49 protein-coding genes and 5 pseudogenes (1 of these 54 running past the window's edge) are annotated in these 56,435 nt (G+C 71.0%); 29 read left to right on the forward strand and 25 right to left on the reverse strand.

The window, feature by feature from the left end; all coding sequences use genetic code 11:
- Positions 1-434: 434 nt before the first annotated feature.
- From ACWDZ4_RS07655 to ACWDZ4_RS07735, 17 genes and pseudogenes are all read right to left on the reverse strand, one after another.
- The gene (locus ACWDZ4_RS07655) at positions 435-3,188 is read right to left on the reverse strand and encodes a fumarate reductase/succinate dehydrogenase flavoprotein subunit (RefSeq protein ID WP_451507502.1); all 2,754 of its coding nucleotides are present in this window, start codon (positions 3,186-3,188) and stop codon (positions 435-437) included.
- A 21-nt stretch (positions 3,189-3,209) separates the two neighbouring features.
- On the reverse strand, positions 3,210-3,965 hold the full coding sequence (locus ACWDZ4_RS07660; RefSeq protein ID WP_451507503.1) for an ABC transporter ATP-binding protein: 756 nt from the start codon (positions 3,963-3,965) through the stop codon (positions 3,210-3,212).
- Entirely contained in the window at positions 3,962-4,852 is an 891-nt protein-coding gene (locus ACWDZ4_RS07665; protein ID WP_451507504.1) for an ABC transporter permease, read from the reverse strand. The genes ACWDZ4_RS07660 and ACWDZ4_RS07665 overlap by 4 nt, the downstream gene beginning before the upstream one ends.
- Entirely contained in the window at positions 4,849-6,201 is a 1,353-nt protein-coding gene (locus ACWDZ4_RS07670) for an ABC transporter substrate-binding protein (protein ID WP_451507505.1), read from the reverse strand. The genes ACWDZ4_RS07665 and ACWDZ4_RS07670 overlap by 4 nt, the downstream gene beginning before the upstream one ends.
- A gap of 14 nt (positions 6,202-6,215) precedes the next feature.
- Positions 6,216-6,443, reverse strand: a complete 228-nt coding sequence (locus ACWDZ4_RS07675) for a 4Fe-4S dicluster domain-containing protein (RefSeq protein WP_384532328.1) — start codon at positions 6,441-6,443, stop codon at positions 6,216-6,218.
- 67 nt (positions 6,444-6,510) lie between these two features.
- A complete protein-coding gene (locus ACWDZ4_RS07680; protein ID WP_451507506.1) occupies positions 6,511-7,278 on the reverse strand; it encodes a GntR family transcriptional regulator in 768 nt (255 codons plus the stop codon).
- A gap of 1,143 nt (positions 7,279-8,421) precedes the next feature.
- A pseudogene (locus ACWDZ4_RS07685) lies at positions 8,422-8,568 on the reverse strand (ABC transporter permease); the annotation flags it as partial.
- Positions 8,569-8,575: 7 nt separating this feature from the next.
- A complete protein-coding gene (locus ACWDZ4_RS07690; RefSeq protein WP_451507507.1) occupies positions 8,576-9,034 on the reverse strand; it encodes an RrF2 family transcriptional regulator in 459 nt (152 codons plus the stop codon).
- A gap of 92 nt (positions 9,035-9,126) precedes the next feature.
- Positions 9,127-10,026, reverse strand: a complete 900-nt coding sequence (locus ACWDZ4_RS07695) for a TauD/TfdA dioxygenase family protein (protein WP_451507508.1) — start codon at positions 10,024-10,026, stop codon at positions 9,127-9,129.
- A 41-nt stretch (positions 10,027-10,067) separates the two neighbouring features.
- The gene (locus tag ACWDZ4_RS07700) at positions 10,068-10,466 is read right to left on the reverse strand and encodes an FAD-binding protein (RefSeq protein ID WP_451507509.1); all 399 of its coding nucleotides are present in this window, start codon (positions 10,464-10,466) and stop codon (positions 10,068-10,070) included.
- Complete coding sequence (locus tag ACWDZ4_RS07705; RefSeq protein WP_451507510.1) at positions 10,463-11,818, reverse strand: LLM class flavin-dependent oxidoreductase; 1,356 nt, start codon at positions 11,816-11,818, stop codon at positions 10,463-10,465. Before ACWDZ4_RS07705 ends, ACWDZ4_RS07700 begins: the two co-directional genes overlap by 4 nt.
- 98 nt (positions 11,819-11,916) lie before the next feature.
- The gene (locus tag ACWDZ4_RS07710) at positions 11,917-12,867 is read right to left on the reverse strand and encodes an ABC transporter permease (RefSeq protein WP_451507511.1); all 951 of its coding nucleotides are present in this window, start codon (positions 12,865-12,867) and stop codon (positions 11,917-11,919) included.
- Complete coding sequence (locus ACWDZ4_RS07715; protein ID WP_451507512.1) at positions 12,864-13,745, reverse strand: ABC transporter ATP-binding protein; 882 nt, start codon at positions 13,743-13,745, stop codon at positions 12,864-12,866. The genes ACWDZ4_RS07710 and ACWDZ4_RS07715 overlap by 4 nt, the downstream gene beginning before the upstream one ends.
- A gap of 4 nt (positions 13,746-13,749) precedes the next feature.
- Positions 13,750-14,820 carry an ABC transporter substrate-binding protein gene (locus tag ACWDZ4_RS07720; RefSeq protein ID WP_451507513.1) on the reverse strand — a complete coding sequence of 357 codons (1,071 nt, stop codon included), beginning with the start codon at positions 14,818-14,820 and terminating at the stop codon, positions 13,750-13,752.
- A 490-nt stretch (positions 14,821-15,310) separates the two neighbouring features.
- Entirely contained in the window at positions 15,311-16,540 is a 1,230-nt protein-coding gene (locus tag ACWDZ4_RS07725) for an acyl-CoA dehydrogenase family protein (RefSeq protein WP_451507514.1), read from the reverse strand.
- 14 nt (positions 16,541-16,554) lie between these two features.
- Entirely contained in the window at positions 16,555-17,121 is a 567-nt protein-coding gene (locus ACWDZ4_RS07730; protein ID WP_451507515.1) for a winged helix-turn-helix domain-containing protein, read from the reverse strand.
- A gap of 290 nt (positions 17,122-17,411) precedes the next feature.
- Positions 17,412-18,458, reverse strand: a complete 1,047-nt coding sequence (locus ACWDZ4_RS07735; RefSeq protein WP_451507516.1) for an amino acid ABC transporter permease — start codon at positions 18,456-18,458, stop codon at positions 17,412-17,414.
- 695 nt (positions 18,459-19,153) lie between these two features.
- On the opposite strand from ACWDZ4_RS07735, the gene ACWDZ4_RS07740 reads away from it, so the two are divergent.
- The 11 genes and pseudogenes from ACWDZ4_RS07740 to ACWDZ4_RS07790 all read left to right on the forward strand — a co-directional run bounded on the left by ACWDZ4_RS07740 (position 19,154) and on the right by ACWDZ4_RS07790 (position 27,501).
- Positions 19,154-20,305, forward strand: a complete 1,152-nt coding sequence (locus ACWDZ4_RS07740; RefSeq protein WP_451507517.1) for an LLM class flavin-dependent oxidoreductase — start codon at positions 19,154-19,156, stop codon at positions 20,303-20,305.
- Positions 20,302-20,841, forward strand: coding sequence for a GNAT family N-acetyltransferase (locus ACWDZ4_RS07745; protein ID WP_451507518.1), 540 nt, complete (start codon positions 20,302-20,304; stop codon positions 20,839-20,841). Before ACWDZ4_RS07740 ends, ACWDZ4_RS07745 begins: the two co-directional genes overlap by 4 nt.
- Before the next feature lie 29 nt (positions 20,842-20,870).
- Positions 20,871-21,821, forward strand: a complete 951-nt coding sequence (locus ACWDZ4_RS07750) for an ABC transporter substrate-binding protein (RefSeq protein WP_451507519.1) — start codon at positions 20,871-20,873, stop codon at positions 21,819-21,821.
- 21 nt (positions 21,822-21,842) lie between these two features.
- Positions 21,843-22,865 (forward strand): amino acid ABC transporter permease, encoded by a 1,023-nt coding sequence (locus ACWDZ4_RS07755; protein ID WP_451507520.1) that lies wholly within the window; start codon positions 21,843-21,845, stop codon positions 22,863-22,865.
- A complete protein-coding gene (locus ACWDZ4_RS07760; RefSeq protein ID WP_451507521.1) occupies positions 22,862-23,647 on the forward strand; it encodes an amino acid ABC transporter ATP-binding protein in 786 nt (261 codons plus the stop codon). The genes ACWDZ4_RS07755 and ACWDZ4_RS07760 overlap by 4 nt, the downstream gene beginning before the upstream one ends.
- A 38-nt stretch (positions 23,648-23,685) precedes the next feature.
- Positions 23,686-24,669, forward strand: coding sequence for an ABC transporter substrate-binding protein (locus ACWDZ4_RS07765; protein WP_451507522.1), 984 nt, complete (start codon positions 23,686-23,688; stop codon positions 24,667-24,669).
- A gap of 87 nt (positions 24,670-24,756) precedes the next feature.
- Positions 24,757-25,323 (forward strand): NADPH-dependent FMN reductase, encoded by a 567-nt coding sequence (ssuE, locus tag ACWDZ4_RS07770; protein WP_451507523.1) that lies wholly within the window; start codon positions 24,757-24,759, stop codon positions 25,321-25,323.
- 51 nt (positions 25,324-25,374) lie between these two features.
- Positions 25,375-25,659, forward strand: a pseudogene (locus tag ACWDZ4_RS07775) (glutathione S-transferase family protein); the annotation flags it as partial.
- Positions 25,574-25,951 (forward strand): putative leader peptide, encoded by a 378-nt coding sequence (locus tag ACWDZ4_RS07780; protein ID WP_451507524.1) that lies wholly within the window; start codon positions 25,574-25,576, stop codon positions 25,949-25,951. The pseudogene ACWDZ4_RS07775 and the gene ACWDZ4_RS07780, both read left to right, overlap by 86 nt.
- A 74-nt stretch (positions 25,952-26,025) precedes the next feature.
- A pseudogene (locus ACWDZ4_RS07785) lies at positions 26,026-26,145 on the forward strand (LLM class flavin-dependent oxidoreductase); the annotation flags it as partial.
- Positions 26,146-26,373: 228 nt separating this feature from the next.
- Complete coding sequence (locus ACWDZ4_RS07790) at positions 26,374-27,501, forward strand: LLM class flavin-dependent oxidoreductase (protein ID WP_451507525.1); 1,128 nt, start codon at positions 26,374-26,376, stop codon at positions 27,499-27,501.
- Positions 27,502-27,812: 311 nt separating this feature from the next.
- Here ACWDZ4_RS07790 and ACWDZ4_RS07795 read toward each other — a convergent pair.
- Together ACWDZ4_RS07795 and ACWDZ4_RS07800 are read right to left on the reverse strand one after the other, a co-directional pair.
- Positions 27,813-28,281, reverse strand: a pseudogene (locus ACWDZ4_RS07795) (IS630 family transposase); the annotation flags it as partial.
- 251 nt (positions 28,282-28,532) lie between these two features.
- Positions 28,533-29,696: a magnesium and cobalt transport protein CorA gene (locus ACWDZ4_RS07800; RefSeq protein ID WP_451507526.1), complete on the reverse strand. Its 1,164-nt coding sequence runs from the start codon at positions 29,694-29,696 to the stop codon at positions 28,533-28,535.
- A 173-nt stretch (positions 29,697-29,869) separates the two neighbouring features.
- Here ACWDZ4_RS07800 and ACWDZ4_RS07805 point away from each other — a divergent pair, with 173 nt between their 5' ends.
- The gene (locus tag ACWDZ4_RS07805) at positions 29,870-31,018 is read left to right on the forward strand and encodes a winged helix DNA-binding domain-containing protein (protein ID WP_451507527.1); all 1,149 of its coding nucleotides are present in this window, start codon (positions 29,870-29,872) and stop codon (positions 31,016-31,018) included.
- 39 nt (positions 31,019-31,057) lie between these two features.
- On the opposite strand, the gene ACWDZ4_RS07810 is transcribed toward ACWDZ4_RS07805, so the two are convergent.
- A complete protein-coding gene (locus ACWDZ4_RS07810) occupies positions 31,058-31,897 on the reverse strand; it encodes a response regulator transcription factor (RefSeq protein WP_451507528.1) in 840 nt (279 codons plus the stop codon).
- A 102-nt stretch (positions 31,898-31,999) separates the two neighbouring features.
- Between ACWDZ4_RS07810 and ACWDZ4_RS07815 the strand changes: the two genes are divergently transcribed.
- Positions 32,000-33,679 (forward strand): AMP-binding protein, encoded by a 1,680-nt coding sequence (locus ACWDZ4_RS07815; RefSeq protein WP_451507529.1) that lies wholly within the window; start codon positions 32,000-32,002, stop codon positions 33,677-33,679.
- A 94-nt stretch (positions 33,680-33,773) separates the two neighbouring features.
- Positions 33,774-34,265: pseudogene (locus tag ACWDZ4_RS07820) on the forward strand (AMP-binding enzyme); the annotation flags it as partial.
- 125 nt (positions 34,266-34,390) lie between these two features.
- Here ACWDZ4_RS07820 and ACWDZ4_RS07825 read toward each other — a convergent pair.
- Positions 34,391-35,191, reverse strand: a complete 801-nt coding sequence (locus ACWDZ4_RS07825; protein ID WP_451507530.1) for a hypothetical protein — start codon at positions 35,189-35,191, stop codon at positions 34,391-34,393.
- 265 nt (positions 35,192-35,456) lie between these two features.
- On the opposite strand from ACWDZ4_RS07825, the gene gcl reads away from it, so the two are divergent.
- The 5 genes from gcl to ACWDZ4_RS07850 all read left to right on the forward strand — a co-directional run bounded on the left by gcl (position 35,457) and on the right by ACWDZ4_RS07850 (position 42,491).
- On the forward strand, positions 35,457-37,232 hold the full coding sequence (gcl, locus tag ACWDZ4_RS07830) for a glyoxylate carboligase (protein WP_451507531.1): 1,776 nt from the start codon (positions 35,457-35,459) through the stop codon (positions 37,230-37,232).
- 182 nt (positions 37,233-37,414) lie between these two features.
- Positions 37,415-38,878 carry a vanadium-dependent haloperoxidase gene (locus ACWDZ4_RS07835; RefSeq protein WP_451507532.1) on the forward strand — a complete coding sequence of 488 codons (1,464 nt, stop codon included), beginning with the start codon at positions 37,415-37,417 and terminating at the stop codon, positions 38,876-38,878.
- A 65-nt stretch (positions 38,879-38,943) separates the two neighbouring features.
- On the forward strand, positions 38,944-40,188 hold the full coding sequence (locus ACWDZ4_RS07840) for a cytochrome P450 (protein ID WP_451507691.1): 1,245 nt from the start codon (positions 38,944-38,946) through the stop codon (positions 40,186-40,188).
- A 61-nt stretch (positions 40,189-40,249) separates the two neighbouring features.
- Positions 40,250-41,374, forward strand: coding sequence for a type III polyketide synthase (locus tag ACWDZ4_RS07845; RefSeq protein WP_451507533.1), 1,125 nt, complete (start codon positions 40,250-40,252; stop codon positions 41,372-41,374).
- Positions 41,375-41,495: 121 nt separating this feature from the next.
- A complete protein-coding gene (locus ACWDZ4_RS07850; RefSeq protein ID WP_451507534.1) occupies positions 41,496-42,491 on the forward strand; it encodes an NAD-dependent epimerase/dehydratase family protein in 996 nt (331 codons plus the stop codon).
- Positions 42,492-42,855: 364 nt separating this feature from the next.
- On the opposite strand, the gene ACWDZ4_RS07855 is transcribed toward ACWDZ4_RS07850, so the two are convergent.
- From ACWDZ4_RS07855 to ACWDZ4_RS07865, 3 genes are all read right to left on the reverse strand, one after another.
- Positions 42,856-44,313, reverse strand: a complete 1,458-nt coding sequence (locus tag ACWDZ4_RS07855; RefSeq protein WP_451507535.1) for a catalase — start codon at positions 44,311-44,313, stop codon at positions 42,856-42,858.
- Between the two features lie 195 nt (positions 44,314-44,508).
- Positions 44,509-45,414 carry a 2-hydroxy-3-oxopropionate reductase gene (locus tag ACWDZ4_RS07860; RefSeq protein WP_451507536.1) on the reverse strand — a complete coding sequence of 302 codons (906 nt, stop codon included), beginning with the start codon at positions 45,412-45,414 and terminating at the stop codon, positions 44,509-44,511.
- A gap of 49 nt (positions 45,415-45,463) precedes the next feature.
- On the reverse strand, positions 45,464-46,285 hold the full coding sequence (locus ACWDZ4_RS07865; protein ID WP_451507537.1) for a TIM barrel protein: 822 nt from the start codon (positions 46,283-46,285) through the stop codon (positions 45,464-45,466).
- A 179-nt stretch (positions 46,286-46,464) separates the two neighbouring features.
- On the opposite strand from ACWDZ4_RS07865, the gene ACWDZ4_RS07870 reads away from it, so the two are divergent.
- From ACWDZ4_RS07870 to ACWDZ4_RS07910, 9 genes are all read left to right on the forward strand, one after another.
- Positions 46,465-46,716, forward strand: coding sequence for a hypothetical protein (locus ACWDZ4_RS07870; RefSeq protein WP_451507692.1), 252 nt, complete (start codon positions 46,465-46,467; stop codon positions 46,714-46,716).
- A 62-nt stretch (positions 46,717-46,778) separates the two neighbouring features.
- Positions 46,779-47,102 carry a helix-turn-helix domain-containing protein gene (locus tag ACWDZ4_RS07875; RefSeq protein WP_451507693.1) on the forward strand — a complete coding sequence of 108 codons (324 nt, stop codon included), beginning with the start codon at positions 46,779-46,781 and terminating at the stop codon, positions 47,100-47,102.
- A 166-nt stretch (positions 47,103-47,268) separates the two neighbouring features.
- Positions 47,269-47,790, forward strand: coding sequence for a 2-oxo-4-hydroxy-4-carboxy-5-ureidoimidazoline decarboxylase (gene uraD / locus ACWDZ4_RS07880; RefSeq protein WP_451507538.1), 522 nt, complete (start codon positions 47,269-47,271; stop codon positions 47,788-47,790).
- Positions 47,790-48,179, forward strand: a complete 390-nt coding sequence (uraH, locus tag ACWDZ4_RS07885) for a hydroxyisourate hydrolase (protein ID WP_451507539.1) — start codon at positions 47,790-47,792, stop codon at positions 48,177-48,179. The genes uraD and uraH overlap by 1 nt, the downstream gene beginning before the upstream one ends.
- Before the next feature lie 7 nt (positions 48,180-48,186).
- Positions 48,187-49,110, forward strand: a complete 924-nt coding sequence (gene pucL, locus ACWDZ4_RS07890) for a factor-independent urate hydroxylase (RefSeq protein ID WP_451507540.1) — start codon at positions 48,187-48,189, stop codon at positions 49,108-49,110.
- A 68-nt stretch (positions 49,111-49,178) separates the two neighbouring features.
- Entirely contained in the window at positions 49,179-50,582 is a 1,404-nt protein-coding gene (locus ACWDZ4_RS07895) for a nucleobase:cation symporter-2 family protein (protein WP_451507541.1), read from the forward strand.
- 42 nt (positions 50,583-50,624) lie between these two features.
- Positions 50,625-52,013 (forward strand): 8-oxoguanine deaminase, encoded by a 1,389-nt coding sequence (locus ACWDZ4_RS07900; RefSeq protein ID WP_451507542.1) that lies wholly within the window; start codon positions 50,625-50,627, stop codon positions 52,011-52,013.
- 291 nt (positions 52,014-52,304) lie between these two features.
- Entirely contained in the window at positions 52,305-53,744 is a 1,440-nt protein-coding gene (locus ACWDZ4_RS07905) for a nucleobase:cation symporter-2 family protein (RefSeq protein WP_451507543.1), read from the forward strand.
- 307 nt (positions 53,745-54,051) lie between these two features.
- Positions 54,052-54,738 carry an alpha/beta fold hydrolase gene (locus ACWDZ4_RS07910; protein ID WP_451507544.1) on the forward strand — a complete coding sequence of 229 codons (687 nt, stop codon included), beginning with the start codon at positions 54,052-54,054 and terminating at the stop codon, positions 54,736-54,738.
- Positions 54,739-54,813: 75 nt separating this feature from the next.
- On the opposite strand, the gene ACWDZ4_RS07915 is transcribed toward ACWDZ4_RS07910, so the two are convergent.
- Positions 54,814-55,521 (reverse strand): hypothetical protein, encoded by a 708-nt coding sequence (locus ACWDZ4_RS07915; RefSeq protein WP_451507545.1) that lies wholly within the window; start codon positions 55,519-55,521, stop codon positions 54,814-54,816.
- Between the two features lie 146 nt (positions 55,522-55,667).
- On the opposite strand from ACWDZ4_RS07915, the gene ACWDZ4_RS07920 reads away from it, so the two are divergent.
- On the forward strand, positions 55,668-56,435 hold the 5' portion of the coding sequence (locus ACWDZ4_RS07920; protein ID WP_451507546.1) for a fibronectin type III domain-containing protein. It continues 216 nt past the right edge of the window; only the first 768 of its 984 coding nucleotides appear in the window; it begins with the start codon at positions 55,668-55,670; its stop codon lies beyond the right edge, outside the window.

Raw genomic sequence — 56,435 nt, forward strand, 5'->3', positions numbered from 1 at the left:
TGCGCGGGCCGAACCTCTTCACGGAGTACCTGAACCGCCCGGACGCGACGGCCGCCGCCTTCGACGGGCCCTGGTTCCGTACGGGCGCCCCGCCCCCGCATGCCCCTGGCTGGCCTGCTCGCGGACAGCTTCCCTGTGGTCCTGCCCGATGTACGCGGTTACGGTCGTTCGCACTGCACCGGCCCGGCCCGTCACACCTGGACGAAGCCGCACACGCAGGACTGTGCCGTCAGGTGATTCTCCCCGGATTCTCGGGAACCTCGGGCGAGCGCGGGTTGACTGGCGCGTACCCCACGGTGCGCGTGCCGGATTCGCTTCCCGTCGCCAAGAGCCGGGCGTCGGCCGGCACAGCCGCTGGGCCGGGGCGCCCCGTGCCCCTGACCTGCGTGGTGGACATGGCGCCGGTCGGCGCCGTCGGCACGGAACCGCGGTGGTCAGGAGGTGGCACGGGACGCGTAGGCGCGGATGTCGGCGTCGGGATCGGTGGTGGCCGTTGCGAGGGCGGTGCGGGCGTCGGCGTCGGCGTGGTGGGGGAGGAGGGAGAGGACGGCGGCCTTGCGGACATCCGCGTGGGGGTCGGTCAGGGCCTTGGCGAGAGCGGGAACGGCCTGGGCGGGCGGGGCCGCCCGGAGGGCGGTCGCGGCGCCGGCTCGGACCTGCCAGGCGGCATCGCCGAGGGCGGCCGCGGCCAGCGCGGCGTAGTGGGGTGGGCAGCCGGTGGCGGCCAGCGCGGCCAGCGCGGCGCTCCGGACGAGCGGGTCGGCGTCGTCCAGCAGCGGGTCGAGCGGCGCCGGGGCCGGGGCGTGCACAGCCGCGAGGCCGCGTGCCACCGCGACCCGGACCTCGCGGGCCGGGTCGGCGCCGGCCACCACCAGTTCCGCGACCGCGTCCACCGAGACCAGGGCCCGGACGGCGGTGATGCGCACATCGATGTCCGTGTCGGCGAGCGCGGCGGCGTACACCCCGACGTCGCCCAGCCGCAGGGCGCGCAGCACGTCGAGGGCGGCGGCCCGGACGGCCGGGTCGGCGCCGCCCAGCGCCTCCCGCAGCCCCGACCCCAAATCGGCCTCGGCGGGCAGCACTTCGGCCAGCTCGCGCAGGGTGGTCGCGGCGGCGGCCCGGACCTGCGGTGCGGTGTCCCGCAGGCGCTCGGCGAGCGCGGGCCCGGCGCCGGCCGGCACCGTCTCGCCGAGGGCGGCCACGGCGGCTGCCCGCACCGCCGGGTCGGCATCCGCGAGGTAGGGGCGGAGCGCGTCGAGGTCGGGGGACTCCTCGGAGAGGGAGAGCAGGCGCAGCAGGGCGGGGCTGGGCCCGGAGACACCGGGGGCCTCGGCCGGCGCTGCCGCGTGCGGTGCAGCCGAGGGCGTGGCCGGGCGGGCGGCCGGGGCGGCGTCCCGCGGGCCGGCCGTGGCCACCGGTACCAGCGCCACCTCGCCCAGCCACCTCTCCGGCCCCGGCGCCGGGACGAACTCCGGTACCGGGACCACGTACGGCTCTACCGGCCGCTCGGTGAACTCCATCGCGCCCGATGCGGACTTGCGCAGGTCGAGGTGGTGCAGCCAGTCCGCGTCGTCCCGCCCCGGGTGGTCCAGCCGCTCGTGGTACAGGCCCCACCGGGACTCGGTCCGGGCCAGCGAGGCCCGGGCGGCCATCTCCGCGCAGTCCCGGATGAAGGTGACCTCCGCGCACCGCATCAGTTCGTGCGGGGTCCGCGCCCCCATCCCGGCGATCTCCTCCGACATCCGGGTGAACGCCTCCACCGCCAGGGACAGCTTCGCGCCGGTCTTCGGCGGTGCCACGTAGTCGTTGACGAACCGCCGCAGCTTGTACTCCACCTGCGGCTGCGGCGGCCCGTCCGGGTTGCGCAGCGGCCGGTAGACGAGGTCGTGGGCGGCGGCCAGCTGGTCGCGGGGCAACTCGCCCTCGTAGCCCCGGTACCGCGCGGCGTCCTCACCGGCCAAATCGCCGTAGACGAACGCGCCGATCATGTAGTTGTGCGGTACGCAGGCCAGGTCGCCGGCCGCGTACAGCCGGGGCACGGTGGTGCGGGCGTGCGCGTCCACCCGTACCCCGGAGGCCGAGTGCCCGCCGCACAGTCCGATCTCCGAGATGTGCATCTCGATGTCGTGGGTGCGGTAGTCGTGGCCGCGGTTCTCGTGGAACGTGCCGCGGGTGGGCCGCTCCGTCGTGTGCAGAATCGATTCGACGGAGGCGATGGTCTCGTCCGGCAGGTGGCTGAGCTTGAGGTACACCGGGCCTCGCTCGGAGGCGAGTTCGGCCGCGAACTCGGCCATCATCTGCCCGGACCAGTAGTCGGACTCCACGAACCGCTCGCCGTGCCGGTTGACCTGGTACCCGCCGAAGGGATTCGCGACGTACGCGCACGCCGGCCCGTTGTAGTCCTTGATCAACGGGTTGATCTGGAAGCACTCGATCCCGGTCAGCGCGGCCCCCGCGTGGTAGGCCATGGCGTAGCCGTCGCCCGCGTTGGTCGGGTTCTCGTACGTCCCGTACAGGTAGCCGGAGGCGGGCAGACCGAGCCGGCCGCACGCCCCGGTGGCCAGGATCACCGCACCCGCCCGGACGGTGACGAACGCGCCGGTGCGGGTGTTGAACCCGGCCGCGCCGACGGCCCGGCCGTCGTCCGGGTGGGTGAGCACCCTGACCGGCATGACCCGGTTCTCGATGCGGATCCGTTCCCGCATCTCGCGACGCCGCAGCTGCCGGTAGAGGACTTTCTTGACGTCCTTGCCCTCCGGCATCGGCAGCACGTACGAGCCGGACCTGTGCACTTGGCGGACGGCGTACTCGCCGTGCTCGTCCTTCTCGAACTTCACCCCGTACGACTCCAGGCGCTTGACCATGTCGAAGCCGCGGGTCGCGGTCTGCCGGACGGTGGACTGGTCGACGACGCCGTCGTTGGCGCGGGTGATCTCGGCGACGTAGTCGTCGGGTTCGGCCCGGCCCGGGATGACCGCGTTGTTGACCCCGTCCATGCCCATGGCGAGCGCGCCGGAGTGCCTCACGTGCGCCTTCTCCAGCAGCAGCACCTGCGCGCCGCGTCCGGCGGCGGTCAGCGCGGCCATGGTGCCGGCGGTGCCACCGCCGATGACCAGGACGTCGCAGGACAGTTCGGTCGCGTCGGCGAGGGCGGGGATGGACGGCGGGATGTCCACCAGGGTGTCCACGGGGTGCCTTTCGAGTGGCTTTCAGAGGGATTCGAGGATGTGGCGGTGCAGTTCGGCGGTGCCGGGGGCGTGCCGGGCACCGCGCTCACGCGGATGCGGTACGTCCAGCACCTCACCGGAGCCGAGCAGCAGGACGCGGTCCCCGAGGTGCAGGGCCTCGTCCACGTCGTGGGTGACGAAGACGACGGTGGCGCCGGTGCCTTGCAGGATGTCGGCCAGCAGGTCCTGCATCCCGGCGCGGGTGTGCGCGTCGAGCGCGCCGAACGGTTCGTCCATCAGGACCGCGCGGGGCCGGCCGGCCAGGGCGCGGGCCAGCTGGACACGCTGCCGCTGCCCACCGGACAGCTGGTGCGGGAGCTTGTGGGCATGCCCGGCCAGAGCGATCCGGTCCAGCCAGTCGGCCGCGGACCGCCGCCGCTCGGCCCGGGGGACCCGGCGGATCGCCAGCGGCAGTTCCACGTTGGCGCGGACGGTCCGCCAGGGCAGCAGGGCGTCGTGCTGGAAGACCAGCGCCCGGTCGGCGCCGGGCCGCCGGATCGGCTCACCGTCCTGGGTGACCTGCCCGTCCAGTGGGGGCAGCAGCCCGGCCAGGGTGCGCAGCAGGGTCGACTTGCCGCAGCCGGAGGGCCCGACCACGGCGAGCAGTTCCCCCGGTGCGATCCGCAGCGCCACCGTGCCGGGGACGGCGGCGCTGTCCGCATGGCCGAGCCGTACGTCGTGCAGGACGAGTTCGGCGCCGGCCGGCGCGGGGGCGGCGGGCAGGGTCACGGTGCTCATGGGACCGGCTCCTTCCGGGGAACAGCGGTGCGGACGGTGGCGGCGGGTTCGGCGGGAGCGTCCGCACTGCTGCGGCCGGCCCTGCGGAACGTCGGACGCACGGCACCGGCGGCTGCCCGCGCGGCCGGGCGGGGCAGCCAGGAGGTGGCGCGACGGCCCAGCAGTTCCACCGCGGTCGAGGTGAGCCATCCGAGGGCGCCGATGGTGGCCATGCCGACGAAGACGGCCGGGTAGTCGACGATCGTGTAGTCCTGCCAGGTGCGGTAGCCCACCCCGTACTCGCCGGAGATCATCTCGGCGGAGATGACGCAGATCCACGAGACGCCGATGCCCACCGACAGGCCGCCGAAGATGCCCGGCAGGGCTCCCGGCAGCACCACCGAGAACAGCACCCGGAGCCGGCCGCCGCCCATCGTGAGCACGGCCTCCTCCCAGACCGGGGTGAGCGCCCGCACCGCGTGCCGCGTCGACACCACCACCGGGAAGAACGCGGCGGTGAAGGTGATGAACACGATGCCCTGCTCGTTGGTGGGCAGCAGCAGGATGGCGACCGGGACCAGCGCGATGGCGGGCACCGGCCGCACCACCTCCACCAGCGGGCCCACCAGGTCGGCGGCCCACCGGGACCGGGCGACGGCCGTTCCGACCGCCACCCCCGCCAGCGCCGCCAGCACGAAGCCCACCACGATCCGGCGCAGGCTGTGACCCAGGTCCTGCCAGTACGGGGCGGTGCCGACCCGGTCGGCGAACGCGGAGACCACCTCGCCGACCGTGGGGAACTGCTCGAACCGCAGCCACAGGTTGACGTCCAGCGAGGTCAGCAGCTGCCACACGCCGAGGGCCGCGGCCAGCGAGGTCACACGGAGCAGTCGGCGGCCCACGCTCATGACGCCAGCCTCACGGCTTCCGCGTAGCGGATGATCCGGGCTCCGGCGTTCTGTCCGGTGAACTTCTCGGCACTCGCCCGGGTGACGAAGGCGCGCAGCTCGGCGCCGTACGCGACCCATACCGCCTTGTCCGCGAACCACGGGGTGCCGGTCAGCGCGTCCGGCACGTAGGCGGCCCGCACGTCGGCGGCCTTGGCGGCCTTCAGCAGTTCCTTGGGACTGTCGAAGGTGCGGGTGGTGCTCCGGCCCTTCAGCCACAGTTCCGGCTTGGCGGTGCCCGCCTTCGGGTGGGCGGGGGCCCGCACGGCCCGCTTCAGCGGCGCCGGGTCGACGAAGGCGTCCACGTCGACGTCGCGCACCAGCCCGGCGGCCTTCAGCACCGGCACGTCCTCCTTGAGGGCGGTGATCAGCTCCGGGCGGAGCTCCGGGTCGAAGGTGGCGATGCCGTTGGCGCCGTTGTAGAGGTAGACCACCTCGGCCGGCAGACCGGTCTTCGCGGCCACCGACTCGGCGGCGGCGACCGGCTGGGCGCGCAGGTAGTCGGTGGCCCGGCGCTGCGCCCTCAGGAAGTCGTCCAGGATGCCGGCCCGTTCCTTGGCGAACTTCTCCCGGACCGTGACCCCGTGGAAGGTCGGCAGGTTCAGTTCGGCCCCGTCGTACAGAGCGGTGCCCCGGCCCTCGAAGGCCAGCTTGCCGGGCCAGGCGACGAACTGGGACAGCGCGTCGGCGCTGCCTGCAGCCAGGGCCGAAGCGCCCACGCTGGGCTGCTGGTTGAGCTTCTGGATGCCCTTGTCCGGGTCGATGCCGGCCCGCTGCAGGGCCCGGACCAGGGTGCCGTCGGCGGCCGAGCCGATGCTGGTGGACACCTTCTTGCCGCGTAGGCCGGCCAGTGACCGCAGGGACGAACCGGGTGCGGTGACGACTGTGTTCAGGCCGCCGCGGAGGTTGTATCCGGTGACCGCGACCAGCCGGGTCGGCTGCCCCAGCTGCTTGCCGCGGGCCGCATTGATCAGCAGCGGGAAGTCGCCCATCGAACCGATGTCGATCTTCCCGGCCGTCATCTGGGCGGTGATCGGGGCACCGGTCGCGTAGTCCTGCCACTCGACCTTGTAGGTGATGCCGTCCTTCTTCCCACGGGCAGCGAGCTCCTTCTCGAAGTAGCCGAGGGAGCGCAGCAGGGTACCGGCGGTGACGGTGTTGATGGTCTTGGACTGGTAGCCGACGGTCACGGTGACCGTCTTCACGTCGGAGTCGCCGCCGGCGCCCGCCGTGCCGCCGCAGGCGGTGACCGGCGGGAGCAGCAGGGCGACCGGGAGGAGCGGCAGGAGGGGGATTCTCTTGCGGGACATGGGGGTTCGGCCTTTCACCGGAGCAGGTAGGGCATGTTGACGGTGACCGCGCCGGTGGGACACCGGGCCGCGCACGGGCCGCAGTACCAGCACTCGTCCACGTGCATGTACGCCTTGCCGTTGTCCGCGCGGATCGCGAGCGAGTCGAGCGGACACATGTCGACGCAGAGCGTGCAGCCGTCGATGCACTTGGACTCGTCGATGGTCACGGGCACGTCGGCGCGCTGCGGAACGAGAGGCATGGTTGTCTCCAAGGGGCACGGTAGGGCCGGGAACAGCGGGGGACGGAAGGGAGGGGGAGCCCAGGGATCAGACGGAGCGGTGCAGCACGCCGCTCATGGTGATGCGGTCGCCGCGGAACCGGATGAACTCCAGGTCCACCGGCCGCCCGTCGGGCAGACAGGTCAGTCGTTCCAGCATCAGTAGGGCGGCCCCGCGGGGGGCCTGGAGTACCGCGGCGGAGTGCGCGTCGGCGGTGACGGCCTCCAGTGTGATCTCGGCGTGGCCCAGCGGGCCGCCGGTCAGCGACTCCAGGAGCCGGAACACGTCCGTGTTCTCCAGGTCGCAGCGGAGCAGTTCCCCGCCCACGTCCATGGGCAGGTAGGACAGGTCCAGGGAGAGCGGCAGTCCGTTCAGGCGGCGCAGCCGCTCGATACACAGCACGTCGGTGTGCTCGGGCAGGCCCAGCCGATGCGCCACCGGGCCAGGGGCGGTGACCGGCCCGACGGTGCGGACCTCGTTGGTGACCCGGCCGTGCTCGTGCAGGGTCTCGGCCAGGCCCTGGAGGCGGTCCAGCCCGTGCGGGTACTTCTCGCAGACCACCACGGTGCCGACGCCCGGTTGCCGGTTGACGAGTTGTTCGCCGCGCAGCAGGTCCAGGGCCTGCCGGACGGTGTTGCGGCTGGCTCGGTAGTCGGCGGCGATGACGTCCTCGAGGGGCAGGACCCCGCCGGGGAAGCCCCCCGCCAGGATCTGGTGCCGCAGCAGGTCGGCGAGCTGCCTGGCCCGGTCCGCACGCAGCCGCCGACGGCGCGCGGCGGCGACCGGGCGGGCTGCGGGGGCGGGTTCGGCTGGCATGGCAGGGAACGTACAAGGAGAACCGCTCCGATGGTGTTGCCGCCGTATTGCGCCACCTGGCGACCCGTTCACACCCATCTGACCTGCGGTTCTATCGGCAGAGCGCCGAGACTCGCCACCCTGTCGTCCATAACGCGGACTCCGGGTGCCCACGATGCGGTCGTGACCTCGCCGTCACACACCGCCCGGGGAGTCCTGGCGCCGGACCGACTCGCCCGCCGCCACGCTCTGGAAGCGGTTGCCCCGGCGCATACGCGCTGTACTCATGAACCCCGCGGCGGCAGTGAGGCACGGCTCTTCGCTGCCCGCCCGGCACCGGCTGTCACGACCACGCCCGGCCGGTCGGCGCGCTTCACCACGGTGGCATGCGAACCGACGGAGATCGCACTCGTGGTGCGAGTTCCCTCCGGGGGAGGTCCCTGGAACTGGCCGAAGACGTCGACCGCCGACGGAGGCTGCCACCCGGTGGGGGCAGGGCCGTCGGCCGCCACCCCCCACGTGAAGGGCTCGACGAGTTCCGTACCGTGCACGCCTGCTACTCGCCGCTGCCGCTGATGAGCCGCCTCGGCCGTACCGGTGCGGTGCCCCGGCGCGAGCAGGTCGAGGGGCCGGAGGATTGGCGGTGAGCCGAGAGCTGTCCCTCCACGAGCACCTGGTGCGGGTCCGCGCGGGCTCGACCACGTCGGCGCGCGGGAGGGGTGAGCGGCGGCTGGCGACGGGGCACTCCTGGCCGAGATCCGCTGTACCGCACTGCGCGAGCGTGACGGGCTGATTCCCGGTGCCCTCGGATCGAACACGAAGAACTGGAGTGGCGGCCGGACCACAGGGCTCCTACCGCGCCCCGAAGGGCCACGATCGCGGACCGTGGCCATCTGCATCGGCGGTCACGCCCCCGCGCCTGGCCGCGCCATCGCCGCACCAGCCGGGTCTGCACCGTGCGACCTGTCCGGGCGGCGGCTTCCAGGCGTGGGGAGAGGCGGGTCTGTCCCTCAGCGTGTCGTAGGACCCGTGCGGGTGGGGCCGTCCGCTCCGTGCACGGCAGCGCCGGCTCCGCTGTAGGGCGATGCCTCTGCGGAGCCGGCGCTGTGAACCGGTGTGCGGCGGGGTGGGAGGCGCATCCTGCGCCGCTCGCGATCCGTTCGTTCAGCGGGTGACCAGCAGGTTCCGGCTGCGCAGCACCCGCCGCTCCAGCGGGCTGAAGATCAGCGGGTCGACGGCGATGCCGACGAGCAGGATCAGGAAGACGGCCAGGAACACCTGCGACAGGCTGGCGCTGTTCCGCCCGTTCTCCCACGTGTCAGGGGTTCGCCCAGGCGCTCGGGACGTTGGCCAACGCCGATACGTCGGGAGGAAGTCGGGCCGATGCGACGTCGGCGAGCGACACGCCCTCAAGGATCTCGCGCACGTTGGACCGCAGCGCGACCCACAGGGGGAGCAGCGACTCGGCGGGGCCGGTGTAGGACAGTTCCGGGGGGCGGACGCCGCGCACCGAGACCAGGGGTCCGTCCACGACGCGGATGACGTCGGCGATGCTGATGGACTCGGCCGGCCTGGCCAGCCGGTAGCCGCCGTTGCCGCCGCGCTGGCTGAGGACGAGACCGCCCCGGCGCATGTCGTTCAGGATGCTTTCGAGGAACTTGTGCGGGATGTCCTGGGCGTCGGCGATGGCTTCGGCCTTCAGTGGCCCGTCATCCCGTGACGCGGCGAGCTGAAGCGCGGCACGTACCGCGTAGTCCGCCCTGGCTGAGATCCGCATGTGCGCATTATCCCGTACGGCCGGCCCCGGCGCTCCGCTGTGGGCGGGGCCGCCGGGCATGGGTCGATGTCCCTGCCCGGCGGCCGAGGTGATCAGGCCGCGGCAGGGGTGTAGTGGGAGGCGTCGTCGCCCTCGACGACATGGCTGAGGGTGCCGTCGACACCGGCCGGGACATCGCCCGCGACGGTCACCCGGTGCAGCAGGCGCGGCAGGTCGCCGTAGTCGTCGGGGGCGTAGTGCTGGGTGATGCGGTTGTCGAACAGGACGAGGTCACCGGGCGTCCAGGCCACGCGCACGATGTTCTCGGGGCGGGTGACGTACGACTGGAAGAGGCGCAGCAGATCGCGGGAGTCGGAGGGGCCGAGGCCGACGATGCTCTGGGCGAAGCCGCCGATGAACAGCCCGCGCTCCCCGGTCTCGGGGTGGACGCGGACGACCGGGTGGGCGGTGCGGTACGTGCGTGAGACGAACCGCCTGCGGTGCTCGGCCGCCTTCTCGTTCTTCGGCGCGGCGTAGTCGTAGTCATTGGTGTGTACCGCCCACAGTTTGTCCGCCAGCTCGCGCAGCGGCTCGGGCAGGTCCCGGTACGCGGCTGCCGAGTTGGCGATGAGGGTGTTTCCGCCGTAGGGCGGGACCACGATGCTGCGCAGCGTGGACGCCTTCGGGGGCGTACGGACGAAGGTGACATCCGTGTGCCAGTGGTTGGCGCGGATGCCCTCGTCGCCGTCGACGGGCAGGATCTGGGGCCGGCCGTCGACGGAGGGGACGGTGGGGTGCGCGGTGGTGAGCTCGCCGAAGAGAGAGGCGAAGCGGAGCTGGCCCGCGTCGTCGAGGTTCTGGTCGCGGAAGACGAGCGCCTTGTGTTCCAGGAGCGCGGAGTTGATCTCGGTGACGACGGCGGGGTCGAGGTCGGTGGAGAGATCCACGCCGAGGATCTCTCCACCGATACGGCCGCCGATCCTGCGGATGTCGAAGCCGGTGCTGGTGGTCATGTGCGGGTGTTCCCTTCAGGAGGTGATCAGCAGGGAGGTCATCAGGAGGTGATGGGCAGGGAGGTTCCCCTGGACCCCGGCGGTCCGAGGGGAGGACCGACGGCCCGCAGAGCGCCGGGGGTGCGGCCTCGTCCCCAGCCGATGTGCCGGCGGTAGCTGCCGCGCAGGCCGGTACGGTCCAGGTGCTCCTCGTCCCGGGCGGTGGAGTCGTCGGGCAGCGGGCGGGTCAGGGGCGCGACGTACAGCGCGTCCGCAGGGCAGTTCGCCTCGCACGGGAAGCAGGTCTGGCAGTCGTCTCGGCGGGCGGGCACCGTGCCGCAGTAGCCCTGGTCGGCGAGGATGACGTCCGACCCGTCCTGGGCTGCCTTGAGCGCGGCCCGCGTGGCGGCGGGCCCGCCGCCCACCACCAGGACGTCCGTGGTGGGTTCCAGCCCGGTCACGCGGGCCCTCCCGCTGCTGAGCCCGCCGCGGCCAGCCGGTTGGCGGGGCGGGCCAGACCGTAGTTCTCGCGCAGGGTGCGGCCGGTGTACTCGGTACGGAACAGGCCGCGCCGCTGCAGGATGGGCACGACGTGGTCGACGAAGTCCTCCAGGCCGCCCGGCAGATGGGGCGGCATGATGTTGAAGCCGTCGGCGGCGCCGTGGGTGAACCACTCCTCGAGCTGGTCGGCGATCTGCTCCGGGGTGCCGGCGAAGACCCGATGGCCACGGCCGGCGCCGAGGCGGGCGATGAGTTCGCGCAGGGTGAGGCCGTCGCGGCGGGCGAGTTCGGCGACGAGAGTGAAGCGGCTCTTGTTGCCGTTGATGTCCCGCTCCTCGGGCAGCTCGGGCAGCGGTCCGTCCAGCGGCAGCCCGGTCAGGTCGGTGCCGAGCATCCCGGACAGCTGGGCGAGCCCGTACTCGGGGACCTGGAGGTCCGTCAACTCCTGTTCGAGTGCGCGGGCTTCGGCCTCGGTCGAGCCGATGACGGGGGCGATGCCGGGCAGTACCAGCAGTTCGTCCTCGGCGCGGCCGTAGCGGGCGAGCCGCGATGTGAGGTCCTTGTAGAAGGACTGGCCGTCGGCGAGGGTCTGCTGGGCGGTGAAGACGGCCTCGGCGTACTGGGCGGCGAACTCCCTGCCGTCCTCCGACGAACCGGCCTGCACCAGCAGTGGGTAGCCCTGCGGGGTGCGCGGTACGTTCAGGGGGCCCTGCACCCCGAAGTGCTCTCCGCGGTGGTTGATCTCCCGCACCTTGCCGGTGTCGGCGTAGACGCCGCGCTCACGGTCGAGCAGGATCGCGTCGTCCTCCCAGCTGTCCCACAGCTTGGTGGCGACCTCGACGAACTCCCGTGCCCGCTCGTAGCGCAGCCCGTGCTCCAGATGCTCGTCCTGCCCGAAGTTGCGGGCCTCGTTCACGGTGCCGGAGGTGACGATGTTCCAGCCGGCCCGGCCACCGCTGATGTGGTCCAGGGAGGCGAACTTGCGGGCGGTGTGGAAGGGCTCGTTGAAGGTGGTGGAGACGGTGGCGATCAGGCCGACGTGCTCGGTGACCGCCGCCAGCGCGGACAGCAGGGTGAGCGGTTCGAAGCCGCCGAGCGCGTTGTGCCGGACCTTGCCCCACAGGGCGAGGCCGTCGGCGAGGAAGACCGAGTCGAGCAGGCCGCGTTCGGCGGTTTGCGCGAGCTGCTGGAAGTAGCGCAGATCGGTGACGCGTTCGGGCTGGGTACGGGGGTGCCGCCAGGCGGCGTCGTGGTGGCCGGCGTTCATCAGGAAGGCGTTGAGGTGCAGCCGGCGGGGGCTGGTCGCGGTCATGGCGTTCCTCGGATCGGGGGTGGTGAGAGCATCGGGGCAGGGGACGAGCGGGGCAGGGCGACGGCACCGGGCGGAAGAGGGGCGAGCGGGTGGCCGGATCAGCCGCCGGCCGGTACGCGCCAGGAGCTGAGCCGCCGTTCCACGGCGACCAGGAGCTGGTTGAAGGCCACACCGATCGCGGAGATCGTGATGATGCCCGCGTACATCTGCGGGATCGCGAAGTTGTACTGCGAGGCGTTGATGAGATAGCCGAGGCCCGCCTTGGCGCCGATCATCTCGGCGGCGACCAGCACCAGGATGGACACCGCTCCCGCCAGCCGGATGCCGGTGAACATCACCGGAACCGCGGACGGCAGGATGACCTTCTGGAAGAGACGGGGCGCGGGCAGGTCCATCGACTTCGCCAGCTTCAGCAGGGTCGGGTCGACGTTGCGGACCGCGCTGATGGTGTTGAGCAGGATCGGCCAGGTGCACGCGTACACCACGATGGAGATCTTCGAGGTCTCGCCGATGCCCAGCAGCAGCACGAACACCGGCAGCAGGGCCAGCGCGGCGGTGTTGCGGAACACCTCCAGCAGCGGTCCGAGAAGGTCGGCGACCGGCCGGTACCAGCCGATCAGCAGGCCGAGTGGCACGGCGACGGCCACGGCGAGACCGAATCCGCTGAACGAGCGCACCAGGCTGGCGCGTCCGTTGTCGGCGAGCTGCCCGTCGGCGGCCAGTCCCCACCAGGCGCGGGCGACCTCACTGAACGGTGGCAGGAAAGTCCGGTCGACCAGGCCCAGTCGCGGTGCGGTCTCCCACAGCAGCAGCAGAGCCACGATCGCAACGGACCTGGTCGCCCCCTTGACCAGCAGGTACGGCAGCCGGCGGACCACCCGGCGGCTCCGGGCCGCCGTGGAGCGGGGGCGGCGCGCACTCGACGGCGACGCATCATCCGGCGGGGACGCGGCGGACGTAGCAGAGGAAGGGGCCGGGACGGGCTCGGCGGCGCTCACAGCGTCCGGCGACGTGGTCTTCTCGGTGGTCGTGCCGGTCGCGGGGCTCATACGGAAGCCTCCTCCTTCTCCAACTGCTGGGCCCTGGCCACCTCGTCGTGCAGCAGCGACCAGATCTCGTGCCGGTACCGTGCGAACTCGGGGCTGGAGCGGAGGTCGGCCGTCGCCGTACGGGAGTCGAAGGCGATCGGCACGATCTGCTTGATGCGGCCCGGCCTCGACGTCATGACGGCGACGCGCTGTCCCAGGTGGACGGCCTCGTCGATGCCGTGCGTGATGAAGACGACGGTCTTGCCGGTGCGCTGCCAGATGCGCAGCAGTTCGTCCTGCAGCGACTCCCGGGTCTGGGCGTCCAGCGCGGCGAACGGCTCGTCCATCAGGAGCACATCGGGGTCGTAGGCGAGGCTGCGGGCGAGCGCCACCCGCTGCCGCATCCCGCCCGACAGCTCATGCGGATGGCGGTCCTCGAACCCGGCCAGGCCCACCAGGTCCAGGAACTCCCGGGCCCGTACGGCACGTTGGCGCCGTGGGACGCCGACGGCCTCCAGGCCGAACTCGACATTGCCCTGGGCCGTGCGCCACGGCAGCAGCGCGTACTGCTGGAACACGATGCCCCGGTCCAGGCCCGGGCCGGTGACGAGTCGGCCGTCCAGCAGGATCCGTCCGCCGGTGGGCCGGGTGAGGCCGCCGAGCAGGTCCAGCAGCGTCGACTTCCCGCAGCCGCTGGGACCGACCAGGACGACGAACTCGCCGGCCGCTATCTCCAGATCGATGCCGTCGAGGGCGGTGAACCGGGTCGCCTGCCGGGTCCCCGCACGGTCCGTGCCCGCCGCTCGGCCTCGCCCCGTCCGGTCCTTGACCGTGAAGTCCTTCCGCACCTGCTCGAGCACGATCTTGGGTGTGACGGATGCTGTGGTGGATTCCGGCATGGGATCAGCTCCCGCTCGTCGAAGTGGAGGAGGCCGCCGAGGAAGCCTCTGCACCGCCCTTGCCGGCGGCGTTGAACTCATTGGTGTAGAGGTCCGACAGGGTGACCTGTCCCTTCCGGATGTCACCGCGGTCGGCCAGCCAGTCGATCCACAACCGGAGTTCCTTGCCGGTGATCCGGCCCGCCGTCTCGGCGACGCCGTAGGACCGCCAGAACTTCAGTGGTGCGGTGTCCTCGTTGCGGCCGCGCTTCTTCACGATGCCGGTCATCCGGGCGACGACCTCTTCGCGCGGGGTGGAACGGGACCACTCGATGGCCCGCCCCACGGCGGTGACGAAGATCCGGGCCGTCTCGGGGTTCTGCTTCAGGAAGCGGTCCGTCATCACGAAGGTGCCGGCACTGAACGAGCCGAGCAGCTCATGGTCCGTGAACAGTGGACGGATGTTCCCGGCTGCCAGGGCCTTGTCGCGCAGAATGCCGCCGAGCACGGCCACGTCGATCTGCTTCTGCCGGAGTGTCTGCTCGGTGTTGACCGGTGGAACCACGAGTGGCTCCACTTCTTTGATCTCTGTCCGGGACAGGCCGCCTCGTTGCAGATAAATGTCGAGCATGGCCTCGGAATGCGCCCCGAGGGTGTTCATTCCGACCTTCTTGCCGAGCAGGTCCCGGGCCGAGCGGATCGGACTGTCCTTGAGGACGTAGAAGCCGTTGTAGGCGTGTTTGTCGGAGCCGTAGTAGCTGATGACGGCCTTGATGGGGGCGTTGCTCGCGGCCAGTTTGACGACCGCGCCGTTGAAGGCACCGCCGAAGTCGGTCTGGCCCGTGGCCGCGGACTGGATGTCCTGCGGCCCGCTGATGGTGTTGCCGACCCACTTCAGCTTCACGTCCTGGAGATAGCCGAGATCCTCGGCCAGCTCCGGCAACGTGACCTGGCCCGCCCAGCCCTGGTACCGGAGCGTCCTGGTCCGGCCCTTGCCGGAGGTGGCTCCGGTCGCGGTGGTGCCGCAGCTCACGACCACGGCAGAAAGGCCGAGCAGGGAGAGGAAGTGGCGTCGGGTCGATGCCGTCGTGGCCATGGAGAAGTCCTGTTCAAGTGAAATGGGGACTGGCGTGCAACAGTCGGCCTGGAGAAGCGCCGGCCGAAAATGGTGCTCGCCAATGGGGTGAAAGCAAGGCGGGGACCAAGGGGAAAAGGAATCCTGTCAGGAATTCCTGCGAGGAATCAGTCGTCTACGACAGCAGCGATGTGGTCGCGGTGGCCGACTGTGAAAATGAGCGGGAGAGAGAAGCGTCCGTCAGCCTGTTCAGTGGCCGACGGCACAGATGGCGCTGGCCTGGCGTCGCAGATCGACGTACAGGAGCGCGGCGAGGTTCTCGGACTTGCTCACAGCCACGAGAATTGCAGCGAAATCCAGCCCAGTCAATGTCGTCCGCGCGGGCGTCTCATATTCTCAACGGGCCGACATGTGAGTGAAGTGCGGTGTTCACAATCGCCTGCTTGCCGGGTTGCGTGGCGAATGCTGATCGTGCCGGGCCGGCCGGTGAAAAGCCGAGAAACTCGCGCGGTCAGACGGGCAGGACGAACGGAGGGTGTGCACCGTTGAGGAAGTAGTCCCCGACATCTCGGAGCCGGTCGGTGACGGGTTCGTACAGGGTGTGGGTCCGGGCATTGCGCCAGAAGCGGTCGAAGCCCAGCCGTGCGGACGTGGAGCGGACGCCGATGATGTCGAGGGCGCGGGCGGTCGACTCCTGCGCAGCCCTGGAGGCGGCAGTTTCGGCCATGGCCACGAGGACGGAGATCTCCGCGTACTCGTCGTAGGTGACGTCCTCGCCGCGCGCCAGCCCGGCGTGTACGGCTTCCCGTGCTTGGTCGGCGAGTGCGGACGCGGAGCGTGTAAGGACGGTGAGTTCTCCGTAGGTGGTCAGCACCCGCGGGTCCTGGAGGGAGTCGGCCGGCAGGGCGGGGTGCCAGGGAGTCCGGCCCGCCCGGCTGTAATCACGGGCTTCGGCGAGCACTCCTTCGGCCATGCCCAGACAGAGCTGGACGGAGAGGAGACGCCCGATCGGCGATGCCAGCGCAGCCAGGGGCGACAGGACTGCCTCGTCCGTGGACAGGGAGCCGAGTACGTCGTGGGCGGCGACCGGTACGGCATCGAACTCCACACTGCCGGCAGCCGCGAGCCGCTGGCCGAAGGTGTCGGCGTCGGGGTCGATCCTCACGCCGTGATGGGCGGGGTCGACGACGATGGCGAGTGGTTCACCGGTGCCGGCTCGTACGGCCCGCACGGCGAGGCGGTCGGCGACCAGGACTCCGGTGCTGTAGCTCTGCCGGCCGTCGAGCACATGGCCCCTGGCTTTCCTGGTCAGTGTCAGAGGCAGTTCCTGACGGGCTAAACCACCGCCCCAGCACCACTGCTCCGCCGCGGACCTCCGCTCGACCCGAGCGGCGAGAGCGGGCTCGGTGAAGAACCCGGCGCTCCACGACAGGAAGTAGTGACAGCCGAGGAGTTGACCGATCGCGCCGTCGGCGGCGGCGATCTCCCGGACGACGGCGTAGGCCGTGGCCCAGTCCGCGCCGCCTCCCGAGAGTTCGGCCGGTGTGAGGAGCGTCAGCAGTCCCGCCTCACGCAGCCGGGACACCTCGTCGAACGGGGCCTTGCCCGCCTGTTCCCGGGTCACCGCGTCCGTGGCCAGGTCGTCCGCCGTCTCGCGGGCCACGCGCAGCCAGTGCGCACGGCCGGGCCCGGTCCGGTCGGATTCCGGGGAGGGGCCGGACGGCGCAGTGGCAACGCCCATGGCGGTGGGTCTCCTCAAGGTCGGCTGCACGGTGCGGTGTCGGGGCTCTCCTGCTGGTCGGGCACGTACTTGTAGCCCACTCGCCGTACGGTGACGATGCGGTGCCGGTGGGCCTTGCCCATCTTGCGGCGCAGGCGCGCGATGTGGACGTCCACCGTGCGGCCGTCGCCGATGTGGTCGTAGCCCCAGATGCCGGCTATCAGCTGCTCGCGCGAGTGCACCTGGTGGGGATGCTGAACAAGATGGGCCAGCAGCGCGAACTCCAGGTACGTGAGGTCGAGTTCGCGTCCGTCCAGCTCTGCGGCATGCCGCGCGGGATCGATGCGGACGGCACCGCCTCCCGTCTGCGCGGGAGGTGAGTCCGTGTAGGCGACCGGCCGGATCTCCGGCCGTGTCACGTCCTTCGCGAAGAGCTGGGCGGGATCGGTGCCCGCGGGGACGAGCACGAGGTAGCCGACGAGGGGTGCGGAACCGTGTTCCCCGGTGGCGCTCTGTGAGGTATCGCCCACGAGGCGGAGATGGCGCATGTCGGGGAGTGGCGAATTCGATGGAGCGGCCTGGGCCGGAAGTGCCGTGGTCATGGCGGTCGTCCTTCAGAAGTGCGTCGGGCCGTCAGGCGCGGTGAGTGGGTTCGCCTGAGCGCCTGGATGAGGGAGAAGGAGCGGAGCGGCGCGCGCAGGGTGTGGGCCGCGTGCCTTACGCGCGACAGCACGCGGCGCTGACGACGTGACCAAAGTCGACATGCCGACGACGAACGAGTCGCTGCTGCGTGTGGGCCATGCGCATCATCCTGCGCACCCGTCGGGCGGGCCGTCAATACATTCCTAGTAATTCGATAGGGAATGTAGGGAACGCAACACCGTGGATGGGCTCACCGGTCACCGTCGGCTGCCGGGCGGGCGCCGGGCGCGGTCGCCCTCTCCAGCCGGGCGTGAAGAGCCGCCAGATGGACCCTGAGCCTCTGCAGGGGCGTGGGGGGCAGGGCGCGGGCGGAGCCACGCGCGTAGTGGCGCTCGACGTAGAACTGTCCCGCGCTGAGCACGGTCGTGACGGCGATGTACCAGAGGGTGGCCACCATCAGCAACGGGATGACCTGGTACGTCTGGTGGTAGACCAGCTGCACCGAGTACAGCAGGTCGTGCACGGCCAGCACGCTGACGATGCTGGTGCCCTTGAGCGTGCCGATCAGCATGTTCCCGGCGGTCGGCACGATGGAGCGCATCGCCTGTGGGATGACGATCCGGCGCAGTGTGCGCCGTCTGCCGATGCCGAGAGCCTGGGCGGCCTCCGTCTGGCCGGAGTCGACGGAGAGGATGCCGCCGCGTACCACCTCGGCGGCGTAGGCGGCTTCGTGCAGGGTCAGGCCGATGACGGCGGTGAGGGTGGGGCCGAGGAGGTTGACCGTCTGTACGGTGACGAACTGCGGCCCGAAGGGGATGCCGAGGCCGAGCGTCGGGTAGAGGGCGCCGATGTTGAACCAGAACAGCAGCTGCACCAGCAGCGGAGTGGACCGGAAGATCCACACGTAGCCCCAACTCAGCGCGCGCAGCACCGGGTTGGCGGAAAGCCGCATCACGGCCAGGGGGATGCCGAGCAGGAAGCCGAGCACCATCACCACGCCGGTCAGCCACAGGGTGAGCAGCAGCCCGTCGAGCACGGCGGCGGTGGTGAAGTGCCGGCCGACCACATCCCACTGGAAGGCACGGTTGCGCACGACGGAGTTGACCACCATCGCGAAGAACAGCAGCGCGGCGGCTGCGGCCAGTCGGCGGCCGACGTGTCGGAGCGGCACGATCCGGGGCGGATCGTCGTCCGGGCCTGGGCGGCCCGGGGTCCGGCCGGAGGTGTTGAGGCGTTCTGCGGGTGGGACGGACGCGGTGATTCGGGAGGGACGGGTGATGTCGGACGGTGAGACCATCAGGAGGCTCTCCAGGGGAGGGATCCGCGGGCACGGGTGACCGGCGGCGGCACACGTCTGTGGAAGGCGCGCACACACGGCGCGGGTACGGGGCGGTGTCTGGTTCTTCCGGCGTCATCACGCTCGCCGCGTCCCTCGACGCGGGCCGGTGCGGCTGCCGCGCGCGGCGGAGCCGGTCCGTCCTCGATCGTATGGGCGCACCGTGCGCGTGTGTCAACCACGCACGCGAACCGCTCGGCACCGGTCCGGGATCCGGGCCGTAGTTGACGAGAAGCGAGATGTACTGCTCAATTGGTCGCATGAACGCCGACCAGCGCCTGGTCACCCGCGACCACATCGACTTCGGTCGGGTGTGGTCCGCCGCGTGTTGCGCCTGACGCGGCAGCGGGCCGTCTGACCGGCCCTTCCCTCCCTCGGTGCCCCCGTCGTGGGCCGAGTTCCCCCCTTCGCGGCGCCGTCGTACGCATGCGCTGAACACACGCTGAATCCGCGTACGGACGGTCCTGCGAGACCTGACACGCGCTGCCGCGCCCGATCTCGCCCGAGGCCCGTGCCCCGGCGTCATCACACCTGCTCACCACCTGGTTCCCCGCACCCCGAAGCGCCGCCACACCTGGGCGCACCGAGGGCTGCTCCGCCGTGCCCGCGTGCTGCCCACGGCTCGGCCCAGAGGACTTGAGGAAAGGCCATCTCCCATGCCAGTGCAGTTCCTTGGCATCGCCGCCACCAACGACGGCTCCGAAACCACCCCGCGCTCCGGCGCCGCCTTCGACAAGGAGTACACGCTCCGGCTCGCCCGGGCGCACGAGGACCACGGCTGGGACCGGGTGCTGTTCGCCTACGGCTCCGGATCGCCGGACCCCGCGCCGGCCGCCGCTCACATCGCGAGCAGGCTGGACCGCCTCCAGATCCTGCTCGCGCACCGGCCCAACGTCTCGTACCCGACCTTCGCCGCGAAGACCTTCGCCACCCTCGACCAGATCAGCGAGGGCCGGCTGACCGTGCACTTCATCACCGGCGGCAACGACCGCGAACAGGGCCGTGAGGGCGACACCCTCACCAAGGACGAGCGCTACGCCCGTACCCGCGAGTACATCCGGATCGTCAAGAAGATCTGGACCACCCGTGAGCCCTTCGACCACGAGGGCGAGCACTACCGCTTCCGCGACTTCGTCAGCGACGTCTTCCCGGTCCAGCAGCCCCGCCCGGACGTGTCGTTCGGCGGCTCGTCGCCCGCCGCGTACGCAGCCGGGGGCGCCGAGGCCGACATCTACTGCCTGTGGGGTGAGCCCCTGGCCAGGACCGCCGAGCAGATCGAGGCAGTGAAGGCCGCCGCGAAGGCCGCGGGCCGCACCGACGTGCCGCGCATCCAGGTGGCGTTCCGCCCGATCATCGCCCCGACCGAGGAACTGGCCTGGGAGAAGGCCCACCGCACGGTCGGCGCGATCAAGGCCCGCAAGGAGAAGGGCGAGGCGATCACCAAGCGCCACCACGGGCAGGCCCGCCCCCAGGCTGCGACACCTCAAAACGTCGGCTCGCAGCGGCTCGTCGCCATCGCCGAGGCGGGGGAGCGCTACGACCGTGCCCTGTGGACCCCGACGGCCGCCGCCACCGGTGGCGCGGGCAACTCCAACGCCCTGGTCGGCACCCCCGAGACGGTCGCCCAGGCGCTCCTCGACTACTACGACCTCGGCGTCGACATCCTCTCGGCGCGCGGCTACGACCTGCTGGGCGACGCCATCGACTTCGGCCGGTACGTGATCCCGATCGTCCGCGAGGAGGTCGCCAAGCGCGACGCCGAGCGGGCTGCCCGCGGCACGCAGAACCTCGCGGCGGTGAACGGATGACCTCCGTCGCACCACCTCCCGCGGCCGCGGCCGAGCCGGCGGTCGTCCAAGTGGCCGTGTCCGACCCGCGGACGAGACCGCTGCTGCGCGAACTCGGCGACGAGTACTCCACGCGCTACGGCAGGGACGCGCACGCCGAACTCGCCCGCTACCCCGAGGAGGAGTTCACCGCCCCGCACGGCGGGATGCTGCTCCTGCTCCTCGAACACGGCGAACCGGTCGCGGGCGGCGCCTTCCGCCGGTACGACGACGGGACCACGGCCGAACTGAAACGGATCTGGACGCACTCCGCCCACCGTCGGCGCGGCCTGGCCCGCCGTGTCGTCGCCGAGTTGGAGCGTGAGGCGGGCGCCCGCGGCTACCGGCGGATCCACCTGACCACCGGTCCGCGCCAGCCCGAGGCCCGCGGCCTGTACCTGGCCACCGGTTACACCCCGCTGTTCGACACGCAGGCCGACCCGGAAACCATCGGCCCGCTGCCCTTCGAGAAGCACCTGCCGGCCGCACCACACCAAGGAAAGGCAGCCGACCTGTGAGCGCCCGTGGCATCAGAACCCGTCTGCGCATGACCGCCGGCATCGTGCTGCTGCCCGTACTGACGCTGACCGCCTGCGGCTCCGGCGACACCTCCCCGGCGGGTGCCCAGGCGTCCTCCGCACCGACCGACGACCCGGTCGCCGCCGTACGCAAGGTGGACGCCGTCGCCGCCCTGCTGCCCGCGGACGTACGCAAGTCCGGCACGCTGCGGGTCGGAAGCTCGGTCGGGTCCCCGCCCGGGGCGTACTACCCATGGGGATCCCCCCGCTCGCGCGAAGCCGAGAGTGGGGGAGGGCAGGACGAGCCGCCCGCAGGCCAGGACATCGACGTCGCGGACGCGGTGGCCGAGGTCCTCGGTGTGAAGCTGGAGCGGCAGGACGCCTCCTTCGAGACGATCCTGCCCGCCCTCGGCAGCGGCAAGTACGACTTCGGCACCGGCAACTTCGGGGTCACGAGCGACCGCCTGAAGGTCATCGACTTCGTCACGTACATCAACGACGGCCAGGGCTTCGCGGTGAAGAAGGGCAACACCGCGCTCAAGGCGAAGGTCACCGACCTCACCCAGCTGTGCGGGCTGGCCATCGGCACCGGCGCCGGCACCACCTTCGAGGCGACCCTCACCGCGCAGAAGGGCGTATGCGCCAAGGCGGGCAAGAAGCCGTACGACGTGAAGGTCTACTCGGAGAACGCGGCGACCCTCACCGCGCTCCAGCAGGGCCGGATCGACGTGATCATGTCGACCATCAACGGCCTGCGCCACCAGGCGGCGCAGCCCGCCTCGGGGACCACCTTCCTCGGCGAGTACCACCGCCTCGACGTCGGCTTCGCCTTCAAGAAGGGCTCCCCGCTCACCCAGGCGTTCCAGGCCGCCGTCAACGAGCTGATCAAGGACGGCACGTACGCCCGGATCCTCAAGAAGTGGGGCACCGCCCCCTCCGCGATCGGGACATCGCGGATCAACCCGCCCGAGCACACATAAGAGCTGAGCAGGAACACCACGATGAGCCCGACCACTGACACCGCGCCGCCCAGCGCCGCCCTCCCGGGCGGCGGCCCCGAAGCCCCGCCCACGCCGGACGACCCGGCCTCGCTCGAGGTGGTCCCCGCCCGCCACTACGCGCGCTGGGCGGCGGCCGTAGCCGTGATCGTGCTGGTCGCCCAGTTCGTGCACGGACTGGCCACCAACCCGGTCTGGGAGTGGAACGTCTTCCGCGACCACATCCTGTCCGAGACGATCGTCCAGGCGGTGTGGGTCACCCTCCAGCTCACCCTCTACGCCACGGTGCTGGGCTTCCTCCTCGGCACCGTCCTGGCCTTCATGCGGCTGTCGCGCAGCCCGGTGCTGCGGACCGTCGCCTGGACCTACATCTGGATCTTCCGGTCCATCCCGATGATCGTCCAGCTGGTGTTCTGGTTCAACCTGAGCGCGCTGTACGAGAGGCTGGGCTTCGGCATCCCCTTCGGCCCGGTGTTCTGGTCCGTCGACAGCAACAGCATCATCGGCACCATGGGCGCGGCCATCATCGGGCTGACGCTGCACCAGGCCGCCTACGCCGCCGAGATCGTGCGCGGCGGCGTCATCGCCGTCGACCACGGACAGCTGGAGGCCGCCGCGGCGCTGGGCATTCCCCGGCTGCGGCAGATCCGCCGGATCGTGCTCCCGCAGGCCATGCGCGCCATCCTGCCCACGGCCGGCAACGAGATCATCGGCCTGCTCAAGGGAACCTCGGTGGTCTATGTGATGTCCATCGGCGAGCTGTTCTACCAGGTGCAGGTGGTCTACGGACGCAACGGCCGGGTGATCCCGCTGCTGCTGGTCGCCACCGCCTGGTACGTGGTGCTGACCTCGCTGCTGTCGGTCGCCCAGTACTACGTGGAGCGCCGCTACGCCCGGGGCGCCAACCGCACCCCGCCGCCCACCCCGGCCCGGCGCGCCCGGCGCTTCGTCCGCGACCTGCGCGCGGCGGCGGCGCAGCGCAACCAGCCCGTCGTACCCCTGAAGCCCTTGGGAGACAGCCGATGAGCGAGGTGACGGCGGACGTCAACGACGTGATGGTGGACGTCCACGGCGTCCACAAGAGCTTCGGCCCGCTGGAAGTCCTGCGCGGCGTCGACCTTCGGGTCCGCGCCGGCGAGGTCACCGTGGTCCTCGGCCCGTCCGGCTCCGGAAAGTCCACACTGCTGCGGACCATCAACCACCTGGAGAAGGTCAACCGCGGCTGGATCGCCATCGACGGCGAGCTCGTCGGCTACCGCCGATCCGGCGGCAAGCTGCACGAACTGAAGGAGAAGGACGTTCTGAAGCAGCGCACCCACATCGGGTTCGTCTTCCAGAACTTCGACCTCTTCCCGCACCTGACCGTGCTGGAGAACCTCGTCGAGGCTCCCGTCTCAGCCCTGCGCCGCCCTCGCAGGGAGGCGGACGGGACCGCCCGCCGGCTGCTGGAGCGGGTCGGTCTCGCCGACAAGACCGACGCCTATCCGCGGCAGTTGTCCGGAGGGCAGCAGCAGCGCGTGGCCATCGCCCGCGCACTCGCCCTCGAACCCAAGGTGCTGCTCTTCGACGAGCCGACCTCGGCGCTCGACCCGGAACTGGTCGGTGAAGTCCTCGACGTCATCAAGGACCTGGCCCGTACCGGAACCACCATGATCGTCGTGACCCACGAGATCGGCTTCGCCCGCGAGGTCGCCGACACCGTGGTGTTCATGGACGGCGGTGTCGTCGTGGAGCAGGGGCCGCCCGCGGCCGTACTGGACGATCCGCGGCACGAGCGCACCCGCGCCTTCCTCTCCAAGGTCCTCTGACCAACCCTCACCTCACCTCCCACGCAAGGAGCACGTCCGTGTCCACCTCGATCGCCCGCCGTACCGCCGCTGCCGCGCTCGGACTCACCTCCGCCCTCGTCCTCGCCGCCTGCGGCAACCCGTCGGAAGGCGGGACCACGGAGGTCGCGGACACGTCGGGCAGCAAGACGAAGATCAACATCAGCCCCGGCCAGAACCGCGTCACCACCGACGAGGTCGACTCCATAGCCGCCGAGGTCCCGGAGGAGATCCGCGAGAGAGGCACCCTGGAGATCGTCGACTCGTCCGGCTCAGCGGCGCCGCTGACCTTCTTCGCCACCGACAACAAGACCGTCATCGGCGTCGAGCCCGACCTCGCCTCTCTGGTCGCCGATGTGCTCGGCCTCAAGCTGCACATCAACACCGTCTCGTGGGAGAACATCTTCGTCGGCCTCGACAGCGCCAAGTACGACGTCGGCTTCAGCAACATCACCGTCACCGAGGAGCGCAAGGAGAAGTACGACTTCGCCACCTACCGCGAGGACAACCTGGGCTTCGAGGCGAAGAAGGGCCGTGGTCTCAAGATCGACGGACCCGAGGACGTGGCGGGCAGGACGGTCGCGGTGGGCAGCGGCACCAACCAGGAGAAACTGCTGATCGAGTGGAGCGAGGAGAACGAGAAGGCCGGCCGGAAGCCGGTGGACATCAAGTACTACCAGAACGACAGCGACACCTACCTCGCCCTCCAGTCGGGCCGGATCGACCTCTACCTCGGGCCCCACCCGACCGCCGCCTACCACGCGGCCACCACTGGGAAGACGGAGGTCGTCGGCACCTCCTCCGGTGCCGGCACCACCCTCCAGGGCCTCATCGCGGCCACCACCAAGAAGGACAGCGGCCTGGCCGAGCCGCTCGCCGACGCGCTCAACGAGGTCATCGACAACGGCACGTACGCCAAGGTGCTGGAGCGCTGGGGCCTGTCCGGCGAGGCCGTGACCAAGTCCGAGATCAACCCGCCCGGACTGCCCAGGACCAACAAGTAGCCGTCGCGGAACGCGGGGCCGCAGTACGCCGCGATACCCGGCCCCGTACCAGTCCCACCCAAACCTTACGCTTCAGAAGGGTCCACCATGGCCACCGTCCTGTCCGTCTCCGGAAGCCCCTCCGCCACCTCTCGTACCGCCCGCCTGCTGCGCCACCTGGACGAGCGGCTCACGGCCCAGGGACACGAGGTGATCCCGCTGGACGTCCGCACCATCCCCGCCGAGGCACTGCTCGGCGCCGACTTCCGGCACCCGGCGATCGTCGAGGCGACCGCACTGTTCGACCGCGCCGACGGGGTCGTGATCGGCACGCCCGTCTACAAGGCCGCCTACTCCGGGCTGCTGAAGTCCCTGCTCGACCTGCTGCCGCAGTACGCCCTGGTCGGCAAGACGGTCCTGCCGCTGGCGACCGGCGGGACCACGGCGCACGTCCTGGCGATCGACTACGCGCTGCGCCCGGTGCTCAGTTCCATGGGCGCCGCGCACATCGTCCAGGGCTGGTTCACGCTCGACAAGGACATCGCGGTGGGTGACGGCGGCACCCTGACCGTCGCGCCGGGCCCGGCCGAGGCCCTCGCGCAGGTCGTCGACCAGTTCTCCGAAGCCCTCGGCAGCCGTACGGCCCTCCTGGCGGCCGCCGGGCGAGCAGCGTGACCGTGACCGCCGACGACGAGCGAAAGGCGTGAGCCTCCGTGAGCCTCACCGGGCGACGAAATGACCGTCGCTGACGTGCAGTTGCGGGTGACCCCGGCGCAACTCGGCACCGTGCACCGTCTGCACCTGGACACTGCCGCGGTCCACCGCATCACCGGCCATCCGCACCTGTGGGCCTACGCACGGCGACTGGCCGCCCACCCCGCCCCCGGCACCCACCCCGACCTGGACGGCATCGCCCGCAGGCACCATGCCCACTGCCGAGGGCCGGAGGCCGCAGGGGCGGCGGTGCAGATCCTGGACTGGTCCGTACACACCGTGGACGGGGTCGCCGCCCAGCCTTCCCAGCAGTGTCCGGACGGCTTCACGGAACCGCAATACGCTCTCCACCTTCGTCCGTCCGGCCCCGCCTGGCCTGCGACGACATGGGGTCTGCCAGGCCGGAGCACGGCGGGGCCCGTTCCGAGCAGGACCAGCGGCCCGAAGAGCGGAGGTGACGGTGTTGTCCCCCGTTCCCCGCGTGTTCGTCCCGGCGGTCGGGGTTCGCGCCGCGCAGGGCTGCGTCCGCCTGTTCTCCCGGCCCCACATCGACCTGCAACGGGTGGCCGGCGCCCTCTGTTGTCCCTGACCTGTTCCTCGCCGCTGAGCCCTTCGTGCGAGGGCCGGTGATCACATACGGTCGACCAGGAAGGCACCCTTTCCGTGTCCGCACCTTCCCCTCTTCACCTTGCCGTGGCGCTGGACGGCGCGGGCTGGCACCCGGCCGCGTGGCGCGAGCCGGCCGCCCGGCCCCACGCCCTGTTCACCGCCGGTCACCGGGCTCCACCTGCACGCCGACGCAGGCGGACTCGCCCACGCCCGGCACCGTGCCTCGCCCGAACTCTTCCCGTCCGACATCGCCCCCGTTCTGCGACGCGACCTCCCCGACCCGCCGTTCCCCTGGACTCCGGTCATCGCCGAACCCGCACCCGAGACCGAACCTGAACCCGCACCCGAGACCGAACCTGAACCCGCCCCCGCTCACTGACCGCTGAGGAGCAACACCCGATCATGTCCGGCATCCCTCTCGGAGTCCTCGACCTCGTCCCGATCTCGTCCGGCTCCACCGCCGCAGAGGCGCTGCGCAACACCATCGACCTGGCCCAGCAGACCGAGCGGTTCGGCTACACCCGCTACTGGTTCGCCGAGCACCACCTCAACCCCGGTGTGGCCGGGACCTCTCCCGCCGTCGTACTGGCCCTGACCGCCTCCGCCACCTCCACGATCAGGATCGGATCCGGTGCCGTACAGCTCGGTCACCGCACCGCCCTGTCCACCGTGGAGGAGTTCGGGCTGATCGACGCCCTGCACCCCGGGCGACTCGACCTGGGGCTCGGCCGCTCGGGCGGACGTCCCCCCGGACGGACGTCAGGGCCCCGGCCGGTCACGACCCCCGTCGTCGACGGGGGCGCCCCCAACGGGCTGAGGATCCCGCCACGGTTCTCCCCCGAGCACCTGATCGGCTCGCCCCGTTTCCTGCTCCAGCAGCAGCTCCTGCACCAGCCCGGCGCCGGCCCCCAGGACTACGGCGAGCAGGTCGACGACATACTCGCGCTCCTGCGCGGCGACTACCGTTCCGCGGACGGGACCGAAGCACACGCCATCCCCGGCGAGGGCGCCGAGGTGCAGGTATGGATCCTCGGCAGCAGCGGCGGGCAGAGCGCCGACGTCGCGGGCCGCAACGGCCTGCGCTTCGTCGCGAATTACCACGTCAGCCCGGCCACCGTACTGGAAGCAGCCGAGGGCTACCGCGCCGCGTTCCAGCCGTCCGACCACCTCGACAAGCCCCACGTCAGCGTCTCCGCCGACGTCGTCGTCGCCGAGGACGACGCGACCGCCCGCGAACTGGCCACCGGCTACGGCCCGTGGGTCCGCAGCATCCGCACCGCCGAGGGCGCCATCCCCTTCCCGACCCCGGAGCAGGCCCGCGCCCACACCTGGACCGCAGCAGACCGGGACCTGGTCGCCGACCGGGTCGACACCCAGTTCGTCGGCTCCCCGGGGCGCGTCGCCGACCAGCTCGAACAACTGCAGGAAGCCACCGGAGCGGACGAGCTGATCATCACCACCATCACCCACGACCACGCCGACCGGGTGCGCTCCCACCAACTCCTCGCAGAGGAGTGGCAACGCCGATGAGCTGGTCGCGGTCCAGTTCCTGACGCCGTGGGGCGGCCACGCCCGTATGCCTGCCCCGCCTGTCCCGGGCAGGTACGCCGAGTCTCGCCGGCCCCGGTGCACGACGCCTTCCCGGGCAGCCGTCGACGCCGTCGGGGGCTGACGCACAGGAAGCAGATCGACTGCGCCTCCCCTCCCTCACCACCGCGGCGCCCTGCTCCCGCTCGGTAGCAGGAAACGCTTTGGCGAGGCGCCGGTGCGTGGTGGTGATACGGGGCGGACGTGCGAACGATCGGGGGCTGAAGTGGCAGGGCCGGCGGAACTGTACGGGCTGGTGTGGAGTGCAGGTGGACCGCGGATGCGCCGGCAGCCACGACGTGATGGCCGGGGTCTTGCGGGTGGCGTAGTTGTCCGGCCGAGGTGGACATCGAGACCGGCAGGTACTTCACGGTCAGGACCTCTTGAACTCCTCGGCGCGGTGGCGGCGGTGCAGGGCGCGGACGTAGTCGCGGGTGGTCCGCTGCGGAACTTCGGGCATCATCGGCAGCACCGGCAGTGAGCGGTCCAGCGCCTCTTTCTGTCGTCGACGCAGAACACCAACGCCCGATCCGGCGGGTCCAGGCAGAGGCCGACGACGTCGTGGACCTTGTCGATGAAGTACGGATCCTTCGACAGCATGAACGTCTACGAGCGGTGCAGGTGCAGACCGAATGCCCGCCGGATCCGCGACACGGTCGACTGCGACAAGCCGAGTTCCTTCGCCATCGCTTGGTCCGGCTCCCGCGGGCGCCGTGGCGGCGTAGGGCCGCGCCTCTCGTCCCCGTTCGAGACTGGGTGGCACGGCGCAAGCTGTGCGACCCAGTCTGTCGTTACGCCGCGTAGTGGCTTGCCGGGAGCCACAGTGGGCCGGTCCCAGGTGGAACCGCTGTCCGTAGGGAGCGCCACGTCGTTGCGACTCGCGGCGCATTCTCCCCAGGTTCTCCCCAGGGGGTTGAAACGTTCCCTCAGGGGTATTCGCAATAGCGAATCAGGTCGATGTCTCCGGTCATCGCCTACAGCCAGTCCCGCTTCTTGAAGATGAAGTACAGGCTCGTGCACACCGCTGCCATCAGCAGGATCGCGAAGGGGTAGCCATACACCCAGTGCAGCTCCGGCATGTGGTCGAAGTTCATGCCGTAGATGGTTCCCACCAGTGTGGGTGCAAAGAGGATGGCCGCCCATGACGAGATCTTCTTGATCTCCTCGTTCTGCTCGAAGCCCGCCTCGGCGAGCGCCCGCATCTCCGCGTTCTGCTGCTGCGTGACCAGCGTGGCGTTGACCGTGAGGATGTCGGCCAGGGCCTGGCGGAAGCCGTCGACGCGTTCGCTGATGTGCGTGACGTGGTCGGCCACGTCACGCAGGTAGCGCTGGAGCTCCTCGTCCGTACGGTACTTCGCGAAGCCCGCCATCAGGTTGTGCAACATGCTGACCAGGGGGCGGGTGGCGCGCTGGAACTCGACCATCTCGCGGGAGAGTTCGTAGATGCGGCGGGAGACCTCGGGGTCGCCGCGGAAGACCTCGGTCTCGATCTCGTCGACGTCGTTCTGCACCCCCTCGACGACCGGGGCGTAACCGTCGACGACGGAGTCGAGGATCGCGTACAGCACCGCTTCCGGCCCCAGCGCCAGCAGCTCGGGGGCCTCCTCCATGCGCCCGCGTACGGCGGAGAGGTCGGGCGCGGCGCCGTGGCGGACCGTGATGAGGAAGTCCTGGCCCACGAAGACGTGCAGCTCGCCGAAGTCGACCTCCTCCGCCGCGTCGAGGTAGCGGGCCGCGCGCAGCACGACGAAGAGCGTCTCGCCGTAACGCTCCAGCTTCGGGCGCTGATGGGCCTCCAGGGCGTCCTCGACGGCGAGCGGGTGCAGGTCGAACTCGGCGGCGAGGGAGTGGATTTCGTCCTCGGACGGGCGGTTCAGTCCGATCCAGGCCATGCCGTCGGGGTACTCGCGCAGTTGGCGGAAGGTCTCGGCGAGCGAGTCGGGCGTGGAGACCCGGCGGCCGTCGCGGTAGAGCGCGGCGTGCACGATGCCGACGCCGTCGGGCTGCACGCCGTCATGCCGTACGCCGTCGGGGGACGCGGCGGGGCCCCCGGCGGACGGCACGGCCGGCGGTGGGGGCTGTCTGCGCCAGGCGTGCTTCTTCGGGGACAGCACGGGACGGGCACGTCGTTCCGCCATCGCAGATCTCACCTTCCGTGGAGAACCGGGCACGGGCGCGGGCATGGATGTGGGAGTGGGGGTGGACATGGGCATGGACATGAACCCGGGCAGGATATACGCCCCAAATGTCAGCGGCATCGCCTTGTTCCCGCGGACCGGAACGGTCCGCAAGGGTCAGTAGCCTGCGGAGCATGGCCTCCCAGACGCAGCACCAGAAGCAGACGGACCCGGCGCCGGCGCACCCAGTGCTCAGCGTCCGCGCCCTCAATCGCGCCACCCTGGCCCGCCAGTTGCTGCTGCGGCGTACCGCCATGTCCGCCAAGGACGCCGTCGGGCACCTCGTCGGCCTCCAGGCGCAGAACACCAAGCCGCCGTACTTCCAGCTCGCCGCCCGCCTCGACGGTTTCGACCCCGAGGAGTTGTCGGGGCTCATGGCCTCCCGCGAGGTCACCCGCCTGGTCACCCTGCGCTCCACCCTCCACACGCACACCGCGGACGACTGCCTCACCCTGCGCCCACTCGTCCAGGCCGCGCGCGAGCGTGAACTCGGCATGTTCCGCGGGGGACTCGCCGGTGTGGACCTGGAACGGCTGGCGGCGATGACCCGTCAGCTCGTCGAGGAGCGGCCCAGGACCCTGAAGGAGATCCGGGAGGCACTGCTGAAGGAGTGGCCCGACGCCGAACCGCTCGCCGTCGGTGTCGCAGCCCGCTGCATGCTGCCCCTCGTACAGGTCACGCCGCGCGGTCTGTGGGGTCAGAGCGGCGGGGTCGCGCTGACCACGGCCGAGCAGTGGTTCGGCCGGGCGTCCGAGCCGCCCCCCGCGCCCGACGCGACCGTACTGCGCTACCTGGCGGCCTTCGGCCCCGCCTCCGTCAAGGACATGCAGACCTGGTGCGGGCTGACCCGGCTGCGGGCCGCCTTCGAACGGCTCCGGCCGCGGCTGGTCACCTTCCGGGACGAGCACGGCACCGAGCTCTTCGACCTCCCCGGCGCGCCCCGCCCCGAGGAGGACACCCCGGCGCCGCCCCGTTTCCTCCCGGAGTACGACAACCTGCTGCTCGCCCACGCCGACCGCACCCGCGTCGTGCCGGTGGAGTACAGGACCCGCATCTGGACGGGCAACCAGGGCCTGCCCACGTTCCTCGTGGACGGGTTCGTCGCCGGGCTCTGGCGGCTGGAGGAGGACCCCCGGAGCAGCGCCGCCGTTCTGACGGTCGAGCCCTTCGGCACGCTCACCCGCGCACAGCGGGCGGCGCTGGCGCGGGAGGGGGAGTACGTCCTCGCCACCATGACGTCGGCCACCGTGCGCGACGTACGGTTCGGCGCCCTCCCGGCATAGGGCGGGGCCGGGGGAGGGGGGCGGGGAGGGGCGTGACGGTCACGGGAGCAGGCCCGTGCGGCGGGCCGCCACCACCGCCTCCAGGCGGGTGTGCGCGCCCAGCTTCCGCATCGCGGAGCGCAGATAGCCCTTCACCGTCTCGGGGCGCAGGCCGAGCCGTTCCCCCGCCACGGCGTTCGTCGAGCCCGCCGCGACGCAGGACAGCACGTCCACCTCGCGCGGCGTCAGCGCCACCCGGTGGGCGCGCCCGCGCACCGGGCCTTCGCCGGCCGCGGCCGCCAGCCGGCCGCAGACGGAGGCGAGCTCCTCGCGCAGCGCCGGATCGGTGATGCGCGGAGCCAGGGCGCGCAGTTCGCTGTGCACGCCTCTGACCAGCTCCCACGCGCCGGGGCACGCCGCCGGCTCGCGCGCCGCCACCAGCAGCCGCCGCACCTCGTCCCGTACGACGAGGGACTGCTCCACATCGCGCGCCGCCGCCATCGCCGTGTTCAGCACGCGGTCACCGAGCGGCAGTGCCTCGCGCAGCGCGGCGTACAGCACGCCGCGCACTTTCCGGCGTACGACCACGGGCACCGCGAGCACCGAACGCAGGCCCTCGGTGGCCACCGCCATGTCGTACTCGTGGGTGATGTGGCGCGACGACCGGTAGTCCGTGACCGCGCACGGGCGCGAGAGCACCATGGACTTCCCGCCGAGTCCGCTGCCCGCCGTGACGACGAGACCGTGCAGCGCGCCGGTCGCCGCACCGCTCAGCTCGGCGATGCGCAGCGTGCGGCCGCCGTCCGGCAGCAGCCCGCCGAAGGCGACCGGCAGCCCGGTGGCCCGGCGCATCCGCGACAGGGCCGCTCGCATCTCCGCCACCTCGGCGACATCCCCCATGAGTGCATCCCTTCACCCCCGTACGGGGGTAGTGACCATCGCGTCACTGATTACACGATGACAGTGGGCGGTCCGGCAATGGCCCGGCGATCAGGAGGACACATGACGGCACGAGGCGCGACGGAGAGTTTCCGGGCGGCCAGGGACTTCCTGCTCCGGCACCGGGAGGACTACGAGACGGCGTACGAAGGGTTCGTCTGGCCGCGGCCCGAGCGGTTCAACTGGGCGCTCGACTGGTTCGACCGGATCGCCGAGGGCAACGCCAGGACCGCCCTGCACATCGTGGAGGAGGACGGCGGGCGCACGGAGGTCTCCTTCGAGGCGATGTCGGCGCGCTCCGCGCAGGTCGCGAACTGGCTTCGCGCGCAAGGCGTCGGGCCGGGCGACCGCGTCCTGGTCATGCTCGGCAACCAGGTGGAGCTGTGGGAGACCGCGCTCGCCGCGATGAAGCTGCGCGCCGTGGTCATTCCGGCGACGCCGCTGCTCGGCCCCGCCGACCTGCGGGACCGCATCGAGCGCGGCGGGGTGCGGCACGTGATCGTGCGGGACCAGGACGCGGCGAAGTTCGACGAGCTCCCCGGGGACTGCACGCGCGTCCTCGTCGGGGGCGGTGCCCGCGACGGCTGGCTTCCGTACGCCGGTGCCGACGGCTCCCCGGCCGCCTTCGAACCCGACGGGGTGACGCACGCCGACGACCCGCTGATGCTCTACTTCACGTCCGGCACGACGGCCAGGCCCAAACTCGTCGAGCACACCCATGTCTCGTACCCCGTCGGCCACTTGGCGACGATGTACTGGATCGGGCTGAAGCCCGGCGACGTCCACCTGAACATCTCCTCGCCCGGCTGGGCCAAGCACGCCTGGTCGAACCTCTTCGCCCCGTGGAACGCCGAGGCGACCGTCTTCGTCCACCACTACACACGCTTCGATCCCGCCCTGCTGATGGCCGAGATGGACCGCGCCGGCGTCACGAGCTTCTGTGCCCCGCCCACCGTGTGGCGCATGCTGATCCAGGCGGACCTCGGGCAGTTGCGCACGCCGCCGCGCGAGGCGCTGGCGGCCGGTGAGCCGCTCAACCCCGAGGTCATCGAGACCGTACGGCGCGAGTGGGGGGTGACGATCAGGGACGGCTTCGGGCAGACGGAGACGGCCGTCCAGGTCGCCAACACCCCGGGACAGCGGCTCCTGGCCGGCTCCATGGGGCGTCCCAGCCCCGGCTTCGTCATCGAACTGCTCGATCCGGTCACGGGGGAGCCGGGGGTGAGCGAGGGCGAGATCTGCCTCGACCTGTCCGCGCGGCCCGTCGGCCTGATGACCGGTTACCACGGCGATCCGGAGCGTACGGCGGAGGCGACGGCGGGCGGCTACTACCGCACCGGCGACATCGGTTCGCGCGACGCCGACGGGTACATCACCTACATCGGGCGCGCCGACGACGTCTTCAAGGCGTCCGACTACAAGATCTCCCCCTTCGAGCTGGAGAGCGCGCTGCTGGAGCACGAGGCGGTGGCGGAGGCGGCGGTCGTACCCGCCCCCGATCCGCTCCGCCTCGCCGTGCCGAAGGCGTACGTCGTGCTCGCGCACGGGTGGGAGCCGGGCCCCGGCACGGCGAAGCTGCTGTTCGAGCACTCCCGGTCGGTCCTCGCGCCGTACCAGCGGATCCGGCGCATCGAGTTCGCCGAGCTGCCGAAGACGGTGTCGGGCAAGATCCGCCGGATCGAGCTGCGTGAGCGTACGGCGAAGGGTTCGGCGGCGGAGTACGACGAGGGGGACCTGCGATGAACACGGACACGGACACGGACCCGTACGTGAACTCGTGCAGCACGGCACCGGTTCCACGCCGCTCCTCGGCGACACGGTCGGCCAGAACCTCGACGGCGTGACGCTGCCGCGCGGCGAGGCGGGCGAACTGCGCACCCGCGGCTACGGCGTGATGCCCGGCTGCCGGGGCGAGCCCGGCAGGACCGCGGAGGTCATCGGCGCGGGCCGCTGGATGCACACCGGCGACCTGGCGCTGATCCGCGAGGACGGCTGTGTCCAGATCGCCGGCCGCATCAAGGACATGATCATCAGGGGCGGCGAGAACGTCTGCCCGCGGGAGGTCGAGGAGTTCCTGTACGGCCACCCCAAAACCTCCGACGTCCGGATGGCCGGTGTCCCGGACGACCGCTACGGCGAGGAGATCCCGGCCTGCGTCGCCCCCCGCGACCGGGACGGCCCGCCGACGCCGGACGGGATCACCGCGTACTGCCGCGACCGTCCGGCCCACTGCAAGGTCCCGCGCCGCCTGCGGATCAGGGAATCGTTCCCCGTGACGGTCGGCGGGAAGGTCGGAGAGGTGGACCTGCGCGAGCGGTACGCCGAGTAGTGCTCACGCGTCGCTCGCGCGACAGCGGCAGCGGCGCCGGGACCCACAGTTCGTGGCGCAGGCACACCCGGGGCCGGTATTGCCGGGCCCGGGTCCGGCGGGTGAGCGCGCCGCCGGACCCGCGCCTACCCGTCGGCGCCGGTACCGAGCAGCTCGTCCGCCGGGCGGTTGACCGGTTGCGGCGTCCCCGTGAGGTCCATGACGAAGAGCGGGACCCCGAGGGTGTCCGCGCCGGCCCGTGCGTCGTCGGCGTACCCGGCGAGGGAGAAGAACACGCTCACCGCGGACGCGCTGAGGCCGTTGAGCCACAGGCACTCGACGTCGCGCAGAGTGGCGGGGCGCGTGGTCGGGTCGACCTGGGCGACCAGGCCGGGCGCGCGCAGGTCTATGCCGGAGGCGGGGCGCTCGGGGGACTGCATGATGTCGCGGAACCCGAGCCACTTGAGGTAGAGCGCCGCCGCGGTCACCGCGTCCCGCGCGGTCCTGATCGTCATCGGGCGGAACCTCGGACGCGGGAGAGCCGCGCCCGGCGGCAGCGGAACGGAGAACGGAGAGCCGCCGGCGGCGGGGGCGGTGGCCGGTCCGGCCCCGGCGGCCGACGGCGGTGGCGTGCGCGGTGGTGCGGCGCGCGGCGGCGAGGTGTGCGACGGCGGTGCGGTGCGCGGCACGGGGCGTACCGGTATGCGGAGCACCGCACCGCACGCACACCCCAGCTCGGGCTGCGGCCACTGGTCCTGGCGCCCGCACGCGCCGCAGCGCACGGTCACCCAGGTGTCGGTCCAGGTGCGGTGGGTGATCCGCTCCGGGGCCGCGCCCCGTAACAGCGGCGGCGCCAGCGGCTCCCCGCACGCGCAGGGGAAGACCGGCGGCGTGAAGGTGTGCTGGCGACGGCACGCCGGGCAGCGCACCGGCACGTTCTCTCCCATGACCGTTCCCCTCCGGACCGTCGGCGACTGGCACGTGACCGGCATGTGACTCCGGTACGTGTGACTGCGGTACGTCGCCCATCGTCCACCAAGAGCGATGCCTTGGGGAGGGGCTTCGGGCATTGCCGCTCTTGACGCGCGCCGGACCTCACTTTAGATTGCTTCCGTATAGCAGAATCGAAATTCCGCATTATGGAAACCATGGAGTGAGGCTCACCGGCCCGCAGCGGTGAGATCGCTCCGACTGGCCGAGCAGGAGTACGCGATGCCTCGAATGACCGCAGCCCGAGCCGCAGTTGAGATCCTCAAGCGCGAAGGCGTCACGAACGCGTTCGGTGTGCCGGGCGCGGCGATCAACCCGTTCTACAAGGCCCTCCAGGCGGGCGGTGGGATCGACCACACGCTCGCCCGCCATGTCGAGGGCGCGTCCCACATGGCCGAGGGCTACACCCGCACCAAGGCGGGCAACATCGGCGTCTGCATCGGTACGTCCGGCCCCGCCGGCACCGACATGATCACCGGCCTGTACTCCGCGATCGGTGACTCCATCCCGATCCTGTGCATCACCGGCCAGGCGCCGACCGCGGTGATCCACAAGGAGGACTTCCAGGCCGTCGACATCGCGTCGATCGCCAAGCCGGTCACCAAGTGGGCGGTCACCGTCCTGGAGGCCGCGCAGGTCCCCGGCGTCTTCCAGCAGGCGTTCCACCTGATGCGCTCCGGCCGCCCCGGCCCGGTCCTCGTCGACCTGCCGATCGACGTCCAGCTCACCGAGATCGAGTTCGACCCCGAGACCTACGAGCCGCTGCCGGTCTACAAGCCCGCGGCCACCCGCAGGCAGGTCGAGAAGGCCGTCCAGATGCTCGTCGCGTCCGAGCGGCCGCTGATCGTCGCGGGCGGCGGCATCATCAACGCCGACGCGTCCGGGCTGCTGGTCGAGTTCGCCGAGGTGACCGGTGTCCCGGTCGTCCCGACCCTGATGGGCTGGGGCATCCTCGCCGACGACCACGAGCTGAACGCCGGCATGGTCGGCCTCCAGACCTCGCACCGCTACGGCAACGCGACCTTCCTGGAGTCGGACTTCGTCCTGGGCATCGGCAACCGCTGGGCCAACCGTCACACCGGCGGCCTGGACGTCTACACCAAGGGCCGTACGTTCGTCCACGTCGACATCGAGCCCACCCAGCTCGGCAAGATCTTCGCCCCGGACTACGCGATCGCCTCCGACGCCAAGGCCGCGCTGGAGCTCTTCGTCGAGGTGGCCAAGGAGCTCAAGGCCGCGGGCGAGCTGCCGGACCGCTCCGCGTGGGCCGCCTCCGCGCAGGAGCGCAAGGCGACCCTCCAGCGCCGTACGCACTTCGACAACGTGCCGATGAAGCCGCAGCGCGTGTACGAGGAGATGAACCGCGCCTTCGGCCCCGAGACCCGGTACGTCACCACCATCGGCCTCTCGCAGATCGCCGGCGCGCAGATGCTGCACGTCTACCGCCCGCGCCACTGGATCAACTGCGGCCAGGCCGGCCCGCTCGGCTGGACGATCCCGGCCGCGCTCGGTGTCGCCACCGCCGACCCGGAGACCCCGGTCGTCGCGCTCTCGGGCGACTACGACTTCCAGTTCATGCTCGAAGAGCTGGCCGTCGGCGCGCAGCACAACATCCCGTACGTCCACGTCCTGGTGAACAACGCGTACCTGGGCCTGATCCGCCAGGCGCAGCGCAACCTCGACATCAACTTCCAGGTCAACCTGGAGTTCGAGAACATCAACTCCCCGGAGCTCGGCGTCTACGGCGTGGACCACGTCAAGGTCGCCGAGGGTCTCGGCTGCAAGGCGATCCGCGTCACCGAGCCGGACCAGCTGCTGCCGGCCTTCGAGGAGGCGAAGAAGCTCGCCGCCGAGTACCGCGTCCCCGTCGTCGTCGAGGCGATCCTGGAGCGCGTCACGAACATCTCGATGGGCGTCCAGATCGACGGCGTCAACGAGTGGGAAGAGCTGGCCACCGAGCCGGGTCACGCTCCCACGGCGATCCGTCCGCTCGCCTGACGGACCCCGCTCCCACCTCCGCTCCATCCCGGAACCCGGCCTGCTCGCGCAGGCCGGGTTCCGGGCGTTCCGGCGTGCGCCCTTGCGCATTCCCGGCGTGTCCTCGGTTTGCGGAATCCGGACATAACGGTTGATCTTTACTCAGCGTCCCGTCCGGTCGTACCGCTTCGATGGAGTGCTCCGTGCGCCAGAACTTTCCCTTTTCGTCCGGCTCGTCCGGCATGTTCAGCTCGTCCCGTCCGGGTGTCCGAGCAGCCGTCGGCCTTGCCGCGGCGCTCGCGCTCGTCGCGGTCCCGGCCGCGGCCGGACCCACGGCGGCGGCCGCCGCCGACGCCCGCCCGGCGCCTTCGGCGGACCCCGCCGCGGTCCGCGACTGGAACGCCCTCACCACCGAGATGGTCGGCGTCCACCTGGGCCCCTCGCACCCCTCCGGGCAGGGGGCCGTCTGGCACAGCTTCGTCTCCGTCGCCGTCTACAACGCCGTGGTCGGCATCCAGGGCCGTTACGCCCCCTACAAGTGGCGGGTGAAGGGACCCTCCACCGCATCGTCCGAAGCGGCGGCCGTGGCTGCGGCCCACCGCGTACTGCTCGACTGCTTCCCCGCCTCGCGGACCCGCCTCGACGCCGCGTACGCCGAATCCCTCGCGAAGATCCCCGACGGACGCGCGGAGCGGCAGGGCGTGGCCTTCGGGGAGCGCGCCGCCGACCACATCCTCAAGCTCCGCGAAGGAGACGGCCGGCACGCGCCGGTCGAGTTCACCGCCGCACCCGCACCCGGCGTCTGGCGCCCCACCCCGCCCGGCCGGCAGCCCTACCTCGACGCCTGGCTCGGCAGGCTCCGCCCGATGACGCTCACTTCCCCCGACCAGTTCCGTCCCGGCCCCCCGCCCGCCCTGTCCTCGGCCCGCTACGCCCGGGACCTGAACGAACTCAAGACCATGGGGGCGAAGACCGGCTCGGGCCGAACCGCGCGCCAGACCGAGACCGCCCTCTTCTTCGGCGGCAACCTGCTGGTGCAGTTCCAGACGGGCATCCGGGACTACGCCGACCGGCACCGCCTCGGCATCGCCGACACGGCGCGGCTGTTCGCCGCGGCGAACGTGTCGGCGACCGACGCCGTCGTCGCCTCGTGGGACGCCAAACTCCACTACGGCTTCTGGCGGCCCGTCACCGCCATCCGCATGGCCGGCACCGACGGCAACCCCGCCACCGCGGCGGACCCGAAGTGGCAGCCGCTGGCTCCGAACACGCCGCCGCACCCCGACTACATCAGCGGCCACGCGACGGTCGCCAGTGCCGTACTGCGGGCCGTGACCGGAATTCTGGGCACCACGCGCCTCGACCTCCACGTCCGTTCCGAGGCCACCGGCACCGCACGGCACTACAAGCACGCCGACCAGTTCAACAAGGACATGATCGACGCCCGGGTGTGGGTCGGAGTCCACACCCGTACCGCGGACGTCGTCGGGTGCCGTGCCGGCAACCGCATCGGAACCTGGGTGCTCTCCCGCCACTTCCAGCCGCTGGGCCGGCCGGCCGCTTCACCGGTGTCGCATCCGTCGCAAGTGACGCAGGCGTCACCGGTGTCGCAGTCGTCACAGCAGTCGCAGTCGTCACAGCCGACTCCGCCCAAGTGTCCGAGTTGAAGTCCAAATATCCCTCTAATCGGTTAATTAACCCGCATGGGGACATGACAGTCCCCACGGTGGGGATGTGTGACGGACACCGACCGCACAGAGTCTGGAGCAACGTGGAGACCACCGGCACCGTATGGAGCTGCCCCTTCGACTACGCGGAGGCCCTCGAGTTCGATCCCCAGCTCCGGCAGATGCTGGAGACCGATCCCGTGGCCCGCATCCGGATGCCGTACGGCGAGGGCGAGGCCTGGCTCGTCACGCGCTACGAGGACGTGCGCACCGTGACCACCGACCGGCGGTTCAGCCGCAGCGCCGTCAAGGGACGCGATTTCCCGCGGATGACGCCGGAGCCGATCGTGCAGTCCGAGTCGATCAACCTGATGGACCCGCCGGCGAGCAGCCGGCTGCGCAGCCTGGTCGCCAAGAGCTTCGCGCCGCGCCACGTCGAGCGGATGCGGCAGCGCACCCAGGGCGTGGTGGACCGGATGCTCGACCGGATGGCGGACCTCGGCACGACCGCCGACCTCGTCGAACACGTGGCGGCGCCGCTGCCGCTCGTGACGATCTGCGAGCTCCTCGACATCCCCGAGGGCGACCGGCCGCGGTTGCGCGCCCACGCGCTCACCATGATGAACGTGAGCGCCGCCAACCGGGACGCCGCCGTCCGCTCCAAGGCCGAACTGCGCGCGTACTTCGCCGAGCTCAGCACCGAGCGCCGCCGCGCGCCCGGCGAAGACCTGATCAGTACGCTGGCCACCGCCCGCGACGGCGCGGAGCTCCTCGACGACGACGAGCTGGCGGTCATGTCGATGGTCCTGCTCATCACGGGCCAGGACACCACGACGTACGAGATCGGGAACATCGCGTACACCCTGCTCACCCGCCCGGAGGTACTGGGCGCACTCCGTCAGCGTCCCGGGCTCCTCCCGGGGGCGATCGAGGAGATGCTGCGCTTCATCCCGTTCCGCAAGGGCGTCGGTATCCCGCGGATCGCCACCGAGGACGTGGAGCTCGGCGGGGTGCTGATCCGGGCCGGGGACGTCGTCCACGTCTCGTACCTCACCGCCAACCGCGACGAGCGGAAGTTCGACCGGCCCGACGAGCTGGACGTGGACCGGCCCACCGTTCCCCACATGACGTTCGGCTGGGGGGCGCACCACTGCCTCGGGGCGCCGCTGGCCGCTATGGAACTCGAAGTCGTGTTCGGCACGCTCCTCGACCGCTTTCCGGGGCTGCGGCTGGCGGTGGACCCGTCGGAAGTGCGCTGGAACACGACATCGATCTGGCGCCACCCGCTCGGCCTGCCCGTCGCGTGGTGACGTCCGCCCGTGTGACGACCGCCCGGCGACACCGCTGCCCGGCATGAGACAAGGAAGATCCATGGCCACACTGTGCCGACCGTCCGTCGCCGTACCCGACCACGTCATCACGATGGAGCAGACGCTGGCGCTGGCCCGCGAGATGCACGCCGACCATCCGCAGCGCGACCTCGTCCTGCGCCTCATCGAGAACACGGGCGTCCGCACCCGCCACCTCGTCCAGCCGGTCGAGGACACCCTCCGGCACCCCGGTTTCGAGACCCGCAACCGGCTGTACGAGGCCGAGGCGAAGGCGCGTGTTCCCGACGTCGTACGCCGGGCGCTCGCCCACGCGGAGGTGGAGCCCGGTGACATCGACCTGATCGTCTACGTCTCCTGCACCGGCTTCATGATGCCGTCGCTGACCGCCTGGCTGATCAACACGATGGGGTTCCGGCCGGAGACCAGACAACTGCCCATCGCCCAGCTCGGCTGCGCCGGAGGCGGCGCGGCGATCAACCGCGCCCATGACTTCTGCACCGCGTACCCGCAGGCCAATGTGTTGATCGTGTCCTGCGAGTTCTGCTCGCTGTGCTACCAGCCGACCGACCTGGGCGTGGGTTCCCTGCTCTCCAACGGCCTGTTCGGCGACGCCGTCTCGGCGGCCGTGGTGCGGGGCGAGGGCGGTACCGGCGTGCGGATCGAGCGCAACGGCTCCCACCTCGTGCCCGACACGGAGGACTGGATCTCGTACGCCGTACGGGACACCGGGTTCCACTTCCTGCTCGACAAGCGGGTCCCCGGAACCATGGAGATGCTGGCCCCGGCACTCAAGACCCTGGTGGCGCAGCACAACTGGGAAATCCCGGAGATGGACTTCTTCATCGTCCACGCGGGCGGACCGCGCATCCTCGACGACCTGTGCCACTACCTCGACCTCCCGCCGGAGATGTTCCGCTTCAGCCGGGCCACGCTCACCGAACGCGGGAACATCGCCAGTTCGGTGGTCTTCGACGCCCTGGCCCGGCTGTTCGAGGAGGGCGGCGTCGAGAACGGGGCGGGCGGGCTCATCGCCGGGTTCGGGCCCGGCATCACGGCCGAGACCGCCATCGGCCGGTGGGTGGGTGCCGCGCCGGTCGCGACGGTGATCGTCGAGGCGCCGGCCGCCGAGAAGACGGCCGTCGAAGCGGCGGTCCCGGCCGGCTGACCCGCAGGAACGGCTCCGCGACGGCCGGCCGCCCCGCGTGCGGGGCCGGCCGGCCGCGTTGCGTTGCGCCGAGAGCGAGAGCGTGTTCCCCGAGGGGGCCGGGATCGGCAGAGTTGCCCGTATGAAGCTACTGATCCTGGGCGGTACGGAGTTCGTCGGGCGCGCCGTCACCGACGACGCGCTGGCGCGGGGCTGGGACGTGACGGTGTTCCACCGCGGACACCACGCGCCGCCGCCCGGCGTCGTCGCCCTGCACGGCGACCGCACGGCCGCAGGCGGCCTCGCGGCGCTGGAGCGGGGGGAGTGGGACATCGTCGTCGACACGTGGTCGGGCGCGCCGTCCGCCGTACGGGACGCGGCGCGGCTGCTGGCGGGGCGGGCCGGGCACTACGCGTACGTGTCCAGCGCGTCCGTGTACCAGTACCCGTCCCCGGCCGGGCAGGGCGAGGACGGGCCGCTGGTCGACGGCTCGGCCGACGCGGGCGGGGACGTCGCGTACCCGCAGGCCAAGCGGGGCGGTGAACTCGCCGCGGCCGGGGCGTTCGGCGACCGGGCGCTGCTGGTGCGGGCCGGGCTCATCCTCGGCCCCGGCGAGAACATCGGCCGGCTGCCGTGGTGGCTGACGCGGATCGCCCGGGGCGGGCCGGTACTGGCCCCCGGGCCCCGCGACCTGGCGCTGCAGTACATCGACGCGCGTGACCTCGCGGCATGGATGCTGGACGCCGCCGCGGGTGGCCTGGGAGGACCGTACAACCTGGTCGGCCCGCGCGGGCACACGACGACGGGCGAGCTGCTGGAGGAGTGCGTACGGGCGACGGGGGCCGACGCGCGGCTGTGCTGGACCGGCCCGGAGGTGATCCTGGCAGCCGGCGTCGAACCGTGGTCGGAGCTGCCGGTGTGGGTTCCGCCGGGAGAGCTCTACGACGCGCTGCACGACACCGGCGTCGGCAGGGCACTCGACGCGGGTCTGCGCTGCCGGCCGGTGGCCGAGACGGTGGCCGACACCTGGGCGTGGCTCCAGGAGCTGGGCGGGGTGGCCCCGCAGCGGCCCGACCGGCCGGTGGTCGGCCTGGCCCCGGAGAAGGAGGCGCGTGCCCTGGGGCGGCCGGAGGTCTGAGAACGCCTGAAGGGCGGGGGGTGGGTGCGGGACCGTCCGTACCCACCCCCCGCCCTGGCAGGGGTGCTGATGCCGCCCGACGGCACGAGACTGGCGCGACAGGACGTTCGCGCCGCCGGGCGGAGTGCGGGGAGGAGACAAGGAAGAGGGGGAAGGAAGGGGCCCGCGGCGGGTGGCGATGAGCCGCGGGGCGCCCTCCCCTCAGGTCGAGGAGGGCACCTCGCGAGCCTTGACCACCGCACTGGCTCGCTCGCCGCCGCGGCACCCGTTCCGTCCGTCACACCGGCCACCCCTCATGCGGGCCGGTGGTACGGACTGCGCGGCGGGCCGGACCTCCCGTCAGGCCCTCCGCGCGGTCTCGGTGTTACTCGTCGCGCAGTGCGCGGACCGCTTCCTCCACGCGCTTGCCGTACTCCGCGTCCGCGGCGTGGAAGTGCGCGAGGTTCTTCTCGATCACGTCGTCGCGGCTGACCTGCGAGAGGCCACCGGCGATGTTCGCGATCAGGCGGGACTTCTCCTCGTCCGACATCAGACGGTAGAGCTCACCGGCCTGGAAGAAGTCGTCGTCCTTGACGTGCTGGGCGTTGGCGTGCGTGCCCGTCCAGCCGGCCACCGCGAGCGGGGCGGAGAGCGCCTCGTTCGTCTGGGCCGGGCCGTCGTAGGAGTTCGGCTCGTAGTTCTTGTCGTGGCGCGAGCCCTGGCGCGTCGCCATGACACCGTCCCGGCCGTAGTTGTCGGCCTTGGCCGCCTTCGGGGCGTTGACCGGCAGCTGGGTGTGGTTGACGCCGAGGCGGTAGCGGTGGGCGTCCGCGTAGGCGAACAGCCGGCCCTGGAGCATCTTGTCGGGCGAGGGGCCGATGCCCGGAACGAAGTTGTTCGGGGAGAATGCGGCCTGCTCGACCTCGGCGAAGACGTTGTCCGGGTTCCGGTCGAGGACCAGACGGCCGACCCGCTGGAGCGGGTAGTCCGCGTGGGGCCAGACCTTCGTCACGTCGAACGGGTTGAAGCGGTAGTCGGCCGCCTCCGCCGCCGGCATGATCTGGACGTACAGCGTCCAGGACGGGTTGACGCCCCGCTCGATGGCCTGGAGCAGGTCCGTCTGGTGCGAGTTGGGGTCCTTGCCGGCGACCTCGGCGGCCTGCTCGGACGACAGGCAGCGGATGCCCTGGTTCGTCTTGAAGTGGTACTTGACGAAGAAGGCACCGCCCTCGGCGTTCGTCCACTGGTAGGTGTGCGAGCCGAAGCCGTTCATGTGGCGGTACGAGGCGGGGATGCCGCGGTCGCCCATCAGCCAGGTGATCTGGTGGGTGGACTGCGGGGAGTGCGCCCAGAAGTCCCAGACGTTGTCCGGCTCCTGCTTGCCCGTGAAGGGGTCGCGCTTCTGGGAGTGGATGAAGTCGGGGAACTTCACGGGGTCGTTGAGGAAGAAGACCGGGGTGTTGTTGCCGACGAGGTCGTAGTTGCCCTCTTCGGTGTAGAACTTCACCGCGAAGCCGCGCGGGTCGCGGACCGCGTCCGCGCCACCGAGGTTGTCGGCGACGGTGGAGAAGCGGACGAACGTTTCGGTCCGCTTGCCCACCTCGCCGAGGAAGTCGGCGCGGGTGAAGCCGGTGACGTCGTCCGTCACCTCGAAGTAGCCGTAGGCACCCGAACCGCGGGCGTGCACGACGCGCTCCGGGATGCGCTCACGGTTGAACCGGGCCAGCTTCTCCAGCAGGTGCTGGTCCTGGAGGAGGAGCGGGCCACCGACACCGGCGGCGGCGGAATTCTGGTTGTCGGCGACCGGGGCGCCTGACTCGGTCGTGAGCACACGCTTCGACATGGGGACCTTCCTGCGGGATCTGCTGGCGGCGTGAGGAGCGTAAGTACGCACCGATCGCGACGTCAACAGTTTGTTGAAGTTGAAGTTGAGGAGGGTGGTCGGCCGGAGGCCGGCGCGAAGAGGGATCCGGGCGGCGGCAGCGCCTGGGCGCGACAGGACAGGTGTCAGCGCTGCCGCAGCCCGGAGTTCAGGGGGTCAGCTCTGGACGGGCTGACCGGAGAGGCGCTCGACCGAGCGCAGCAGGGCGGAGTGGTCCAGGCCGCCGTCGCCCTGGGCGCGCAGCGAGGCGACCAGCTGGGCGACGACCGCGCCCACGGGGAGCGCCGCACCGACATTGCGGGCGGCGTCGGTGACGATGCCCATGTCCTTGTGGTGCAGGTCGATCCGGAAGCCGGGGGCGAAGTCCCGGTTGAGGAAGTTGGCCTTCTTGCGGGTCAGCACGGTCGAGCCGGCCAGTCCGCCGTTGAGGACGTCGAGGGCCGCTTCGAGGTCGACGCCGGACTTCTCCAGGAAGACCACGGCCTCGGCGCACGCCTGGATGTTGACCGCGACGATCAGCTGGTTCGCGGCCTTCACCGTCTGGCCGGAGCCGTGCGGACCGCACAGGACGATGGTCTTGCCGAGTGCCTCGAGGACCGGCTTGGCCGCGTCGAAGTCCTCCTGCGAACCGCCGACCATGATCGACAGTACGGCCTCGATCGCGCCGGCCTCGCCGCCGGAGACCGGGGCGTCCAGGACGCGCAGGCCCTTCTCGGCGCCGGCCTTGCCCAGGTCGACGGAGGTCTGCGGGGTGATCGAGGACATGTCGATCAGGAGGGCGCCCTTCTTGGCGTTCTCCAGGATGCCGTCCTCGCCGTACGCGATCGCCTCGACCTGCGGGGAGGCGGGCACCATCGTGATGATGACGTCGGCGTCCTTGACGGCCTCGGCGATCGAGGACGCGCCCTTGCCGCCGGCGGCGACGAGGCGGTCGATCTTGGGCTGCTCGAGGGTGTAGCCGGTGACGTCGTACCCCGCCTTCAGCAGGTTCTCGGACATGGGGGAGCCCATGATGCCGAGGCCGATGAAGCCGATCGACGGGAGGGTGGTGGGAGTGCTCATGATGGGTGCCTCTTTCAACACACGCGTTTCAGCACACGCGTAAAAATGGTCAGTTGGAGAGCCAGCCGAAGGCTTCGGCGCTCGGGCGGTCGCCGGGCTTGTACTCCAGGCCCACCCAGCCGTCGTAACCGGCGTTCTTGAGCAGGTCGAGCAGCTCTTCCAGCGGCAGGTCGCCGGTGCCCGGCGCGCCGCGGCCCGGGTTGTCGGCGATCTGCACGTGGCCGGTCTTGCCGGCGTACTCCGAGATCACGTCGGGGAGGTTCTCGCCGTTCATCGACAGGTGGTAGATGTCGAGGAGGAACTTGGCGTTGCCGAGTCCGGTGGCCTCGTTGACCTTGTCGACGACCGCGATGCCGGCCGGTGCGCTCACCAGCGGGTAGAGCGGCGACTCCGGCTTGTTGAGGGTCTCGATCAGGAGGATCGCGCCCACCCGGTCGGCGGCGCGGGCGGCCGCCACCAGGTTCTCCAGGGCGAGCTTGTCCTGGACGTCCGGGTCGACGCCTTCCACGCGGTTGCCGTAGAGCGCGTTGAGCGCCTTGCAGCCCACCGAGGCGGCGAAGTCCGCCGCGACGTCGATGTTGGCGCGGAAGCGGTCCGACTCCTCGCCGGGCACGGAGAGTGCGCCGCGGTCCGGACCGGGCAGCTGCCCGGCGTAGAAGTTCAGGCCGACCAGCTGGGTGCCGGCCTCGTCGAGCGCCTTCTTGAGGGCGTCGAGCTCGGCCTGGTCGGGGGTGGGGGTCTCGATCCAGGGCCACCACAGCTCGACCGCCTTGAAGCCCGCCGCGGCGGCGGCCGCGGGGCGCTCCAGAAGCGGGAGTTCCGTGAAGAGGATCGAGAGGTTCACATCGAAGCGCTGGTCCGTGTAGCCCATGAGGGTTTCGGCGCTCCTTCCGTATCGCGGAAGTTATTTTCTGCCTGATGGAATGTTGCATGGTGGTGCGGAGACCTGTCAAGAGGGTGTGGCCAGGTCGGGGGGTGCGCGCCCCGGCGGTGACGGCCCTCGTGACCGGCTGACGGGTCCCGGAGCCCCGCCAGTACCGTGGGGGCATGGTGCGATTGAGAGTGGAGTTCACGACCGAGCCCTTCGACCTCGACGAGGCGCCGGCGCACGCGCTGGCGGCCCGCGAGGTCATCCAGGGGGCCGGGCTGGACGCGGTGGACGTCGGCCCGTTCGGGAACACCGCCGAGGGGGGCGCGGACGCGGTGCTGACCGCGGTCGACGCGCTGCTGCGCGAGTCGCTGGCCGCGGGTGCCACCCGGGTCTCGTTGCAGGTCAACGTGATCGGGGAGGGTGGGAAGTGACGGATCTCGGCGCGCCGGACGACCACCCCCTGGTCACCGCGGTCAAGCCGCTGATCGACGCCATGGGCGGCGAGATGATGGTGCCGGAGCGGGCGGCGGCCGACGACGTGGTGCTGGCCTGGGAGGGCCGGGACGTCGTCGCCGTGCGGCTTCCGCAGCTCTCGGACTCGCTCGACCACATCCTGGCCGCGCTGGAGCGCCGGCACGGCATGCCGCTGGCCGAGCTCGACCGCAAGGAGAAGCAGTCGGTCGTACGGGTCCTGGAGGCGCGCGGCGCCTTCTCCGTGCGGCACGGCGTGGAAACGGTGGCGAGCGCCCTGGGGGTCAGCCGTTTCACCGTCTACAACTACTTGAACAGGGAGAACAGCTCAAAGGGTGAGGAGTGAGCTGTCCAGTAACTGGTCATATTTGATCGATCATTTCCGGGAGCCGCCGTCCGCACAGCCGGACGGCGGCTTCTGTGTTCGTAAGATTTCAACAAAGTGTTGACGCGCTGTTCTTGAAGGCGTTAGCTATGCCCAGCCCGTCCAGCACAAGGCCACGGAGGCTCCCGTGACTTCAGGTTCGACACCGGGCCTCGCCCGGTTCAACACCTCGGCGGACAGCGAGGCCCTGGCCACGCTCCACGAGGTGTGCGCCAGCTCGGCGTGGGGGAGCACACTGCTCGCCCAGCGCCCGTACGCCACCGCGGAAGCCCTCTTCCTCGCCAGTGACGCCGCCACGGCCGAACTGACCACCGAAGATCTGGCCGAAGCGATGGCGGGCCACCCGCCGATCGGCCGGCCCAAGCCCGGAGACCCGACCTCCTCCCGCGAGCAGCGGGGGATGGCCGGAGCGTCCGAGGAACTCAAGGCCGAGATGCTCGAACTGAACCTGGCCTACCAGGAGAAGTTCGGACATGTCTTTCTGATCTGCGCCACCGGTGCGACCGGGGAGCAGATGCGTGACGCGATGCGGGACCGGATCGGCAACACCGCCGAGGCGGAGCGTGAGATCGTGCGCACCGAACTCGGGAAGATCAACCGAATCCGGCTGACCCGTCTCGTAGAACAGCACGAAGAGGACAGAGACTGATGAGCACCGCGACCACTGCTTCGGTGTCCACGCACATCCTGGACACCAGCATCGGACGCCCCGCCGAGGGCGTCGCCGTCTCGCTCACCGCCCGCAGCGGCAGTGACGCCGAGTGGGTGGCGCTCGGCGGGTCCGCGACCGACGCGGACGGGCGCTGCAAGGACCTGCCGGCCCTGCCGGAAGGCACGACCCATGTACGTCTCGACTTCGAGACCGAGGCGTACTTCTCCAAGAAGCAAGCCGAGGCACAGCAGGACGCCCCCCGCGTAAGGGACAGCGGCGCGTTCTTCCCGGAGGTGGCGATCACGTTCGCCGTCGTACCGGGCGAACATTTCCACGTACCGCTGCTGCTCAACCCGTTCGGCTACTCCGTATACCGAGGGAGCTAGCACCGACATGCCCACGATTCTCGGCCAGAACCAGTACGGCAAAGCAGAGAACCGCGTCGTCAGGATCACGCGGGACGGCGACACCCACCACATCAAGGACCTGAACGTCTCCGTCGCCCTCTCCGGCGACATGGACGACGTCCACTACTCCGGCTCCAACGCGAACGTCCTGCCCACGGACACCACCAAGAACACGGTGTACGCGTTCGCCAAGGAGTACGGCATAGAGTCCGCCGAGCAGTTCGGCATCCACCTCGCCCGTCACTTCGTGACGTCGCAGGAGCCGATCCAGCGCGCCAGGATCCGGATCGAGGAGTACTCCTGGGACCGCATCGCGACCTCGGACAACAACTCGAAGTTCATCGGGTCGGACGAGGTCAACCACTCCTTCGTCCGCAAGGGCCAGGAGCTGCGCACCACGCAGATCACCTTCGACGGTGAGAAGTGGGAGATCATCTCCGGCCTGAAGGACCTCACGGTCATGAACTCCACCAACTCGGAGTTCTGGGGCTACGTCAAGGACAGGTACACGACGCTCAAGGAGGCGTACGACCGCATCCTGTGCACCGACGTCTCCGCCGCCTGGCGCTACAACTGGACCAGCGACGACGACCGGATGCCCCACTGGGAGAAGTCGTACGAGCAGGCCAAGAAGCACATCCTCCAGGCCTTCGCCGAGACGTACTCCCTCTCGCTCCAGCAGACCCTGTACCAGATGGGCTCGCGGGTCATCAACAGCCGGAGCGAGATCGACGAGATCCGCTTCTCGCTGCCGAACAACCACCACTTCCTGGTCGACCTCGAGCCCTTCGGGCTGAAGAACGACAACGAGGTCTACTTCGCCGCCGACCGTCCCTACGGCCTCATCGAGGCCACCATCCTGCGGGACGGCGTCGAGCCGAAGATCCCGGTCGACATGACCAACCTCTGACGCGGGACCGGTACGCCCCCGCCCGCCCGCAGCAGGGCGGGGGCGCCCCGGACCGGAGGGAACATCCCATGGCACAGCCTGCAACGGAGCCGGCAGAAGCAGCAGAAGGCCCGTGTTCCGCCCCACTGGCAGGACCGACGGTCCACCCGGTGGATGAAAAGCTCTCCACTTCGCGGCTCGTCCCCGCCGCCCTCCAGCACATCGCCGCCATGTACGCGGGTGTGGTCACCCCTCCGCTCATCATCGGCCAGGCCGTCGGCCTGGACGCCGTGGGAATGACCCGGCTGATCGCCGCGAGCCTGCTCATCGCCGGTCTCGCCACCATCCTGCAGACCCTCGGCATCGGCGGTTTCGCCGGAAACCGGCTGCCCTTCGTGAACGCCGCGTCCTCGGCCGGCATCGCCCCGATGCTCGCCATCGCGGAGACCACCGCCCCCGGGCACCAGCTCCCCGCGATCTACGGCGCCGTGATGGTGGCCGGAGTCTTCTGCCTCACCGTCGGCCCCTTCTTCGGCCGGCTGCTCCGCTTCTTCCCGCCCCTGGTCACCGGCGTCGTCATCACCCTCATCGGCGTCACGCTGATGCCCGTGCCCGTCACCTGGGCGCAGGGCGGCGACAAGACCGCCGCTGACTTCGGCGCCATGGAGTACCTCGCGCTCGCCGCCTTCACGCTCATGGTCATCCTGCTGATCCAGCGCTTCGGCAAGGGCTTCGTCAAGCAGGTCGCGCTCCTCCTGGGCATGCTGGTGGGCACGCTCGCCGCGATCCCGTTCGGTATGGCCGACTTCAGCGCGCTGAGGTCCGCGCCGGTCGCGGCTCTGCCCACGCCCTTCGCCTTCGGCGCCCCCGAGTTCCAGCCCGCCGCGATCCTCTCGCTGTGCATCGTGATGCTGGTGCTGATGACCGAATCGTCGGCCGGCATGCTCGCCCTCGGTGAGATCTGCGAGCGCAGGACCAACGGCAGGACCATCACCCGCGGTCTGCGCACCGACGGCATCGCCACGCTCGTCGGCCCGGTCTTCGGCGGCTTCCCGACCAGCGCCTTCGCCCAGAACGTCGGAGTCGTCACCCTCACCAGGGTGCGCAGCCGGTACGTCGTCGCCGTCGCCGGCGGGGCGCTCCTGGTCCTCGGCGCCTTCCCGGTGCTCGGCGCGGTCGTCTCCACCGTCCCGATGCCGGTACTCGGCGGCGCGGGCATCGTCCTCTTCGGCTCGATCGCGGTCAGCGGCATCCGTACCCTCTCCGAGGCCGGACTCGACGACAGCTCCAACATCATCCTTGTGGCGGTCTCGCTCGGTGCGGGCATCATCCCGCTCGCCGCGCCCACCTTCTACGTGGATTTCCCCGCCTGGGCACAGACCGTGCTCGGCTCCGGAATCAGCGCCGGCGCCCTGGTCGCGGTCCTGCTCAATCTCTTCTTTCACCATCTCGGCACCCGGAGCCACGCGGCTGCGGTACTCAAATCCTCCTAGGGTCCTGCCGTGCCCACAACACCGAGCGAAGAAGGACGCACCATGGCAGCATCATCGGCAGCCGCGCGCACCATCATCGAGAACTGTGCCATCGCCACCGTCGACGCCAACGACACCGAGTACGCCTCCGGCCACGTCGTCGTCGCCGGCAACCGCATCGAGTCGGTCGGCGCCGGCAAGGCCCCCGAGGGCCTGGAGAACGTCGTACGCCGCATCGACGGCACCGGGCACCTGGTCACGCCCGGCCTGGTCAACACGCACCACCACTTCTACCAGTGGCTGACCCGTGGCCTGGCCACCGACCACAACCTCTTCAACTGGCTTGTCGCGCTGTACCCGACCTGGGCGCGCATCGACGAGCCCATGGCGAGGGCCGGCGCGCAGGGCTCGCTGGCGATGATGGCCCGCGGCGGCGTCACCACCGCGATGGACCACCACTACGTCTACCCCAAGGGCTCGGGCGACCTGTCCGGCGCCGTCATCGGGGCCGCCTCCGAGATGGGCGTGCGCTTCACCCTCGCCCGCGGGTCCATGGACCGCAGCGAGAAGGACGGCGGTCTGCCGCCGGACTTCGCCGTCGAGACCCTCGAGGGCGCGCTGGCCGCGACCGAGGAGACCGTCAAGAAGCACCACGACGCCTCCTTCGGCGCGATGACGCAGGTGGCGGTGGCCCCCTGCTCGCCGTTCTCGGTCTCCACCGAGCTGATGAAGCAGGGCGCCGAGCTGGCCCGCCGCCTGGGCGTACGGCTGCACACCCACGGCAGCGAGACGGTCGAGGAGGAACAGTTCTGCAAGGAACTGTTCGGCATGGGGCCGACCGACTACTTCGAGTCGACCGGCTGGCTCGGCAGCGACGTGTGGATGGCCCACTGCGTCCACATGAACGACTCCGACATCGCCGCCTTCGCCCGTACGGGCACGGGTGTGGCCCACTGCCCGTCCTCCAACGCCCGCCTCGCGGCCGGCATCGCCCGCGTCCCCGACATGCTGAAGGCCGGCGTCCCGGTCGGCCTCGGCGTCGACGGCACGGCGTCCAACGAGTCGGGCGAGCTGCACACCGAGCTGCGCAACGCCCTGCTGATCAACCGCCTCGGCGCGCACCGCGAGGCAGCGCTGAGCGCCCGCCAGGCGCTGCGTCTGGGCACGTACGGCGGCGCCCAGGTGCTCGGCCGCGGCGACCAGATCGGTTCGCTGGAGGCCGGCAAGCTCGCCGACCTGGTGATGTGGAAGATCGACGGCCTCGGCCACTCCACCATCGCCGACCCGGTCACCGCGATCGTCTTCGGCGCCGCGGCCCCGGTCACCCTGTCGCTCGTCGACGGCAAGCCCGTCGTCGAGGACAACCACCTGACCACGGTGGACGAGGACGCCATCGCCCGCACCACGCGGGACGAGTCCCAGCGGCTCGCGCGGATCGTCGCGCAGGGCTGAGAGTCCCCCCGGAAGTCCGGCTGAGGGGGACGGCCCTCAGCCGGCGGCCGCGGACCCGAGCGGGGTTCACGGCAGCTGTGCCCGGGGGCGCGCGCCCAAGCGCCCGCGCCCCCGGGGACGGTGACGAAATCGCCACCGCGACCGTCTCCTCCCACACCCCCTCCAAGACCCCACAGCACCACACCCCCCATGCGTCATGCACGTCTGCACCACCTGCTTCAACGCTCCGCTCCGCACCACCTCCCAGACATCCACGTCCCCGCCGACGTGTAACCGACCGGAGGAACCGCCGTGGCCGCCAAGCCCAGGTTTCGCAAAGACGCAGTCGCCGAATCCGACCCCCAGTCCGGATCTCCGTCCGGCCCCGACCCGATCCACCCGGTCGACGAGAAGCTCCCGCCCGTCAAGATGTTCACCAGCGGCCTCCAGCACGTGGCCGCGATGTACGCCGGTGTGGTGGCCCCGCCCATGATCGTCGGCCCCGCGGTGGGCCTCGACGTCAAGGAGACGGCCTTCCTCATGGGGGCCAGCCTCTTCACCGCGGGTATCGCCACCCTCCTCCAGACCCTCGGGTTCTGGAAGATCGGCGCGAAGCTCCCCTTCGTCAACGGCGTGTCCTTCGCCGGCGTGACCCCCATGGTCGCCATCGGCAAGGACCGGGGCCACGACGGCATCGCCGTCATCTTCGGCGCGATCATCGTGGCCGGCATCCTCGGCTTCGTACTCGCCCCGTACTTCTGCAAGTTGCTGCGCTTCTTCCCGCCCGTGGTCACCGGCACCGTCATCACCCTGATCGGTGTCTCGCTGCTGCCCGTCGCCTTCAACTGGTCGCAGGGCGGCAACTCCCAGGCCGACGACTACGGCTCGATGACCAACATCGGCATGGCCGCCCTGACCTTCGTGATCGTCCTGGCCCTGCGCAAACTCCTGCGCGGCTTCCTCCAGCAGATCGCGATCCTGCTCGGTCTCGTCGTCGGCACCCTCATCGCCATACCGGTCGGCATCACCGACTTCAGCGCCATCAAGAGCGCCGGCCTCGTCGGCTTCCCGACCCCGTTCTACTTCGGCGGCCCGCAGTTCGAGATCGCCGCCATCATCTCCATGTGCATCGTGATGCTGGTGTGCATGACCGAGTCGACCGCCGACATGCTCGCCCTCGGAAAGATCGTCGGCCGCCCGGCCGACGAGAAGACCGTCGAGGGCGGCCTGCGCGCCGACACCCTGGGCAGCGCGATCAGCCCGCTGTTCAACGGCTTCATGTGCAGCGCCTTCGCACAGAACATCGGCCTGGTCGCCATGACGAAGGTCCGCAGCCGTTTCGTCGTCGCCGCCGGCGGCGGCATCCTGATCCTGCTCGGCCTGTGCCCGGTCCTGGCCTCCGTGATCGCGCTCGTACCGCTGCCGGTACTCGGCGGCGCGGGCATCGTCCTCTTCGGTACGGTCGCGGCCAGCGGCGTCCAGACCCTCGCCACGGCCGCGCTGGAGAAGGGCGAGAACGCCCTGATCGTCGCCGCCGCCCTCGGCATCGGCCTGATCCCGATCGCGGCGCCCACGTTCTACCACGCCTTCCCCGAGGACCTGCTGGTGGTGCTCGACTCGGGCATCAGTACCGGGTGCGTGGTGGCCATCCTCCTCAACCTCGCCTTCAACCACTTCGGCAAGAAGGGCGCCGAGGACGAGAGCGTCACCCAGCCGGAGATCCCGGACCAGATCCCGGCGGCCGCCCACTGATCACCGCCCACCGATCACCGGCCACCGATCACCGGCCCACCGATACGACGGCGTGCGGCGTGTACGGCACTTCCCGGTGCCGTACGCGCCGCACGCCGTCGTATCGGTCGGTGAGACCCCTGATACGCCGCAGACACCCGCCCGCAGCGTGGCATGTGCCCCCGGACCGCCGACGAGCGTTGCCAGGGCGGCGGCTGCCCCGGCAGCCGTGCAGGCCACATGCGGTGGCCCACCGTGGGCCGGCCCGCCCGCCTGTAGGGAGTGGCCGCGGTCGGCGCCCCCCGTCCCGGCCTGTAGCGTCGGGGGCATGGGTGAGCACTCTGTAGTGGATGTCGGCGACGTACGCCTGGCCTATCGGACCTGGGGCGATTCGTACGGAGCGCCGGTCGTGCTGCTGCACGGACTGGGCGCTTCGGCGGCGAGCTGGGAAGAGGCCGGGCAGGCGCTCGGCGAGGAATGGCGGGTCTACGCGATCGACCTGCGCGGGCACGGCGAGAGCGACTGGCCCGACGAGTACGCGATCGAGCTGATGCGGGACGACGTACTGGGTTTCCTCGACGAGCTGGAGCTGGACCGGGTCGGCCTGGTCGGCCACGGCATGGGCGGCGTCGTCGCCCGCCTGCTGGCCCACGAGCACGCGGACCGCGTCGAGCGGCTCGTCCTGGAGGAGACCCCGCCGCCGTTCCCCGGCGGTACGGCGGTGCGGGAGGTGCGCCCCGACGAGCCGCTGGACTACGACTGGCCCGTCGTACCGGCCATCACGCGCCGGCTCGCCGACCCCGACCCGGACTGGCTCGAGGGCCTCGGCGAGATCGTCGCACCCACCCTGATCATCACGGGCGGTCCCGACAGCTCCGTGCCCCAGGACCGGATGCCGGACATGGCCGCGCTCATCCCCGACTGCCGGCTGATCACGATCCCGGCCGGTCGCAGCATCCACGAGGAGCAGCCCCGCCCGTTCGCCCAGGAGGTCACCGAATTCCTGACCAGCTGATCCCCGGGCGTCTTCGCCGGCCGTCGGCCGGCGGCCGGAACGACCGGGTGAAACGATCCGGCGAAACGATTCTGCCTACCGGTGGTACCAGTCCGTACTGTCGCTGACGGCGATCGAGACGTACGTCTGGTGGATCGCCACCAGGGAGGCCACGAGCCTGGGGTCCCAGTGGTCCTGCAGGACGCGGTAGTCGCCCGCCAGGCCCCGGTAGGACATCACCGCCCGGCCCGCGCCGTCACGCCAGACGATGCGCCGCGGAGTCGCGACCGGGTCCTGCGCCATGCCGGTGAAGGCGGCGACGACCAGCACCAGGTTGAGGGGCAGCAGCACCGTCCACCACAGCGCCCACCACATCAGGCGGCCGGCCGAGCCGCGCACCGGGGGCGCGCCCTCCTGCTCCACGGTCCAGTGCGACCGGCCGATCCGGAAGATCCGCCCCCGCCGCAGGCAGATGCGGCCGATCGGCGCGCCGTCCGGGTCCAGCACCCGGTAGGCGAAGCGCGGGCCGCCGAACCCGAAGCCCGTGCCGCGTTCCGTCGTCACCGAGGCGAGGACCTCGCCGCCCCGGTCGTCCCCGAACAGGAGGATCTCCCGGGCGCCCGGGAGGTACGCGTTCGGCCCGCCGGAGGTGTCGCGCAGCAGGTACGCCACGGGGCGCGGCCCCTGCGGCGTACCGTCCCCGGCGACGACCACGACCGGGGTGCCGGGCTTGACGTCGAGCGAGGTGTCGCGGCCGCGCGCAGTCTGGCTGCGGGGGTCGAACATTCTGTACGTGATCGCCATGCGGCGGCCGCCTGTTCCATGATCCGGTCCGTTCTGGTCCGTTCCGGGGCGTCAGCCTAGTGGCGGACCGCGCGCGCACTCTTGCCGGGCGGCGCCCTCCATGGCATACAGGTCTGGACCATTGCCCTCGAACGAAGGGTCCGACCGTGCAACGCCCGACCGTATGCGCCGTGTTGGCCTGCTCTGCCCTGCTCCTGCTGTCGGCGACCGCCTGTAGCGCGACCGAACCGGACCGGGACACCGAGAGCCCCTCCAGACCGGACGGCGTGACGGCCCGTGCGGGCAGCGCGACGTCGGTCCACGTGATGTGGGAGCGGTCGACGGACGACAGGGCGGTCACCGGTTACGAGGTGTACGAGAAGGGCGCCAAGGTCAAGACCGTGCCGGGCGCGCGCCACATGACCGACATCGACCGCCTGACCCCCTCGACCGCCTACACCTTCACCGTCCGCGCCCGCGACGCCGCGGGCAACCTGTCGGCTCCCGGCGGGGCCGTTCCCGTCACGACCCCGGCCCCCACGCCGGACGACCGGAAGGCGCCGTCCGCGCCCGCGAAGCTGCGCGGCCGGGCCGAGGGGACCGGCGCGGTGCGCCTGTCCTGGGGGCGGGCCGCCGACGACACGGCCGTCACGTCGTACGACATCTACCAGGAGGACTCCCGCATCCACAGCGTGCGGGGGACCGCCACCACGGCCCGGGTCACCGGCCTGCGCCCCGGCACCGTCTACACCTTCACCGTCCGGGCGCGGGACGCCGCCGAGAACGCGTCGGGGGACAGCAACGCCCTCGACCTGACGACCGCTGCGGGGCGCGGGGACGGCCCGTCCACCGCGCCCACCGCCCTGAAGGCGACGGCCGTCCGCACGAAGGCGGGCGTACGCGCCGTCGATCTCAGCTGGGCACCGCCGCGTACG

It is taken from the genome of Streptomyces sp. NPDC003016, assembly GCF_053591455.1.

Excerpts from the sequence above, each read along its gene's own strand:
- ACWDZ4_RS07875 (WP_451507693.1), top strand. The coding sequence starts at position 46,779 with ATGGGCGGCGAGATGATGGTGCCGGAGCGGGCGGCGGCCGACGACGTG.
- ACWDZ4_RS07675 (WP_384532328.1), bottom strand. The coding sequence starts at position 6,443 with ATGCCTCTCGTTCCGCAGCGCGCCGACGTGCCCGTGACCATCGACGAG.
- ACWDZ4_RS07910 (WP_451507544.1), top strand. The coding sequence starts at position 54,052 with ATGGGTGAGCACTCTGTAGTGGATGTCGGCGACGTACGCCTGGCCTAT.
- ACWDZ4_RS07860 (WP_451507536.1), bottom strand. The coding sequence starts at position 45,414 with ATGAGCACTCCCACCACCCTCCCGTCGATCGGCTTCATCGGCCTCGGC.
- ACWDZ4_RS07710 (WP_451507511.1), bottom strand. The coding sequence starts at position 12,867 with ATGAGCCCCGCGACCGGCACGACCACCGAGAAGACCACGTCGCCGGAC.
- ACWDZ4_RS07660 (WP_451507503.1), bottom strand. The coding sequence starts at position 3,965 with ATGAGCACCGTGACCCTGCCCGCCGCCCCCGCGCCGGCCGGCGCCGAA.
- pucL (WP_451507540.1), top strand. The coding sequence starts at position 48,187 with ATGCCCACGATTCTCGGCCAGAACCAGTACGGCAAAGCAGAGAACCGC.
- ACWDZ4_RS07810 (WP_451507528.1), bottom strand. The coding sequence starts at position 31,897 with ATGGGGGATGTCGCCGAGGTGGCGGAGATGCGAGCGGCCCTGTCGCGG.
- ACWDZ4_RS07815 (WP_451507529.1), top strand. The coding sequence starts at position 32,000 with ATGACGGCACGAGGCGCGACGGAGAGTTTCCGGGCGGCCAGGGACTTC.
- ssuE (WP_451507523.1), top strand. The coding sequence starts at position 24,757 with ATGGCCACCGTCCTGTCCGTCTCCGGAAGCCCCTCCGCCACCTCTCGT.
- ACWDZ4_RS07845 (WP_451507533.1), top strand. The coding sequence starts at position 40,250 with ATGGCCACACTGTGCCGACCGTCCGTCGCCGTACCCGACCACGTCATC.
- ACWDZ4_RS07680 (WP_451507506.1), bottom strand. The coding sequence starts at position 7,278 with ATGCCAGCCGAACCCGCCCCCGCAGCCCGCCCGGTCGCCGCCGCGCGC.
- ACWDZ4_RS07720 (WP_451507513.1), bottom strand. The coding sequence starts at position 14,820 with ATGGCCACGACGGCATCGACCCGACGCCACTTCCTCTCCCTGCTCGGC.
- ACWDZ4_RS07840 (WP_451507691.1), top strand. The coding sequence starts at position 38,944 with ATGTGTGACGGACACCGACCGCACAGAGTCTGGAGCAACGTGGAGACC.
- ACWDZ4_RS07780 (WP_451507524.1), top strand. The coding sequence starts at position 25,574 with ATGCCCACTGCCGAGGGCCGGAGGCCGCAGGGGCGGCGGTGCAGATCC.
- ACWDZ4_RS07895 (WP_451507541.1), top strand. The coding sequence starts at position 49,179 with ATGGCACAGCCTGCAACGGAGCCGGCAGAAGCAGCAGAAGGCCCGTGT.
- ACWDZ4_RS07760 (WP_451507521.1), top strand. The coding sequence starts at position 22,862 with ATGAGCGAGGTGACGGCGGACGTCAACGACGTGATGGTGGACGTCCAC.
- ACWDZ4_RS07670 (WP_451507505.1), bottom strand. The coding sequence starts at position 6,201 with ATGTCCCGCAAGAGAATCCCCCTCCTGCCGCTCCTCCCGGTCGCCCTG.
- ACWDZ4_RS07900 (WP_451507542.1), top strand. The coding sequence starts at position 50,625 with ATGGCAGCATCATCGGCAGCCGCGCGCACCATCATCGAGAACTGTGCC.
- ACWDZ4_RS07715 (WP_451507512.1), bottom strand. The coding sequence starts at position 13,745 with ATGCCGGAATCCACCACAGCATCCGTCACACCCAAGATCGTGCTCGAG.
- ACWDZ4_RS07705 (WP_451507510.1), bottom strand. The coding sequence starts at position 11,818 with ATGACCGCGACCAGCCCCCGCCGGCTGCACCTCAACGCCTTCCTGATG.
- ACWDZ4_RS07695 (WP_451507508.1), bottom strand. The coding sequence starts at position 10,026 with ATGACCACCAGCACCGGCTTCGACATCCGCAGGATCGGCGGCCGTATC.
- ACWDZ4_RS07825 (WP_451507530.1), bottom strand. The coding sequence starts at position 35,191 with ATGGGAGAGAACGTGCCGGTGCGCTGCCCGGCGTGCCGTCGCCAGCAC.
- ACWDZ4_RS07855 (WP_451507535.1), bottom strand. The coding sequence starts at position 44,313 with ATGTCGAAGCGTGTGCTCACGACCGAGTCAGGCGCCCCGGTCGCCGAC.
- ACWDZ4_RS07850 (WP_451507534.1), top strand. The coding sequence starts at position 41,496 with ATGAAGCTACTGATCCTGGGCGGTACGGAGTTCGTCGGGCGCGCCGTC.
- ACWDZ4_RS07725 (WP_451507514.1), bottom strand. The coding sequence starts at position 16,540 with ATGGGCGTTGCCACTGCGCCGTCCGGCCCCTCCCCGGAATCCGACCGG.
- uraH (WP_451507539.1), top strand. The coding sequence starts at position 47,790 with ATGAGCACCGCGACCACTGCTTCGGTGTCCACGCACATCCTGGACACC.
- ACWDZ4_RS07800 (WP_451507526.1), bottom strand. The coding sequence starts at position 29,696 with ATGGCGGAACGACGTGCCCGTCCCGTGCTGTCCCCGAAGAAGCACGCC.
- ACWDZ4_RS07805 (WP_451507527.1), top strand. The coding sequence starts at position 29,870 with ATGGCCTCCCAGACGCAGCACCAGAAGCAGACGGACCCGGCGCCGGCG.
- ACWDZ4_RS07665 (WP_451507504.1), bottom strand. The coding sequence starts at position 4,852 with ATGAGCGTGGGCCGCCGACTGCTCCGTGTGACCTCGCTGGCCGCGGCC.
- ACWDZ4_RS07745 (WP_451507518.1), top strand. The coding sequence starts at position 20,302 with ATGACCTCCGTCGCACCACCTCCCGCGGCCGCGGCCGAGCCGGCGGTC.
- gcl (WP_451507531.1), top strand. The coding sequence starts at position 35,457 with ATGCCTCGAATGACCGCAGCCCGAGCCGCAGTTGAGATCCTCAAGCGC.
- ACWDZ4_RS07790 (WP_451507525.1), top strand. The coding sequence starts at position 26,374 with ATGTCCGGCATCCCTCTCGGAGTCCTCGACCTCGTCCCGATCTCGTCC.
- ACWDZ4_RS07755 (WP_451507520.1), top strand. The coding sequence starts at position 21,843 with ATGAGCCCGACCACTGACACCGCGCCGCCCAGCGCCGCCCTCCCGGGC.
- ACWDZ4_RS07690 (WP_451507507.1), bottom strand. The coding sequence starts at position 9,034 with ATGCGGATCTCAGCCAGGGCGGACTACGCGGTACGTGCCGCGCTTCAG.
- ACWDZ4_RS07730 (WP_451507515.1), bottom strand. The coding sequence starts at position 17,121 with ATGACCACGGCACTTCCGGCCCAGGCCGCTCCATCGAATTCGCCACTC.
- ACWDZ4_RS07740 (WP_451507517.1), top strand. The coding sequence starts at position 19,154 with ATGCCAGTGCAGTTCCTTGGCATCGCCGCCACCAACGACGGCTCCGAA.
- ACWDZ4_RS07915 (WP_451507545.1), bottom strand. The coding sequence starts at position 55,521 with ATGGCGATCACGTACAGAATGTTCGACCCCCGCAGCCAGACTGCGCGC.
- ACWDZ4_RS07865 (WP_451507537.1), bottom strand. The coding sequence starts at position 46,285 with ATGGGCTACACGGACCAGCGCTTCGATGTGAACCTCTCGATCCTCTTC.
- ACWDZ4_RS07750 (WP_451507519.1), top strand. The coding sequence starts at position 20,871 with ATGACCGCCGGCATCGTGCTGCTGCCCGTACTGACGCTGACCGCCTGC.
- ACWDZ4_RS07735 (WP_451507516.1), bottom strand. The coding sequence starts at position 18,458 with ATGGTCTCACCGTCCGACATCACCCGTCCCTCCCGAATCACCGCGTCC.